At 66.4% G+C, this 54,368-nt stretch carries 57 protein-coding genes (2 of these 57 cut by a window edge); 26 read left to right on the forward strand and 31 right to left on the reverse strand.

Annotated elements, in window-relative coordinates; all coding sequences use genetic code 11:
* From ACFOHJ_RS11955 to ACFOHJ_RS11980, 6 genes are all read right to left on the reverse strand, one after another.
* Positions 1-404, reverse strand: the 5' end (the start) of a protein-coding gene (locus tag ACFOHJ_RS11955; RefSeq protein WP_378220727.1) for a 2-oxoglutarate dehydrogenase E1 component. It extends 2,584 nt beyond the left edge of the window; 404 of the gene's 2,988 nt are visible here — the first part of the coding sequence; the start codon lies at positions 402-404; its stop codon lies beyond the left edge, outside the window.
* Positions 405-523: 119 nt separating this feature from the next.
* Entirely contained in the window at positions 524-1,426 is a 903-nt protein-coding gene (sucD, locus tag ACFOHJ_RS11960; RefSeq protein ID WP_378220728.1) for a succinate--CoA ligase subunit alpha, read from the reverse strand.
* Positions 1,427-1,432: 6 nt separating this feature from the next.
* Positions 1,433-2,629, reverse strand: coding sequence for an ADP-forming succinate--CoA ligase subunit beta (gene sucC / locus ACFOHJ_RS11965; protein WP_378220729.1), 1,197 nt, complete (start codon positions 2,627-2,629; stop codon positions 1,433-1,435).
* Positions 2,630-2,644: 15 nt separating this feature from the next.
* Positions 2,645-3,613, reverse strand: coding sequence for a malate dehydrogenase (gene mdh / locus ACFOHJ_RS11970; RefSeq protein WP_378220730.1), 969 nt, complete (start codon positions 3,611-3,613; stop codon positions 2,645-2,647).
* 328 nt (positions 3,614-3,941) lie between these two features.
* The gene (zapE, locus tag ACFOHJ_RS11975; RefSeq protein ID WP_378220731.1) at positions 3,942-5,153 is read right to left on the reverse strand and encodes a cell division protein ZapE; all 1,212 of its coding nucleotides are present in this window, start codon (positions 5,151-5,153) and stop codon (positions 3,942-3,944) included.
* Positions 5,154-5,188: 35 nt separating this feature from the next.
* Positions 5,189-5,728 (reverse strand): protease inhibitor Inh/omp19 family protein, encoded by a 540-nt coding sequence (locus tag ACFOHJ_RS11980; protein ID WP_378220732.1) that lies wholly within the window; start codon positions 5,726-5,728, stop codon positions 5,189-5,191.
* 205 nt (positions 5,729-5,933) lie between these two features.
* On the opposite strand from ACFOHJ_RS11980, the gene ACFOHJ_RS11985 reads away from it, so the two are divergent.
* The 6 genes from ACFOHJ_RS11985 to ACFOHJ_RS12010 all read left to right on the forward strand — a co-directional run bounded on the left by ACFOHJ_RS11985 (position 5,934) and on the right by ACFOHJ_RS12010 (position 10,981).
* Positions 5,934-6,107, forward strand: coding sequence for a DUF1328 family protein (locus ACFOHJ_RS11985; RefSeq protein ID WP_378220733.1), 174 nt, complete (start codon positions 5,934-5,936; stop codon positions 6,105-6,107).
* Between the two features lie 69 nt (positions 6,108-6,176).
* Positions 6,177-7,058: a diaminopimelate epimerase gene (gene dapF / locus ACFOHJ_RS11990; protein ID WP_378220734.1), complete on the forward strand. Its 882-nt coding sequence runs from the start codon at positions 6,177-6,179 to the stop codon at positions 7,056-7,058.
* Positions 7,058-8,341, forward strand: coding sequence for a tRNA (N(6)-L-threonylcarbamoyladenosine(37)-C(2))-methylthiotransferase MtaB (mtaB, locus tag ACFOHJ_RS11995; protein WP_378220735.1), 1,284 nt, complete (start codon positions 7,058-7,060; stop codon positions 8,339-8,341). Before dapF ends, mtaB begins: the two co-directional genes overlap by 1 nt.
* Before the next feature lie 11 nt (positions 8,342-8,352).
* Positions 8,353-10,002 carry a signal recognition particle-docking protein FtsY gene (ftsY, locus tag ACFOHJ_RS12000; RefSeq protein WP_378220736.1) on the forward strand — a complete coding sequence of 550 codons (1,650 nt, stop codon included), beginning with the start codon at positions 8,353-8,355 and terminating at the stop codon, positions 10,000-10,002.
* A gap of 2 nt (positions 10,003-10,004) precedes the next feature.
* Complete coding sequence (locus ACFOHJ_RS12005) at positions 10,005-10,658, forward strand: septation protein A (RefSeq protein WP_378221550.1); 654 nt, start codon at positions 10,005-10,007, stop codon at positions 10,656-10,658.
* Between the two features lie 155 nt (positions 10,659-10,813).
* A complete protein-coding gene (locus ACFOHJ_RS12010; RefSeq protein ID WP_378220737.1) occupies positions 10,814-10,981 on the forward strand; it encodes a DUF1127 domain-containing protein in 168 nt (55 codons plus the stop codon).
* A gap of 30 nt (positions 10,982-11,011) precedes the next feature.
* On the opposite strand, the gene ACFOHJ_RS12015 is transcribed toward ACFOHJ_RS12010, so the two are convergent.
* The 4 genes from ACFOHJ_RS12015 to ccmA all read right to left on the reverse strand — a co-directional run bounded on the left by ACFOHJ_RS12015 (position 11,012) and on the right by ccmA (position 13,176).
* Entirely contained in the window at positions 11,012-11,593 is a 582-nt protein-coding gene (locus ACFOHJ_RS12015; protein WP_378220738.1) for a DsbE family thiol:disulfide interchange protein, read from the reverse strand.
* Entirely contained in the window at positions 11,590-11,787 is a 198-nt protein-coding gene (gene ccmD / locus ACFOHJ_RS12020; protein ID WP_378220739.1) for a heme exporter protein CcmD, read from the reverse strand. The genes ACFOHJ_RS12015 and ccmD overlap by 4 nt, the downstream gene beginning before the upstream one ends.
* A gap of 90 nt (positions 11,788-11,877) precedes the next feature.
* The gene (gene ccmB / locus ACFOHJ_RS12025; RefSeq protein ID WP_378220740.1) at positions 11,878-12,540 is read right to left on the reverse strand and encodes a heme exporter protein CcmB; all 663 of its coding nucleotides are present in this window, start codon (positions 12,538-12,540) and stop codon (positions 11,878-11,880) included.
* Positions 12,541-12,567: 27 nt separating this feature from the next.
* A complete protein-coding gene (gene ccmA / locus ACFOHJ_RS12030; protein ID WP_378220741.1) occupies positions 12,568-13,176 on the reverse strand; it encodes a heme ABC exporter ATP-binding protein CcmA in 609 nt (202 codons plus the stop codon).
* Between the two features lie 276 nt (positions 13,177-13,452).
* On the opposite strand from ccmA, the gene acnA reads away from it, so the two are divergent.
* Positions 13,453-16,143: an aconitate hydratase AcnA gene (gene acnA / locus ACFOHJ_RS12035; protein WP_378220742.1), complete on the forward strand. Its 2,691-nt coding sequence runs from the start codon at positions 13,453-13,455 to the stop codon at positions 16,141-16,143.
* Positions 16,144-16,315: 172 nt separating this feature from the next.
* Complete coding sequence (locus ACFOHJ_RS12040) at positions 16,316-17,104, forward strand: DUF1223 domain-containing protein (RefSeq protein WP_378220743.1); 789 nt, start codon at positions 16,316-16,318, stop codon at positions 17,102-17,104.
* A gap of 24 nt (positions 17,105-17,128) precedes the next feature.
* Here the strand turns inward: ACFOHJ_RS12040 and cydB are convergent, their stop codons facing one another.
* The 4 genes from cydB to ACFOHJ_RS12060 all read right to left on the reverse strand — a co-directional run bounded on the left by cydB (position 17,129) and on the right by ACFOHJ_RS12060 (position 22,168).
* Complete coding sequence (gene cydB / locus ACFOHJ_RS12045; RefSeq protein ID WP_378220744.1) at positions 17,129-18,142, reverse strand: cytochrome d ubiquinol oxidase subunit II; 1,014 nt, start codon at positions 18,140-18,142, stop codon at positions 17,129-17,131.
* Positions 18,139-19,542: a cytochrome ubiquinol oxidase subunit I gene (locus ACFOHJ_RS12050; RefSeq protein ID WP_378220745.1), complete on the reverse strand. Its 1,404-nt coding sequence runs from the start codon at positions 19,540-19,542 to the stop codon at positions 18,139-18,141. Before ACFOHJ_RS12050 ends, cydB begins: the two co-directional genes overlap by 4 nt.
* A gap of 126 nt (positions 19,543-19,668) precedes the next feature.
* Positions 19,669-21,165: a xylulokinase gene (locus ACFOHJ_RS12055; protein WP_378220746.1), complete on the reverse strand. Its 1,497-nt coding sequence runs from the start codon at positions 21,163-21,165 to the stop codon at positions 19,669-19,671.
* Between the two features lie 22 nt (positions 21,166-21,187).
* Complete coding sequence (locus ACFOHJ_RS12060) at positions 21,188-22,168, reverse strand: sugar-binding transcriptional regulator (protein ID WP_378220747.1); 981 nt, start codon at positions 22,166-22,168, stop codon at positions 21,188-21,190.
* 137 nt (positions 22,169-22,305) lie between these two features.
* On the opposite strand from ACFOHJ_RS12060, the gene ACFOHJ_RS12065 reads away from it, so the two are divergent.
* The 9 genes from ACFOHJ_RS12065 to ACFOHJ_RS12105 all read left to right on the forward strand — a co-directional run bounded on the left by ACFOHJ_RS12065 (position 22,306) and on the right by ACFOHJ_RS12105 (position 31,733).
* Positions 22,306-23,631, forward strand: a complete 1,326-nt coding sequence (locus tag ACFOHJ_RS12065; RefSeq protein WP_378220748.1) for a sn-glycerol-1-phosphate dehydrogenase — start codon at positions 22,306-22,308, stop codon at positions 23,629-23,631.
* A gap of 7 nt (positions 23,632-23,638) precedes the next feature.
* Positions 23,639-24,448 carry an HAD-IIB family hydrolase gene (locus ACFOHJ_RS12070; RefSeq protein WP_378221551.1) on the forward strand — a complete coding sequence of 270 codons (810 nt, stop codon included), beginning with the start codon at positions 23,639-23,641 and terminating at the stop codon, positions 24,446-24,448.
* Positions 24,449-24,682: 234 nt separating this feature from the next.
* Positions 24,683-25,543, forward strand: coding sequence for a carbohydrate ABC transporter permease (locus tag ACFOHJ_RS12075; RefSeq protein WP_378220749.1), 861 nt, complete (start codon positions 24,683-24,685; stop codon positions 25,541-25,543).
* Position 25,544: 1 nt separating this feature from the next.
* Positions 25,545-26,417 carry a carbohydrate ABC transporter permease gene (locus ACFOHJ_RS12080; RefSeq protein WP_378220750.1) on the forward strand — a complete coding sequence of 291 codons (873 nt, stop codon included), beginning with the start codon at positions 25,545-25,547 and terminating at the stop codon, positions 26,415-26,417.
* A gap of 59 nt (positions 26,418-26,476) precedes the next feature.
* Positions 26,477-27,982, forward strand: a complete 1,506-nt coding sequence (locus ACFOHJ_RS12085) for an ABC transporter substrate-binding protein (RefSeq protein ID WP_378220751.1) — start codon at positions 26,477-26,479, stop codon at positions 27,980-27,982.
* A gap of 63 nt (positions 27,983-28,045) precedes the next feature.
* Positions 28,046-28,771: an SDR family oxidoreductase gene (locus ACFOHJ_RS12090; protein WP_378220752.1), complete on the forward strand. Its 726-nt coding sequence runs from the start codon at positions 28,046-28,048 to the stop codon at positions 28,769-28,771.
* Between the two features lie 23 nt (positions 28,772-28,794).
* A complete protein-coding gene (locus ACFOHJ_RS12095) occupies positions 28,795-29,859 on the forward strand; it encodes an ABC transporter ATP-binding protein (RefSeq protein ID WP_378220753.1) in 1,065 nt (354 codons plus the stop codon).
* A gap of 61 nt (positions 29,860-29,920) precedes the next feature.
* A complete protein-coding gene (locus tag ACFOHJ_RS12100) occupies positions 29,921-30,106 on the forward strand; it encodes a hypothetical protein (protein ID WP_378220754.1) in 186 nt (61 codons plus the stop codon).
* A gap of 106 nt (positions 30,107-30,212) precedes the next feature.
* On the forward strand, positions 30,213-31,733 hold the full coding sequence (locus tag ACFOHJ_RS12105) for a protein adenylyltransferase SelO (protein ID WP_378220755.1): 1,521 nt from the start codon (positions 30,213-30,215) through the stop codon (positions 31,731-31,733).
* Positions 31,734-31,746: 13 nt separating this feature from the next.
* Here ACFOHJ_RS12105 and ACFOHJ_RS12110 read toward each other — a convergent pair whose 3' ends face one another.
* The 5 genes from ACFOHJ_RS12110 to ACFOHJ_RS12130 all read right to left on the reverse strand — a co-directional run bounded on the left by ACFOHJ_RS12110 (position 31,747) and on the right by ACFOHJ_RS12130 (position 37,320).
* Positions 31,747-32,259: an L-2-amino-thiazoline-4-carboxylic acid hydrolase gene (locus ACFOHJ_RS12110; protein ID WP_378220756.1), complete on the reverse strand. Its 513-nt coding sequence runs from the start codon at positions 32,257-32,259 to the stop codon at positions 31,747-31,749.
* 80 nt (positions 32,260-32,339) lie between these two features.
* Positions 32,340-33,320 carry a cell division protein FtsZ gene (gene ftsZ, locus ACFOHJ_RS12115; RefSeq protein ID WP_378220757.1) on the reverse strand — a complete coding sequence of 327 codons (981 nt, stop codon included), beginning with the start codon at positions 33,318-33,320 and terminating at the stop codon, positions 32,340-32,342.
* A 186-nt stretch (positions 33,321-33,506) separates the two neighbouring features.
* The gene (locus ACFOHJ_RS12120; RefSeq protein ID WP_378220758.1) at positions 33,507-34,589 is read right to left on the reverse strand and encodes an ABC transporter ATP-binding protein; all 1,083 of its coding nucleotides are present in this window, start codon (positions 34,587-34,589) and stop codon (positions 33,507-33,509) included.
* The gene (locus ACFOHJ_RS12125; RefSeq protein WP_378221553.1) at positions 34,586-36,172 is read right to left on the reverse strand and encodes an ABC transporter permease; all 1,587 of its coding nucleotides are present in this window, start codon (positions 36,170-36,172) and stop codon (positions 34,586-34,588) included. The genes ACFOHJ_RS12120 and ACFOHJ_RS12125 overlap by 4 nt, the downstream gene beginning before the upstream one ends.
* A gap of 143 nt (positions 36,173-36,315) precedes the next feature.
* Positions 36,316-37,320 carry an iron ABC transporter substrate-binding protein gene (locus ACFOHJ_RS12130; RefSeq protein WP_378220759.1) on the reverse strand — a complete coding sequence of 335 codons (1,005 nt, stop codon included), beginning with the start codon at positions 37,318-37,320 and terminating at the stop codon, positions 36,316-36,318.
* 336 nt (positions 37,321-37,656) lie between these two features.
* On the opposite strand from ACFOHJ_RS12130, the gene ACFOHJ_RS12135 reads away from it, so the two are divergent.
* The 3 genes from ACFOHJ_RS12135 (at position 37,657) to ACFOHJ_RS12145 (ending at position 42,191) form a co-directional block, all read left to right on the forward strand.
* Positions 37,657-38,796 carry an efflux RND transporter periplasmic adaptor subunit gene (locus ACFOHJ_RS12135; RefSeq protein WP_378220760.1) on the forward strand — a complete coding sequence of 380 codons (1,140 nt, stop codon included), beginning with the start codon at positions 37,657-37,659 and terminating at the stop codon, positions 38,794-38,796.
* A gap of 2 nt (positions 38,797-38,798) precedes the next feature.
* On the forward strand, positions 38,799-41,930 hold the full coding sequence (locus ACFOHJ_RS12140; protein ID WP_378220761.1) for an efflux RND transporter permease subunit: 3,132 nt from the start codon (positions 38,799-38,801) through the stop codon (positions 41,928-41,930).
* A gap of 102 nt (positions 41,931-42,032) precedes the next feature.
* Entirely contained in the window at positions 42,033-42,191 is a 159-nt protein-coding gene (locus tag ACFOHJ_RS12145) for a DUF3309 family protein (protein WP_378220762.1), read from the forward strand.
* Between the two features lie 14 nt (positions 42,192-42,205).
* Here the strand turns inward: ACFOHJ_RS12145 and ACFOHJ_RS12150 are convergent, their stop codons facing one another.
* The 3 genes from ACFOHJ_RS12150 to ACFOHJ_RS12160 all read right to left on the reverse strand — a co-directional run bounded on the left by ACFOHJ_RS12150 (position 42,206) and on the right by ACFOHJ_RS12160 (position 44,619).
* Entirely contained in the window at positions 42,206-43,357 is a 1,152-nt protein-coding gene (locus tag ACFOHJ_RS12150) for an MFS transporter (protein WP_378221555.1), read from the reverse strand.
* 132 nt (positions 43,358-43,489) lie between these two features.
* A complete protein-coding gene (locus tag ACFOHJ_RS12155; RefSeq protein ID WP_378220763.1) occupies positions 43,490-43,798 on the reverse strand; it encodes a DUF1244 domain-containing protein in 309 nt (102 codons plus the stop codon).
* Positions 43,799-43,821: 23 nt separating this feature from the next.
* On the reverse strand, positions 43,822-44,619 hold the full coding sequence (locus tag ACFOHJ_RS12160; protein WP_378220764.1) for an N-formylglutamate amidohydrolase: 798 nt from the start codon (positions 44,617-44,619) through the stop codon (positions 43,822-43,824).
* A 314-nt stretch (positions 44,620-44,933) separates the two neighbouring features.
* On the opposite strand from ACFOHJ_RS12160, the gene ACFOHJ_RS12165 reads away from it, so the two are divergent.
* Positions 44,934-45,371 (forward strand): DUF1036 domain-containing protein, encoded by a 438-nt coding sequence (locus tag ACFOHJ_RS12165; RefSeq protein ID WP_378221557.1) that lies wholly within the window; start codon positions 44,934-44,936, stop codon positions 45,369-45,371.
* Positions 45,368-46,801, forward strand: coding sequence for a pyruvate kinase (gene pyk, locus ACFOHJ_RS12170; RefSeq protein WP_378220765.1), 1,434 nt, complete (start codon positions 45,368-45,370; stop codon positions 46,799-46,801). The genes ACFOHJ_RS12165 and pyk overlap by 4 nt, the downstream gene beginning before the upstream one ends.
* Positions 46,802-46,820: 19 nt before the next feature.
* Here the strand turns inward: pyk and ACFOHJ_RS12175 are convergent, their stop codons facing one another.
* The 5 genes from ACFOHJ_RS12175 to ACFOHJ_RS12195 all read right to left on the reverse strand — a co-directional run bounded on the left by ACFOHJ_RS12175 (position 46,821) and on the right by ACFOHJ_RS12195 (position 49,592).
* A complete protein-coding gene (locus ACFOHJ_RS12175) occupies positions 46,821-47,426 on the reverse strand; it encodes a tetratricopeptide repeat protein (RefSeq protein ID WP_378220766.1) in 606 nt (201 codons plus the stop codon).
* A 73-nt stretch (positions 47,427-47,499) separates the two neighbouring features.
* On the reverse strand, positions 47,500-47,625 hold the full coding sequence (ykgO, locus tag ACFOHJ_RS12180) for a type B 50S ribosomal protein L36 (RefSeq protein ID WP_378220767.1): 126 nt from the start codon (positions 47,623-47,625) through the stop codon (positions 47,500-47,502).
* Positions 47,626-47,744: 119 nt separating this feature from the next.
* On the reverse strand, positions 47,745-48,821 hold the full coding sequence (locus tag ACFOHJ_RS12185; protein ID WP_378220768.1) for a 5-(carboxyamino)imidazole ribonucleotide synthase: 1,077 nt from the start codon (positions 48,819-48,821) through the stop codon (positions 47,745-47,747).
* Positions 48,818-49,315 carry a 5-(carboxyamino)imidazole ribonucleotide mutase gene (gene purE, locus ACFOHJ_RS12190; RefSeq protein ID WP_378220769.1) on the reverse strand — a complete coding sequence of 166 codons (498 nt, stop codon included), beginning with the start codon at positions 49,313-49,315 and terminating at the stop codon, positions 48,818-48,820. The genes ACFOHJ_RS12185 and purE overlap by 4 nt, the downstream gene beginning before the upstream one ends.
* Positions 49,316-49,388: 73 nt before the next feature.
* Positions 49,389-49,592: a YdcH family protein gene (locus ACFOHJ_RS12195; protein ID WP_378220770.1), complete on the reverse strand. Its 204-nt coding sequence runs from the start codon at positions 49,590-49,592 to the stop codon at positions 49,389-49,391.
* Positions 49,593-49,827: 235 nt separating this feature from the next.
* Here ACFOHJ_RS12195 and ACFOHJ_RS12200 point away from each other — a divergent pair, with 235 nt between their 5' ends.
* A complete protein-coding gene (locus ACFOHJ_RS12200) occupies positions 49,828-50,007 on the forward strand; it encodes a YdcH family protein (protein WP_378220771.1) in 180 nt (59 codons plus the stop codon).
* 217 nt (positions 50,008-50,224) lie between these two features.
* A complete protein-coding gene (locus ACFOHJ_RS12205; protein WP_378220772.1) occupies positions 50,225-50,713 on the forward strand; it encodes a CopD family copper resistance protein in 489 nt (162 codons plus the stop codon).
* Here the strand turns inward: ACFOHJ_RS12205 and ACFOHJ_RS12210 are convergent.
* The 4 genes from ACFOHJ_RS12210 to ACFOHJ_RS12225 all read right to left on the reverse strand — a co-directional run bounded on the left by ACFOHJ_RS12210 (position 50,621) and on the right by ACFOHJ_RS12225 (position 51,966).
* Positions 50,621-50,944 (reverse strand): hypothetical protein, encoded by a 324-nt coding sequence (locus ACFOHJ_RS12210; RefSeq protein WP_378220773.1) that lies wholly within the window; start codon positions 50,942-50,944, stop codon positions 50,621-50,623. The genes ACFOHJ_RS12205 and ACFOHJ_RS12210 overlap by 93 nt on opposite strands.
* Positions 50,938-51,180: a hypothetical protein gene (locus tag ACFOHJ_RS12215; protein ID WP_378220774.1), complete on the reverse strand. Its 243-nt coding sequence runs from the start codon at positions 51,178-51,180 to the stop codon at positions 50,938-50,940. The genes ACFOHJ_RS12210 and ACFOHJ_RS12215 overlap by 7 nt, the downstream gene beginning before the upstream one ends.
* The gene (locus tag ACFOHJ_RS12220) at positions 51,173-51,442 is read right to left on the reverse strand and encodes a DUF2249 domain-containing protein (protein WP_378220775.1); all 270 of its coding nucleotides are present in this window, start codon (positions 51,440-51,442) and stop codon (positions 51,173-51,175) included. Before ACFOHJ_RS12220 ends, ACFOHJ_RS12215 begins: the two co-directional genes overlap by 8 nt.
* A 95-nt stretch (positions 51,443-51,537) precedes the next feature.
* Positions 51,538-51,966: an RrF2 family transcriptional regulator gene (locus ACFOHJ_RS12225; RefSeq protein ID WP_378220776.1), complete on the reverse strand. Its 429-nt coding sequence runs from the start codon at positions 51,964-51,966 to the stop codon at positions 51,538-51,540.
* 379 nt (positions 51,967-52,345) lie between these two features.
* On the opposite strand from ACFOHJ_RS12225, the gene ACFOHJ_RS12230 reads away from it, so the two are divergent.
* Together ACFOHJ_RS12230 and ilvD are read left to right on the forward strand one after the other, a co-directional pair.
* Positions 52,346-52,690 (forward strand): DUF6522 family protein, encoded by a 345-nt coding sequence (locus ACFOHJ_RS12230; RefSeq protein WP_378220777.1) that lies wholly within the window; start codon positions 52,346-52,348, stop codon positions 52,688-52,690.
* A 50-nt stretch (positions 52,691-52,740) separates the two neighbouring features.
* Positions 52,741-54,368, forward strand: the 5' portion of a protein-coding gene (gene ilvD, locus ACFOHJ_RS12235) for a dihydroxy-acid dehydratase (protein ID WP_378220778.1). The gene runs 46 nt beyond the window's last position; only the first 1,628 of its 1,674 coding nucleotides appear in the window; it begins with the start codon at positions 52,741-52,743; its stop codon lies off the right edge, out of view.

Here is a 54,368-nt window from a genome sequence, read left to right on the forward strand (position 1 = left end):
CCGCGCATGCGGTAGGCGCGGATCATCATGATGGCGTGCACCGAATCGCGCGTCGCCTGGTGGACGTCGGCGTCGGAAACCGGCGTGCCGGCGGCGGCCGCCTTTTCCTTCACCTTCCGCTCGATGACCTTCTCGACCAGGCCCCAATTGCCGTCGAGCGCCGACACCAGTTCGCCGTTGGCGACGAGCGGCCAGCCGGGCTTCTTCCACGAAGCGCCGCGCGCGTTCTTGCGCACGTCGCCGGCGTCATCCTTCAGCGAGGCGAAAAAGGCCTGCCATTCGGGGTCGACCGAAGCGGGGTCGTCCTCGTAGGCCGCCTGGAGCGCCTCGATGTAGTCGGCGTTGCCGCCATAGAGGAACGAAGTGAGGGAGAGTTGGTCGTTGGTTTGATCTTGTCGCGCCATGATCGTCTCGGAGTTCTCGCTCCGGCTCCTTTTCTACCGACCCTCGGCCAGGGCCTCGGGCGTTCGTCGCTTGAAAAGCCCCAAGCGGGGCTTTTCGTCCGGCTGGGCCGGATCACTCCTCATCCCTTGATTGCTTCCACCAGCGTCGTGCCGAGCCGGGCCGGCGAAGGCGAGACCCTGATGCCGGCCGATTCCATGGCCGCGATCTTGTCTTCCGCGCCGCCCTTGCCGCCGGAGATGACCGCGCCGGCATGGCCCATGGTGCGGCCCGGAGGGGCCGTGCGCCCGGCGATGAAGCCGGCCATCGGCTTCCTGCGCCCGCGCCTGGCCTCGTCCTTGAGGAACTGGGCCGCGTCTTCTTCCGCCGAACCGCCGATCTCGCCGATCATGATGATCGACTTGGTCTCGTCGTCAGCCAGGAACATCTCGAGCATGTCGATGAACTCGGTACCCTTCACCGGATCGCCGCCGATGCCGACGGCCGTGGACTGGCCGAGGCCGGCATTGGTGGTCTGGAACACGGCTTCATAGGTAAGCGTTCCCGAGCGGGAAACAACGCCGACCGAGCCCTTGTGGAAGATGTTGGCGGGCATGATGCCGATCTTGCACTGGTCGGGCGTGACGATGCCGGGGCAGTTCGGGCCGATCAGCCGCGACTTCGACTTGTCGAGGCGCGCCTTGACCTTGACCATGTCGAGTACCGGGATGCCCTCTGTGATGCACACGATCAGCGGGATCTCGGCGTCGATCGCCTCGATGATCGCGGCAGCGGCTCCCGCCGGCGGCACATAGACGACCGAGGCGTTGGCGCCCGTCCTCTCCTTGCCTTCGGCGACGCTGGCGAAGATCGGAAGCTTCTCGCCCTTCGAGCCTTCCCACGTCTCGCCGCCCTTCTTGGGGTGGATTCCACCGACCATCTTGGTGCCGTGATAGGCCAGCGCCTGTTCGGTGTGAAAGGTGCCGGTCTTGCCGGTCAGGCCCTGAACCAGGATCTTGGTGTTCTTGTCGATGAGAATGGACATCGTGGTTCAGTTCCCCTTCACGGCCTTGACGATCTTCTGCGCGGCGTCGTCGAGGTCGTCGGCCGAAATGACGTTGAGCCCGCTTTCGTTGATGATCTTCTTGCCGAGTTCGACGTTGGTGCCTTCGAGGCGCACGACGAGCGGCACCTTGAGGCCGACTTCCTTCACCGCCGCCACCACGCCCTCGGCGATGACGTCGCATTTCATGATGCCGCCGAAGATGTTGACCAGGATGCCCTTCACCGCCGGGTCCTTGGTGATGATCTTGAAGGCCGCCGTCACCTTCTCCTTGTTGGCGCCGCCGCCGACGTCGAGGAAGTTGGCCGGCTCGGCGCCGTAGAGCTTGATGATGTCCATCGTCGCCATGGCGAGGCCGGCGCCGTTGACCATGCAGCCGATATCGCCGTCGAGCGCGACATAGGCGAGGTCGTATTTCGACGCCTCGATCTCCTTCTCGTCCTCTTCGGTGGTGTCGCGCAGCTCGAGCACGTCCGCGTGGCGGAACAGCGCGTTGTTGTCGAACGAGACCTTGGCGTCGAGCACGCGCAGGTGGCCGTTCTTCATGACGATGAGCGGGTTGACTTCGAGCAGGCTCATGTCCTTCTCGACAAAGGCCTTGTAGAGCACCGGGAACAGTTTTTCGCCGTCCTTGGCCGCGTCGCCGGAAAGCTTCAGCGCCGCATTCAGCGCGGCCGAATCCTCGGCGGTGACGCCCTTGTCGGGGTCGATGGCGCGGGTGACGATCTTTTCGGGCGTATCGTGCGCCACGGTCTCGATGTCCATGCCGCCTTCGGTCGACACCACGAAGGCGATGCGGCCGACGGTGCGGTCGACCAGGATCGACAGGTAAAGCTCGCGCTCGATGTCGGCGCCGTCCTCGATATAGAGGCGGTTGACCTGCTTGCCGGCCGGGCCGGTCTGCTTGGTCACCAGCGTGTGGCCGAGCATCTCGTTGGCGTTGGCGACCACTTCGGCCACCGATTTCGCCAGCCGCACGCCGCCCTTGGCATCGGCGGACAGTTCCTTGAACTTGCCCTTGCCGCGGCCGCCGGCATGGATCTGGCTCTTCACCACGTAGAGCGGGCCGGGCAGGCTGTTCGCCGCCGCTTCGGCCTCGCCCGCCTTCAGCACCGGAACGCCCTCGGCCACCGGAGCGCCGAAACCCTTCAGCAGGGCCTTGGCTTGATATTCATGAATGTTCATCGGCAAGCCTCCCGGTTACTTCTTGGCCAGTTGCGGCGCGATGTTGACGCAGGCCGCCGTCAGGCTCTGCACCGCTTCGACCGACTTCTCGAACATCTTCTGCTCGGCCTTGTTGAAGTCGATCTCGATGATGCGCTCGACGCCGCCGGCACCGATCACCACCGGCACGCCGACATAGGTGTCCTTGACGCCGTACTGGCCGGAAAGATGCGCCGCGCAGGGCAGCACGCGCTTCTTGTCCTTGAGGTAGCTCTCGGCCATCGCGACCGCCGAGGAGGCCGGCGCGTAATAGGCGGAGCCGGTCTTGAGCAGGGCCACGATCTCGCCGCCGCCCTTGCGCGTGCGCTCGACGATGGCGTCCAGCTTTTCCTGGCTGGTCCAGCCCATCTTGACCAGGTCGGGCAGCGGGATGCCGGCGACGGTGGAGTAACGCACCATCGGCACCATGTCGTCGCCGTGGCCGCCCAGCGTCATCGCCGAGACGTCTTCCACCGAGACCTTGAATTCCTCGGCGAGGAAGTAGCGGAAACGGGCCGAATCCAGCACGCCCGCCATGCCGACGACGTGGCTCTTGGGCAGGCCGGAGAATTTCTGCAGCGCCCACACCATGGCGTCGAGCGGGTTGGTGATGCAGACGACGAAGGCGTTCGGGGCGTATTTCCTGATGCCGGCGCCGACCTGCTCCATCACCTTCAGGTTGATGCCGAGAAGATCGTCGCGGCTCATGCCCGGCTTGCGTGGCACGCCGGCGGTGACGATGCACACGTCCGCGCCCTCGATGCCGGCATAGTCGTTGACGCCGGTCAGCCGGGCGTCGAAACCCTCCACCGGAGAGGATTCGGCGAGGTCGAGGCCCTTGCCCTGCGGGATGCCTTCGGCGATGTCGAACAGGACGACGTCGCCCAGTTCCTTGAGACCGATGAGGTGGGCGAGCGTACCGCCGATCATGCCCGAGCCGATGAGCGCTATCTTTTTGCGTGCCATGTGAGGATTGTTTCCCTTGATAACTGTGACGGCGCCACGCTGGCGTCAAAAGGAGACGATCGACGCGGGGACCGCGCGATTTCGCCGCACCCAATAGCCCCGCTGGGTAGAAGATTCAACGGTTATTTCCCATGCAATAATTTCAATCGGTTAGAACTGACGGGACTTACGTAAACGTCAAAAATATCGCTACCGCAGAGGCCTACACCCGTTTGCCCGGAACCGGAAGAGTATCGGATCACGATGACGCTCTTGTGATCGTCCGCCTAGCGGGCGCGCCTCGGCAGGCCCAAGCGGATGTACCGCGAAGAACCCGGCGAAAGGATGGTCAGGCCCGGCTGGCCGCCACAGCCGCGGTGGCCGGCCGGGGCGGCTGGCTCCGGCGCTCAGCCCAGCCTTCCAGCCAGTCGCGGCTCTGCATTTCGATCAGCCGCGAGGCCGTGCGCTCGAACTCGAAAGTCTCGGTGCCGGTGCGCGCGGTATAAAGTTCCACCGGTGGGGCGGCCGCGCTCACCACCAGCCGCACGTGATGGTCGTAGAGCGCGTCGATCAAAAGGATGAAGCGCTTCGCCTCGTTGCGCTTGCCCTCGCCGAGGACCGGGACGTGGTCGATGAAGACGGTGGCATAGCGGCCGGCGATGGCAAGGAAGTCGCGCGCGCCATGCGGCTTTTCGCACAGATCGGCGAAGGAGAAGCGCGCCGCCTCTCCGGCCGCACGCGGCACCGCCAGCTTTCGGCCCTTTACCGTCAGCGTTTCCTCGACCGTGGGCCGGCCCTCGGTCATGGCGTCCCAGGCCTCGTCCATGGCGCGGTCGGCAGCTTCGTCGGCCGGCGTCAGGTAGACCGGGATGCGCGCCAGCTTCTCCAGCCGGTAATCCTTGTCGGTATCGAGCGAGACCACGTCCGCGTGGCGCTCGAGAATAGCGATGAAGGGGAGAAACAGCTGGCGGTTCAGCCCGTCGCGGTAGAGGTCGCGCGGGGCGACGTTGGAGGTGGCGACCAGGACCACGCCGTTGGCGAACAGCGCCGAGAACAGCCGCGACAGGATCATCGCGTCGGCGATATCGGTGACGGAGAATTCGTCGAAACACAGCACCCAGGCCTCGTCGGCAAGCGTGCGGGCCACCGGCGGGATCGGGTCGTCCTCCTTGACGAGGCCGTCCTTGCGCGCCTGCCGGTGCTTCTGGATGCGGTCCTGCACGTCGGCCATGAAATCGTTGAAATGGACGCGACGCTTGCGGCGCACCGGCACCAGGTCGAAGAACATGTCCATCAACATGGTCTTGCCGCGCCCGACGCCGCCGTGGATGTAGAGGCCCTTGACCGGCTCGAGCGCCCTTTTCTTGGCGAACAGCCAGCCCAGCGCGCTGGACTTCTTGGCCAGCCGCTTGGTCGAAATCTCGTCGATCAGCCGGTCGAGCAGGGCGACGATATGCTCCTGCGCGTCGTCGCGCTCGATGCCGCCGCCCGATACGGCGTGGTTATAGCGCTGCCGGACGGTCGCGCGGGTTTCAAGGCCGTCACGCAGATGTTGGGTCACGCTGTCGCCTGCTTTGTTGCGCTATCCGGTCGTTTTCAGCGCGTCAGCGAAATCGGCTGCCCGGACGAGGTCTGGCCGTTGAAGTTTTCCCCGCCCGCGGAATACAGGCGCGCCAGCGTGCCGCCGTCGGCGTCATAGAGGGAAAGCTGCTTGCCCGACACGTTCCACGACTTCACGCCGTCGAGCGGCGCGGGGCAGCGCAGAGGCCCGGCGCGATAGCCCTGGCCGAATTTCGTCTGCGGGGTCGCGACCTTGCAGCTCTGGCCGGAGACGCTGGCGTTCCAGACGCCGGCGACGCTGGAGGGCGTGAGGTCCGTCGCCGTCGCCGGGGCGGAGCCGTCGGGCGGCAGGGCCGCCACCTGTGAGTTCTGCGGCGCGGTCGGGAACTGCGAGGCATCCGTCGGGGCCGGGCCCGAGGGCGGCGGCAACTGATTGGAGGTGACCGTGCCGGAGGGCGCTGCCTGCAACGGCTCGGGCCGTGTGGAATCCATCGACGAAAAACGCGTGCTCGAACAGCCGCTTGCCACAAGCGCGGTCACTGCCAGCGCCGCCAGACCGGTTTTCGAGAATGTCATGCCTACCTCCGCGTCCCCTGGTGGGCGCCTGTCCATCGATGCTTTGCCTACCAACAAGGGCAAGGTGGCCAAATTTCAACCGGATATGGTTAAAATAGCGTTTGCGTCGGCGGCTGTTGCGGATTTGCTACACTTTGGAGGGCGGCCGCCGGAACGCGACCGGCCTTTCCGCGTTGTGCCTCCATAGCAGCGGGGAACCTTCTCCATGATCAAATGGATTCTGATCCTTCTCGTCATTTCCGTGATCGCCGGGGCGCTCGGCTATCGCGGCGTTGCCGGAACGGCCTCGCGGCTGGCCTCCTTCCTCATCGCCGTGTTGCTGGTGGTCGTGGTCGTGGTGCTGCTGCTGTTCGCGCTGGCGGGCGGCGGGCTCTGGTAGGCACTTCCACTGGTAATTGCCGACCGTTTCCGCCATATAGGCCCGAAACAGGACAAAGTTTTCGGACCCATGGCAGGCGCGGCCCCCTTCGCCAAGATGAACGGCATCGGCAACGAGATCATCGTCGCCGACATGCGCGGCCGTGCCGATCGCGTCAGCGCGGCGGCGGCGGTGGCGCTCAATGCCGATGCGGCGACGCGCTTCGACCAGATCATGGCCATCCATGACGCGCGCACGCCGGGCACGAACTATTTCATCGACATCCTGAATTCCGACGGCAGCGGCGCGCAGGCCTGCGGCAACGGCACGCGCTGCGTGGTGCAGGCGCTGGCAGCCGAAACCGGCCAGAAGGTCTTCACCTTCGAAACCGTGGCCGGCATCCTCAATGCGCAGGAGCATGAAGGCGGCCTGATCTCGGTCGACATGGGCAGGCCGCGCTTCGGCTGGCAGGACATCCCGCTGGCCGAGGAGTTCCGCGACACCCGCATGATCGAGTTGCAGATCGGCCCGATCGACGCGCCGGTGCTGCATTCGCCGTCGGTGGTCTCGATGGGCAATCCGCACGCCATCTTCTGGGTCGACCGCGATGTCTGGTCCTACGAACTCGACCGCTTCGGGCCGCTTCTGGAAAACCATCCGATCTTTCCCGAGCGCGCCAACATCACCATCGCGCAGGTGACGTCGCCTGAGACGATGACGATCCGCACCTGGGAACGCGGTGCGGGATTGACCAGGGCCTGCGGCTCCGCCGCCTGCGCCAGCGTCGTCGCCGCCGCGCGCACGAAGCGCACCGGGCGCAACGTCACCTTACGGGCGCCGGGCGGAGAGCTGCGCGTCGAATGGCGCGGGGACGACCATGTGGTGCTCACCGGTGCGGCTGAGTGGGAGTTTTCCGGCACCTTCGATCCGGCCACCGGCGCGTGGACGCGCGACGCGGAAAGTGCCGCCTGATGGGCATCGACGTCGTCACCTTCGGCTGCCGGCTCAATACCTACGAGTCGGAAGTGATGCGCCGCGAGGCCGAGGCCGCCGGGCTTGGCGGGCTCGAAGGCGGCGCCATCATCATCAACACCTGCGCGGTCACCGGCGAAGCGGTGCGGCAGGCCAAGCAGTCGATCCGCAAGGCGCGGCGCGAGCACCCCGATGCGCGCATCATCGTCACCGGCTGCGCTGCGCAAACCGCGCCGCAGGACTTTTCCGCCATGGACGAGGTCGATCTCGTGCTCGGCAACGAAGAGAAGCTGCACAGCCACAATTATCGCGCGCTGCCGGATTTCGGCGTCAACGATTTCGAGAAGGCCCGCGTCAACGACATCTTCTCGGTGCGCGAGACCGCGAGCCACATGGTCGACGCCATCGAGGGAAGGGCGCGCGCCTTCGTGCAGGTTCAGAACGGCTGCGACCATCGCTGCACCTTCTGCATCATCCCCTATGGCCGCGGCAATTCGCGCTCGGTGCCGATCGGCGGCGTGGTCGAGCAGGTCAGGCGGCTGGTCGGCAACGGTTATGCCGAGGTGGTGCTGACGGGGGTCGACATGACCAGCTTCGGCGCCGACCTGCCGGGCAGCCCGAAGCTCGGCCGCCTGGTGAAGACGATCCTCAAGCAGGTGCCCGATATCCGTCGGCTGCGCCTTTCCTCCATCGATTCCATCGAGGTGGACGAGGAATTGCTGGACGTCATCGCCAATGAGCCCCGGCTGATGCCGCATCTGCATCTGTCGCTGCAGGCCGGCGACGACATGATCCTGAAGCGCATGAAGCGCCGGCACCTGCGCGCCGATTCCATCCGCTTCTGCGCCGAGGTGCGCCGGCTACGCCCCGATATCGTTTTCGGTGCCGACATGATCGCCGGTTTTCCGACCGAAACGGAAGAAATGTTCGAGAACTCGCTGGAGATCGTCGAGGAGTGCGGGCTGACGCATCTGCACGTGTTCCCGTTCTCGCCGCGCCAGGGCACGCCGGCCGCGCGCATGCCGCAGGTGCGGCGCGAGGTGGTCAAGGAACGCGCTGGCCGCCTGCGCGCCGCCGGCGACGCCGCCTATGCAAGACACCTCGCTTCGCTCGTCGGCACGCACCAGTCCATTTTGATCGAGCGCGACGGTATTGGCCGCACCGCCGGCTTCACCCTCGCCGCCATCGATGCCGGCGCGCCGGGCGACATCGTCGAGGCGGTCGTCACCGGCCATGACAGCGCACGGCTGACAGCAAGCCCGCTTGCCGCGCAGGCGGCCTGAGAAGAGTTCGCATGGCCTTCGGTTTCATCAAGAAAGTCTTTTCCTTCGGCAGGAAGGAAGTGGTCGAGGACAAGCCGGCCGACGAAGCCGCGCCGCTGCCGCCGCTCAATCTCGACGCGCTGGAAGGCCTGAAGCCGGTCGAGGAAACACCCTCTTCCCCTGCGGGTGAGGGGGCTTCAGCACCTTCCTCGCCGGTTGCCCCCTCATCCGACCCTTCGGGCCACCTTCTCCCCGGTGGGGAGAACGGCGAATCGCCGGCGTCCGAGCCGGCCGCGTCCTCACTGGAAACGTCTGTGCCGTCGGAGCCGGTTGCGCCGGAGCCTGTCGAACAGCCCACGACCGAGCCTGAACCGGCGCCGGTCGAGGTACCGCAGGAGCCGGAGCCCGTCGAACCGACGTCGGACGAAAAGCCAGCATCCGAGCCCGAGCCGACGGCAGAGCCCGTGCCGGAAGAAGAGCCCGCGCCTGTCGAGGTGCCGGAGAAGCCGGCTCCGGCGCCCGCCGAGCAGCAGCCCGTGCCGCCGCCGGAAGTTCCGGCAACGCCGCCGCCGGAAGCGCCGCCAGCGCGGCCGCGGGAGGTTCCCGCGCCGGAAACCCCGGCCGAGGTGCCAAGCCCGCCGGCCGAAGTGCCGCCGCCGGCCGAGACGCCGGCAAAGCCGGCTTCGCCGAAAGCCGGCAAGGTCACCGTCGCCAAAAAGGTCGAGCAGAAGGCGGAGCCCGTTGCGGCGCCGGCGCCGCAGCCCAGAAAGTCGTGGTTCCAGCGCATGCGCGACGGGCTGGCGCGCTCGTCGAAGGAGCTTTCCGGCAACATCGCCGGCGTCTTCACCCGGCGCAAGCTGGACGAGGATACGCTGCAGGACCTCGAGGACGTGCTGATCCGCGCCGATCTCGGCGTCGAGACGGCGCTCAGAGTCACCGATGCGCTGGCCGCCAGCCGCTACGGCAAGGAGGTTTCCGACGCCGACGTGCGTGCGGTGATGGCCGCCGAGGTGGAAAAGGTGCTGGGGCCGGTGGCGATGCCGCTGGAACTCGACCTTTCGCACAAGCCGCATGTCGTGCTGGTCGTTGGCGTCAACGGCACCGGCAAAACCACCACCATCGGCAAGCTGGCGGCGAAGCTGACCGAGGGGGGGCTTTCGGTGATGCTGGCCGCCGGCGACACGTTTCGCGCCGCGGCCATCGAGCAGTTGAAGATCTGGGGTGAGCGCACCGGCTCGCCGGTGGTCGCCACCAAGCTGGGCGCCGATGCCGCCGGCCTCGCCTACGACGCCTTCGAGAAAGCGAAGGAAGCCGGCTCCGACGTGCTCATCATCGATACCGCCGGGCGCTTGCAGAACAAGACCGAACTGATGGCGGAGCTGGAAAAGATCGTGCGCGTGCTGGGCAAGCTCGACCCGGAGGCGCCGCACACGGTGTTGCAGACCGTCGATGCCACCACCGGCCAGAACGCCCTGAGCCAGGTCGAGATCTTCCGCAACGTCGCCGGCGTCAACGGGCTGGTCATGACCAAGCTGGACGGCACCGCGCGCGGCGGCATCCTCGTCGCCATCGCCTCCAAGCACAAGCTGCCGGTCTATTTCATCGGCGTCGGCGAACAGGTGGACGACCTGGAACCGTTCTCCGCCAGCGAGTTCGCCAAGGCCATCGCAGGAGTCGCATGAGCATGACCCCCATCCTCGAACGCGATCCCGCCGATCCGCGGAACACGAAAAAGGAAAGCGTCAACCCGGCGCTCAAGCTGGTGCTGGAACTCGGGCCGCTGATGGTGTTCTTCTTCGCCAATGCGCGCGGCGAGTGGCTGGCCGAAAGATTCCCGATGCTGGCCGAACTCGGCGGACCGCTGTTCATCGCCACCGGCCTGTTCATGGCCGCGACCGCCGTTGCGCTGGCCGTGTCTTGGGGGCTCACCCGCACCCTGCCGCTGATGCCGCTGGTGTCGGGCATCGTGGTGCTGGTTTTCGGCGCGCTGACGCTCTACCTGCACGACGAGGTCTTCATCAAGATGAAGCCGACCATCGTCAACACGCTGTTCGGTGTCATCCTGCTCGGCGGGCTGGCCTTCGGCAAGTCGCTGCTCGGCTACGTGTTCCATTCGGCCTTCCGGCTCGACGCCGAGGGCTGGCGCAAGCTGACCCTGCGCTGGGGCCTGTTCTTCTTCTTCCTGGCGATCCTCAACGAAGTGGTGTGGCGCAATTTCTCCACCGACTTCTGGGTCGCCTTCAAGGTCTGGGCGACGATGCCGATCACCATCCTGTTCACGATCAGCCAGATGCCGCTGATCATGCGCCATTCGCTGGACGACGAAGCCAAGAAGTAGCCGCGCCTTCGCACAAGGCTTTGTTAAGCCGCCATGCGCGGTGCGCAATGCTGCATTGCGGCATATTCTTTTTGCAGCGCACATTTCCTATGTCATGATTTGCAAGCCATTCGGGAGGAACAATCGCACCACGGTGGTGCAGAAAGGAACCTGCCATGATCTTCGACACCCTGTTCAAGGATGCCCGCGCGCATCTCGCCAAGCGCAAGCGCTACAACCAGCTTGTCAGCGAAATCAACAGCCTGAGCGACCGCGACCTCGCCGACATGAACGGCAGCCGCGCGGAAATGCTCTACAATGTGCGCCGGGAAATCTTCGGCTGACCTGTAACAGCGGGCGCGGCGGGCCGGAAATCAATCCGGCCGGGCCAGCGCCTTCTCTATTTCCGGAAGCAGGGCCGTGCGGACAGAGTCCGGCGTCAGCGGCCCGACATGCTTGTAGGCGATGGCGCCGTCCTTGCCGATGACGAAGGTTTCCGGCACGCCGTAGACGCCCCAGTCGATGGCGGTGCGGCCGGCGTCGTCGACGCCGATCGAGCGATAGGGATTGCCGAGATCGCCGAGGAATCGGCGCGCGTTTTCCGGCTTGTCCTTGTAGTTCAGGGCCGCCATCGCATAGCGGTCGTCCTGCGCCAGTCCCATCAGCACCGGATGCTCCTGCCGGCACGGCGCGCACCAGGACGCAAACACGTTGAGCACGGTCACCTTGCCGGCGAATTGCGCACTGTCGAGGCCGGGAAGGCCTGAGCCTTCCAGCGGCGGCAGTTGCGTGGCGGGCGCCGGCTGGCCGATCAGCGCCGACGGGATTTCCGTGCCGTCCTGGCCCGAAAGCAGTTGCGCCAGGAACACGCCGGCCAGGCCGAGGAAGACCAGCAGCGGCAGGAGAACTAGGAGCCGGCGCCTGGGCTTTGCCTCCGTCGCGGGTTCCACGCTCATGATGCCCTTGTCCCTTTCGCTCTAACCCCGGCCGCGCCGGTCTTGTCGGAGCGGCGGCGGATGCCGGCCGCTTCCAGCGCCGCCAGTTCGCGCTTGCGCGCACGCTGGTCGATCAGCACCCAGCCGATCAGCCCGATCATCGCCACCGCGGTGACGGCGTAGGCCGCCGTGACGTAGAGTGCGTGCGTGCTCATGCCGATCGCCTCGCTGCGGCGGTTCTGCCGCCGGTTGAACTTTTCCGAACGTCCATGCTTTCCCTTAGCGTTGCGTGATTACTGGCGCAATCAGTCGCCGTGCCGCAGCGCCAGTGCCGCCGCCAGCGGGCCGATCACCGCAAAGAACAGGGTGAGCGCGGCGAGAATGAGGAAAGGCGGCAGGAACGGGTCGGGATCGTTGACCGCGCCGTAGCTCGCCGAGACGCCGAAGATCAGCACCGGGATGGTCAGCGGCAGCACCAGCACCGAGATCAGCAGGCCGCCGCGCGGCAGCGCCACCGCGACGGCGGCGCCGACGGCGCCGACGAAGGCGATGGCGGGCGTGCCGACCAGCAGCGTCAGCGCGGTCGCGCCGATGCCGATCGGCTCCATGTTCATGAACAGGCCGAGCAGCGGCGCCGCGATCACCAGCGGCAGCACGCTCGCCGTCCAGTGGGCGAGGCATTTGACCAGAACGGTGAGCGCCAGCATGTGGCGGTCGCCGGCAAGGACGAGAATATCGAGCGAACCGTCGTCGCGTTCGGCCTGGAACAGGCGGTCGAGGCCGAGCAGCGAGGCCAGCAGCGCCCCGATCCACAGGATGGCGGGGCCGATGCCGGCAAGCAGGTTGAGGTCAGGGCCGACGCCGAAGGGTATGGTGACGATGACGGCGAGGAAGAAGATGACGCCGGTCAGAGCCCCGCCGCCGGCGCGCACGGAAAGTTTCAGGTCGCGCAGGAACAGGGCTAGCATCGCGCGGCATGTCCGGTGGAAAGGAGTTCAGGCATTTCCACCCATCCTCAGTTCTTCCGCCTGCTCCAGCCCCAGCGGCAGGTGGGTGGCGGCGACGATGATGCCGCCTGCCTGGCAATGCGCCTTCATCAGCCCGGCCAGCCGCCCCTCCGACGCTTTGTCCAGGCCGGAAGTCGGCTCGTCGAGCAGCCATAGCGGGCGGTAGGAGACCAGAAGCCGTGCGATGGCGGTACGCCGGCGCTGGCCGGTCGAGAGGTAGCCGAAAGGCAGGTGACCGATGCCGCCGAGGCCGACCGCCTCCAGCGCCTCCTCGGTGTCGAGGCGGGCGTCGCCGCAGAAATCGCGCCAGAAGGCGAGGTTTTCGGTCACACTCAGCGTCGGCTTCATCGCGTTGTGGTGGCCGAGATAGTGGCAGTTGCCCGCGACGGACGCGGAATCGTCGCCTTCGCCTTGCAGATGCACGCGCCCCGCAGCCGCCGGCAGCAGGCCGGCGACGATGCGCAGCAGGGTCGACTTGCCGGAGCCGTTCGGGCCTGTGACGAGAAGGGCCTGCCCCTCGCCCAGCGCAAAGCCGATACCGGAAAAAACCGTTTCGCCGCCGCGTTCGCCGCTCAGATTCTCGGCGATCAGCCGCATGAATTCCCCTTGGCCTGAAATCGGGCACCGCGCGCCGGCACCCAAGCAAAAATGGCAACTATGTGTCTAGAACTATTCCAGAAACTTCTCTATATCCGGCATACCAACCCCAGCGGTCGGGGAAGGCAACCTTTATTGCGCCGAATCGGCGCCATGCCGCAAGGCATGAGCGCACGGGGCGGACAGCGGAAATGGCCGTACCCGCACCCTTGCGCGTGATTGCATGCCATCGGAGTCCGTTCCTAGGCCGAACTGACCAGAATGGGATCGCACGTCGTGTCCAAATCTCTCGATAGTTTCAATTGCCGCCGCACCCTGACCGCAGGGGGCGCCGAGTATGTCTATTACAGCCTCGTGGAAGCCGAGAAGAACGGCCTGGCCGGCATTTCCCGCCTGCCCTATTCGATGAAGGTGCTGCTGGAGAACCTTTTGCGCAACGAGGACGGCCGCACCGTCACCAAGGCGTCGATCGAGGCGGTGGCCGCCTGGCTCGCCGACAAGGGGACCGCCGGCGTCGAGATCGCCTACCGGCCGGCGCGCGTGCTGATGCAGGACTTCACCGGCGTTCCGGCCGTCGTCGACCTCGCGGCGATGCGCGACGCCATGGTGTCGCTCGGCGGCGACCCGCAGAAGATCAATCCGCTGGTGCCGGTGGACCTGGTCATCGACCATTCGGTCATCGTCGACGAGTTCGGCACACCGATGGCCTTCGCGCGCAACGTCGAACTGGAGTACAAGCGCAACGAGGAACGCTACAAATTCCTGAAGTGGGGCCAGCAGGCTTTCCATAATTTCCGCGTCGTGCCGCCGGGCACCGGCATCTGCCACCAGGTCAACCTCGAATATCTCGGTCAGGTGGTGTGGACCAACAGCGATGGCGGCGAGGCCGTGGCCTATCCCGACACCTGCGTCGGCACCGATTCGCACACCACGATGATCAACGGCCTCGGCGTTCTGGGCTGGGGCGTCGGCGGCATCGAGGCGGAGGCGGCCATGCTCGGCCAGCCGGTCTCCATGCTTCTGCCGGAAGTCATCGGCTTCCGCCTCACCGGCAAGGTCAAGGAAGGCGTCACCGCCACCGACCTGGTGCTGACCGTGACCCAGATGCTGCGCAAGAAGGGCGTCGTCGGCAAGTTCGTCGAGTTCTTCGGCCCGGGCCTTTCCAACATGACGCTGGCCGACCGCGCCACCATCGGCAACATGGGCCCGGAATATGGCGCCACCTGCGGCTTCTTCCCGGTCGATTCCGAGACGCTGCGCTACATGACCATGTCCGGCCGCGCCGAGGACCGCATCGCGCTGGTCGAGGAATACACCAAGGCTCAGGGCCTGTGGCGCGAGGACAGCTCTGCCGACCCGGTGTTCACCGATACGCTCGAACTCGACCTCGGCACCGTGGTGCCCTCCATGGCCGGGCCGAAGCGTCCCGAGGGCCGTCAGGCGCTGGAAGACATTCCCGCCGGCTTCGTCAAGGCGATGGAAACCGAGTACAAGAAGGCGGCCGAGCTGCACAAGCGCTACCCGGTCGAAGGCGCCGACTACGATCTCGGCCACGGCGACGTGGTGATCGCGGCGATCACGTCGTGCACCAACACCTCCAACCCCAGCGTGCTGATCGGCGCCGGCCTTCTGGCGCGTAACGCCAACCGGCTCGGCCTCAAGCAGAAGCCTTGGGTGAAGACCTCGCTGGCGCCGGGATCGCAGGTCGTGGCCGAATATCTGGAGAAATCGGGCCTGCAGAAGGAACTCGACCAGATCGGCTTCAACCTCGTCGGCTTCGGCTGCACCACCTGCATCGGCAATTCCGGCCCGCTGCCGGCGCCGATCTCCAAGACCATCAACGACAAAGGCCTGATCGGGGCGGCGGTGCTGTCGGGCAACCGCAACTTCGAGGGCCGCGTGTCGCCCGACGTGCAGGCCAACTACCTCGCCTCGCCGCCGCTGGTGGTGGCGCATGCGCTGGCCGGCACGGTGACGAAGGACCTGACCAAAGAGCCGATCGGCGAAGGCAAGGACGGCAAGCCGGTCTATCTCAAGGACATCTGGCCGACTTCCGCCGAGATCCAGGAGTTCATCGAGAAGAACGTCACGCGCGAACTGTTCGCGCGCAAATATGCCGACGTCTTCAAGGGCGACGAGAACTGGCAGAACGTCAAGGCGCCGAGCGGCCAGACCTATGCCTGGGACAACACGTCGACCTATGTGCAGAACCCGCCGTACTTCGTCGGCATGGGCAAGTCGACGGGCGCGATTTCCGACATCAAGGGCGCGCGCGTGCTCGGCCTGTTCGGCGACAAGATCACCACCGACCACATCTCGCCGGCCGGTTCGATCAAGGCGGCCTCGCCCGCCGGCAAGTACCTGACCGACAACGGCGTCGGCGTGGCCGACTTCAACCAGTACGGCACGCGGCGCGGCAACCATGAGGTGATGATGCGCGGCACCTTCGCCAATATCCGCATCCGCAACCACATGCTGGGCGAAAACGGCAAGGAAGGCGGCTACACGATCCACTATCCGTCGAAGGAAGAGGAATCGATCTACGACGCGGCCATGCAATACCAGCGCGAAGGCGTGCCGCTGGTGATCTTCGCCGGCGTCGAATACGGCAACGGCTCGTCGCGCGACTGGGCGGCCAAGGGCACCAGCCTGCTCGGCGTGCGCGCCGTCATCGCCCAGTCCTTCGAGCGCATCCATCGCTCGAACCTGGTCGGCATGGGCGTGGTGCCGTTCACCTTCGAGGAAGGCACGTCGTGGGCCTCGCTCAACCTCAAGGGCGACGAACTGGTCGAGATCGACGGGCTCGCCACGATCAAGCCGCGCCAGCAGGCGGTCGCCAGGATCACCTATGGCGACGGCACGGTGAAGAACGTGCCGATTCTCTGCCGCATCGATACGCTGGACGAGCTCGACTACTACAAGAACGGCGGCATCCTGCAGTACGTACTGCGCGATCTCGCCGCATAAGCCGCATCGTATCGGGCAAGCTGAACAACCGCCGGGGCGAAAGCCCCGGCGGTTTTGTCTGGGCGGGTGAAAAATTTCACCGCAACGTGACTTCCGATTGACTGCCGCTTCTGCCACATATTTTAGCAATGAGAAGAAGAGCCGGTACCGCCGGCGGGAAATTGGAACGGCCATGGTATCTCGACAAATGGTGCAGTTGGCGGCTGCCACGCTGGCCCTTTGCGCGTTTTCAGGGGCAGGCCTGGCCGGCCAGGCCGATGTCGCGCGGCCGGGCGCGGCAAAGACCGAGACACCGCTGGGCGTGGTCGAGCTCTTCACCAGCCAGGGCTGCAGTTCCTGCCCGCCGGCCGATGAGCTTTTCGCCGATTTCGTGGCGAGGAAGGACATCGTCGCGCTCGCCTATCACGTCGACTACTGGGACTATCTCGGCTGGAAGGACACGCTGAGCAGCAAGAAGAACACCGAGCGCCAATATGCCTATATGCGCGCTTTCGGCACCCGTTCGGTCTATACGCCGCAGGCGGTCATCAATGGGCGCACCCATGTCAACGGCGCCAGCCGCTCCGCGGTCGCCGATACGCTCGCCCGGATGGACAAGAGCGCGCAGGGCATGCGCGTCCCCATCAAGGTCACGCAGGAAGGGGACGGCGTGGTGATCGAGGCGGGCGACGCCGGCACCGATCTGGCGACGCCGGTGGATGCCCATGTCGTCGTCGTCTATTTCGAGGCGCCGCAGACGATCAGCATCGGCAAGGGCGAGAACAGCGGCCGGCGCGAGACCTACTGGAACGCCGTCTCCGATATCCAGACCGCCGGCATGTGGCACGGCAAGGCGCAGCGCTACGAACTGCCGATGAGCGAGATATCCAAGAGAGGCGGCTGCGCCGTGCTCTTGCAGGCGATGGGCAAGGACGGGTTGCCGGGCCCGATCCTCGGCGCCGCCATGATCCGCAATCCATAACGCCGCCCTGGTACCGCCACCGCGTCAGTGATAGCCGATGTCGTGGCGTACCTTGCCCCGGAAGACCCAGTACGACCAGCCCGAATAGACGAGAATGACGGGGAGTAGGAACAGGGTTCCGACCAGCAGGAAGGCCTGCGTCGAGTTGGACGAGGCCGCTTCCCACAGCGTGAAGCTGTGCGGCACGATATAAGGCCACAGGCTGACGGCGATGCCGAGATAGGATAGCGCGAACAGCACCACGGCGCCGATGAAAGGGCCGGCATGCGTGTCGCGCCCGAGCGCGCGCCAGACCAGGAAGGCCGTCAGCAGCGTCAGCAGCGGGATCGGCGCCAGCACGAGGATGTTCGGCCAGGAGAACCAGCGCTGGGCGATCGGCGCGCTGACCAGCGGCGTCCACAGGCTGACGATGCCGATGCCGACGAGGACGCCGATCAGGCTGATGCGGCCATGCCGCCGCGCGCGTTCCTGGATATCGCCCTCCGTCTTCAGGACCAGCCAGCCGGCGCCGAGCAGGCTGTAGCCGAAGACCAGCGCCAGCCCGGTGAGCAGCGAAAACGGCGTCAGGAAATCGAAGGACGAGCCGACGAACTCACGGCCCTGGATGTTGAAGCCCTGGATGTAGGAGCCGAGCATCACACCTTGCGCGAAGGCGGCGACGGCCGAGCCGTAGCAGAAGCCGTGGTCCCAGAAGGTCTTGTGCTCGACGTCGCGGAAACGGAATTCGAAGGCGACGCCACGGAAGACCAGCGCCAAGAGCATGACCAGCACAGGAAAATACAGCGCCGGCACGACGATGGCGAAGGCAAGCGGGAACGCCGCCAGCAGCGCCAGCCCGCCGAGCACCAGCCAGGTCTCGTTGCCGTCCCAGATCGGGGCGATCGAATTCATGACGAGGTTGCGCGACTGGACGTCGGGTTCGAAGCCGTAGAGGATTCCGACGCCGAGGTCGAAACCGTCGAGCAGCACGTAGAAGAAGATGCCGGCGGCGAGGATGGCCGCCCAGATCGGCACGAAGCTGAACACGGTGTCCATCATGCGCCTCCGTGCGGGGTAAATTCGACCGTGACCGGCTGGCTCGGCCGCCCGCCTTCGATCAGCGGGTCTTCCTCTGGCTCCTCATCGGCGGACCGGGGACCCTTGCGGATGATGCGCAGCATAACCCATGCCCCGGCCGGGAAGATGATGAGATAGGTGACCATGTAGAGCAGCAGCGAGATCAGCACGTCCTGTCCGGTCAGTGACGGCGAGACGGCGTCGGCGGTGCGCAACAGGCCGTAGACGACCCACGGCTGGCGGCCGACCTCCGTCGTGGTCCAGCCGGCGAGCACGGCGAGAAAGCCCATCGGTCCCATGAACAGGCAGGCCCGCAGGAAAGTGGGGCTGTCGAACAGCCGTCCGCGCCAGCGCAGCCACCAGCTCGAAACCACCAGCGCCAGCATCAGCAGCCCGATGCCGACCATGACGCGGAAGGCGTAGAAGGGCAGCGCCACCGGCGGCCGCTGGTCGGCGGGGAAATCCTTCAGGCCCTTCACGGTGCCGTCGAGGCTGTGGGTGAGGATCAGGCTGCCGAGCTTCGGCACCTCGACGGTGAAGCGGTTGCTGGCCGTGGCGTCGTCGGGAACGGTGAACAGGATCAACGGCATGCCGCTCGTCGTCTCCCAGTTCGCTTCCATGGCCGCGACCTTGGCCGGCTGGTGCTCGAGCGTGTTGAGGCCGTGCAGGTCGCCAAGCAGGATTTGCAGGGGCACCAGGATGGTCAGCAGCCACAGCGTGATCGACATCATGGTGCGGGCTTCGGCCGAACTGGCCCGCTTGCGCATCAGGTAGGCATCCACCGCGACGACGACGAAGCCGGTGGTGATGTAGAAGGCGACGACGGTATGGGCGAAGCGGTAGGGGAAGGAGGGGTTGAAGACGATCTCGAACCAGTTGGTCGGGAAGAAGCGGCCGTCGATCACCTGGTAGCCGGCCGGCGTCTGCATCCAGCTGTTGGCGGCAAGGATCCAGAACGAGGACAGGAGCGTGCCGAAGGCCACCATGAGCGCGGCGAAGAAGTGCGCCCAGCCTGGTACCAGCTTGCGCCCGAACAGGAGCACGCCGAGGAACGCGGCCTCCAGGAAGAAGGCCGTCAGCCCCTCATAGGCGAACAGCGGCGCCAGCACGTTCGCGGTCACGTCCGAGTAGCGGCTCCAGTTGGTGCCGAACTGGAACGGCATGATGATGCCGGACACGACGCCGATGCCGAAGGCGACCGAGAAGATCTTGATCCAGAAGGTCGAGATGCGGAAATAGATTTCCTTGCCGGTGAAGAAATAGAGCCCCTCCAGCAGCGCGATGAAGGACGCGAGCCCGACCGTCAGCGCCGGCATCAGGATGTGCCAGGCGATCAGCCAGGCGAATTGAAGGCGGGACAGGAAGAGCGGATCGAGTTCCATGGCGGGCGGCTCTGTTCACGACATGCCGATCCCGGGCCGCATTTCTGCCTGCCGGCGACAGGGAAGGCAAAGCCGACTTAGGGCGCGCGCGGATTACATCAAGGTGCCCGGCGTTTTTGATGGGGGTCAGCCGCCCCAGGCGAAGCGGGTCGCGGGGAACACCTCGGCCTGCCGCCGGGAAAGGGCTGCCCAGGCATCGCGGGTCGAAGGGTCCGGCGTGATGGTCTCGGCGACGCTGGTCATGGCGTCGGCGGCCTTTTCGAAACTGTCGAACCAGCCGATGCCGACGGCGGCGCTGATGGCGGCGCCGAGCGAGGAGGCCTCGGCGCTCTGGCCCTTCTGGATCGGGATGCCGGTGGAATCGGCGACCATGCGCGTCCACAGCGGGCTGTTGGCGCCGCCGCCGATGGCGACGATGCGGCTCGGCGCCAGCCCCTGCCGGCGCATTTCCTCCAGCGCGCGGGCGCTCTGCAGGGTCATCGCCTCCAGCCCGGCACGGTAGAAATGGCCGAGCGTATGCGACGGGTGCATGCCGATGAAGCTGGCGCGCGCGTTCATGTCCCAGTGCGGGTCCATGCAGCCGACCAGCGTGGTGCCGGCCAGCAGCCCGTCCGAGCCGATGGGGACGCCTGCCGCCTCGCGCTCCAGCCGCGAGTAGATCGAAGGATCGGCACGGCCGCCGGCGAACATGTCGACGAACCAGTTGACGAAATAGGCGCCGGCCCGCTGCACGGCTTCGAGGAAGTAGCCGTCGCCGGTGGGCGAGGTCATGGTACGCCAGTACGGCCCGAGGACGGGAGTGGGCGACCACAGGCCGGCGATGATGGCCGTGCCGAGATTGAGGTAGACGACGCCGTCGCGCACGGCGTTGGAGCCGAGGCCGGCGCATTGGCCGTCGCCGCCGCCGGCGATGACCGGCGTGCCCTGGGCCAGGCCCGTTGCCGCCGCGGCCGCGGCATGGACGGTACCTATCCGGGTGCCGGTGCGGACCGCCGCCGGCAGTTGCGCGGGCGCGATGCCGAGCGCGTCGAGGATCGGCCCGGACCACTCCTTGCGGGAGATGTCGAAGATGCCGAACGGGTCGGCGCTGGTCCAGCTCGCGCTCGGCGTGCCGGTCAGCTTCATCGTCAGGTAGCCCTGCACGTCGAGGATCTTTGCCGCGCGGTCGAGCCGTTCCGGCTCGTTCTCGCGCAACCATTTCAGCCGGTAGACGACGGGCGTGACGTCGATCGGCTTGCCGGTGATCTCGTGCAGGCGTTGGCGGCCGAATTCCCCGGCGAAGCGGTCGACCAGCCCGGCGGCGCGCTCGTCCAGCCACACGCTCGCCGGTCCGATGGCGTTGCCTTCGGCGTCGACCAGCGCCACCGTCTCGCGCTGGTTGGAAATGGCGAGGCCGGCGATGCGCTTCGGATCGACGGCCGCCGTCACCTGCCGCAGCGCGATCGTGGCGGCCTGCCACCAGTCGCCGGCCTCCTGCTCGGCGAAGTCCGGCCTCGGCCTCGCCAGCTCCAGCGGCGCGCGGCCCTCGGCCACCGCGTTGCCGTTCCTATCCCAGGCAATGGCCTTGCAGGACTGGGTGGAGCTGTCGAGGCCGATAACCAGGGGGTCGCCGATGCTGCTCATGGTCTGTTCCGGGTTCGAGAGGCTATTCCAGCAAGGCGCGCGCGGTGGCCATGTCGGTGACGAGGTGGGTGGCGTATCCGCCCCGCAGGCCGGCACGGATGGCCTCGATCTTCTGCGGGCCGCCGGCGGCGCAGATGCGGACCGGCATGGCTTTCAGTTCGTCGAGCGTGATGCCGATGGTGCGGCCTTCGAGCGGGCTCGGCAGCGAGCGCCCCTCGGCGTCGATCAGCCGGCCGATGATGACGCCGACCGCGCCCTGGCCGATCATGCCGGCAAGCCCCGCTTCGTCGGAAATTCCCGAGCGGGCGTAGGTGCTTTCGGGGCCGACGTCGCCGACGCCGAAAATGACCTTACCGGCGGCGTGGATCATGCGGAACTGGTTGACCAGCATCGGCTCGCGCATCAGCTCGTCATGCAGCCGCTCGCTTGAGACGATCGCCGGCGCCAGCAGGTTGATGCAGCGCGCGCCGAGGCGGTTCGCCATCAGCGAGGTGCAGAATTCCGGCGAGAAGTCGCTGGTGCCGATCGAACTGCCGCACAACTGGACGACGCTGAGGTTCCTGGCGCGCCGGGGGCCGGAGATGGAGCGGGCGGCGGCCAGCACCGTCTTGCCCCAGGCGACGCCGATGGTGTCGTCGGTTTCGATCATCGAGGCGAGCAGCCTGCCCGCCGCCTCGCCGATGCGCTGGTCGGTGTCGCCCCGGTTGAGGTCGGGGATGACGGCGGCGCTGGCGAGCCCGTAGCGCTCGATCAGGGCACGCGATTCCAGTGTGCGGGCAAAGGCTTCCTGGTCGATCTGCACGGAGACGAGGCCGGTCTCGCGCGCTTCCTGGAGGTAGTTGACCACGCTCGCCCGCGAGACGTTCATCGCCTTCGCCACCTCGCTCTGGTTGAGCTGGTCGACGTAGTAGAGCCAGGCCGCCCACGCCACCGCGCCGTCGAATTCCGGCGGCGTCGGCGAGGCGGCGTTGCGCGTCGAGCTGGTTGCGTCAGAAGCGTCCATGACGCTGTTGTCGACCGGCTGAAGGAAACATGTCAAGGGTCGGCGACAAATCCATTGACAAAAGGCATCCGTGAGTGACAATTGTCTCAACGCCGATGGACGCCGTCGGCAAATGGGCTCTGGCAGGAGTGCGTTCGATGACGAAACCGGCATCCGGTTCTTGGACCGGCCTGATCGACGAGATCCTGGACGGCCGCTGGACCAGCCCGGAAACCGGCAAGAAGGCAGTCGTCCCCTATGAGCGCATCGTCATCGAGGACAGCCTCGACGGACGGGCGGCCGAACTGGTCGGGGCGCTCGATCTCGGCAAGCGTTTCACCGTCGTCGCCGACGGCGCCACCTACGATGCGCTGGGCGAGCGCGTTGCGCGCGAACTGAAGGCGCTCGGCCCGGTCGAGACCGTGGTCCTCGACCATCCGCATGCCGACATGGCCAATGTCGAGAGCCTGACCGGCAAGCTGGCTGGCGCCGAGGCCGTGGTGGCGGTCGGCTCCGGCACCGTCAACGACCTGTGCAAGTTCGTGACCGGGCGCACCGGCCGGCGCTATTGCGTGTTCGGCACCGCCGGCTCGATGAACGGCTATACCTCGACCACGGCCTCGATCACGCTCGAAAGCGGGCTGAAGGTGTCGCTGCCCTCGCATGGGCCGTCGGGCTTCTTCGTCGACCTCGGCGTCTCGGCCGCCGCCCCGACCTACCTGTCGGCGGCGGGCTTCGGCGACTGCCTTTGCCGCTCGGTCGCGCAGATCGACTGGTGGATGTCGCATCGCCTGCTCGGCACCGACTATCACAGCGTTCCCTTCCTCATCCAAGAGGAGGACGAAGCCGAACTCAACAAGCGCGCGGCCAAGCTCGCCGAGCACGATGTCGAGGCCAACGGCTATCTCTACCGCGTGCTGACGCTGTGCGGGCTCGGCGTTTCCTTCACGGGCGTCTCCAACCACGGCTCGATGGGCGAGCACCAGATCTCGCACTACATCGACTGCTTTGCCGGCGACCGGCATCCGGGAACGCTGCACGGAACGCAGGTCGGCGTCGCCTCGCTGACGATGGCGCGCCTGCAGCAGAAGATGCTTTCCGAGGAAAAGCCGCCGGTGGTGAAGCCGACGAAGATCGACGCCGCCGACATGGAGCGCCGCATGGGCGCCTCCGCCGCGCAGTGCCTCGAGGAGTTGCAGAAGAAGGCCTTCGACGAACGCGGCGCCGCCGCCTTCAACGAGCGCCTGCAGGAATTGTGGCCGCAGCTGCGCGAGGAACTCAAGGCGTTCATGCTGCCCGTAGAGGAAATGGTCGGCCTGCTCAAGTCGACCGGCGGCCCGACCACGGCGGCCGAACTCGGCGCTTCCCCCGACCTCTATCGCGAGGCGGTGGTGCACTGCCGCGAAATGCGCAACCGCTTCTCGTTCCTGGACATCGCAGCCGATGCCGGGATGCTGGAGGATTTCGCGCGCGGGGAAGCCTAGGATGGCGATGCGCGCGCTGAGCGAGTTCCCGGCGGATGCGGCTGCGTCCATTCGCGGCGTCTTTTGCGATATCGACGATACCATCACCACCGAGGGGCGGCTGACGGCCGCCGCCTATGGCGCGCTGGAACGGCTGAGCGAGGCCGGGCTCGCGGTCGTGCCGATCACCGGCCGCCCGGCGGGCTGGTGCGACATGGTCGCACGCTTCTGGCCGGTGGCCGGCGTGGTCGGCGAAAACGGCGCCTTCTATTTTGCCTATGACGGGGCGACGCGCAAAATGATCCGCGTCTTCACCGCCGGGGCGGCCGAGCGCGCCGACAACAAGCGCCGGCTCGACCATATCGAGAAGCGCGTGCTGGCCGAGGTGCCGGGTGCCGCGGTTTCGGCCGACCAGGCCTATCGCGAGGCCGACCTCGCCATCGACTTCTGCGAGGACGTGCCGGCGCTGCCGCCGGGCAAGGTCCAGCACATCAAGCAGATTTTCGAGGAGGAGGGCGCGGTCGCCAAGATTTCCTCCATCCACGTCAACGGCTGGTTCGGCCGATACGACAAGCTGTCGATGACGCGGCGGTTCGCGGCCGAGCGGCTGGGCGTCGATCTCGACGCGGACAAGGCCGCCTATGTGTTCGTCGGCGACAGCCCGAACGATGCGCCGATGTTCGGCTTTTTCCCGAATGCCTGCGGCGTCGCCAATGTCCGGGATTTCGCCGGCCGCATCGAGGCCGAGCCGGCCTTCGTCGCCAGCGGGCGCGGCGGCGCGGGATTCGTCGAGATCGCCGACATGCTGTTGGCGCGGCGCCGGCCGGGCGCAGGCTGAGCCGGGACACAGGGACGTGGGAGGCGTCGTGCAGGGCAGGAAAGCGCAGAGCGATTGCGGAAAGAGCGCAGGCGGAAGGCGCGGCTTTGTCGTGGCCGCCCGCAGCGCCGCGTCTTGTCACCGGCGCGCCGACAATCTAGCGTTCCAGCAAGCGCACAGGAAACCAACAACCGCGCGCGGCATGGCCGAGCGTCTTGGGAGGGATACGTGCAGGCTGCCCAGGTAAGACGTTTCGTGATCTCGGATCATCCGCTGCCCTGGCTGTTGCCGCTGGTGGCGATCCTGCTCGTGTTCACGGTCTATCCGCTGTTCTACAACATCTGGCTCAGCTTCCACGAATATGCGCCGCGCCGGCGCGCGCTCGAATATGTCGGCACCAGCAACTGGGCGCAGTTGTGGGAGGACGCCCGCTTCTGGCAATCGCTCACCATCACCTTCGCCTATTTCGCGGTGGCGCTTGCCATCGAACTGGTGCTCGGCATGGCGATCGCGCTTCTGCTCGACAGCGACGGCTTCGGCTTCGGCTTTCTGCGCGGCCTGCTGACGATGACGCTGGTCATCCCGCCGGCCATCGCCGGCATGATGTATCTGCTGATGGAAGACCCGCAATTCGGCGTCATCAGCTACTTCCTGCAATGGGCGGGCCTGCTCGACCCCGCGCATCCGATCCTGGCGACCGCCTCCACCGCGCTTGCGGGCGTGCTGTTGCCGGAAATCTGGCAATGGACGCCGTTCATGGTGCTGATCTTCCTCGCAGGCCTTCGGGCGCTGCCGCGCGAGCCCTACGAGGCGGCGATGATCGACGGCGCCTCGCAGTGGCAGATATTTCGCCGCATCACGCTGCCGATGATGTCGAAGGTGATCGCCATCGCGGTGCTGATCCGCGGCATCGACCTGTTCCGCGTCTTCGACTACGTCTTCGTCATGACCTCGGGCGGACCGGGAACTTCGACCTACACGCTGTCGCTCTACGCCTGGCAGCAGACGTTCAGCTTCGTCAAATGGGGCTATGGCGCGACGCTCAGCCTGGTCACGCTGGTCATCATCCTCGTCGTCGCCAGCCTGTTCATCAAGGTCGCCAAGGTGAGGTGGTGAGATGAATGCTTCGATCGCCTCGCGCACACTGCGCACCCTTGCCGCCTGGGTCGTCGTCGGGCTGTTCTTCTTCCCGATCTACTACTGGACCTCGGTGGCGTTCAAATACGGCAACGACATCTTCAGCCGGCCGCCGAACCTGTTCCACTTCACGCCGACCTTCGACAATTTCCAGAAGGTGTTCGGCATCTCGCTGGGCGCCGGCGGCGTCACGGTGACGCCCGGCGGCGGCAACTTCTTCATGGCGCCGAGGTTGTGGGATTCGATCGTGGTGGCGACGCTGTCCACGCTGGTCGCCATCGTCATCGCCACGCTCGCCTCCTACGCCCTGTCGCGCATGCAGTTTCGCGGCCGCCACCACTTCGTCAACTGGGTGCTGTCGACGCGCATGATGCCGCCGGTCGCGGTCGCGGTGCCGATGTTCTTCATCTACAAGGGCTTCGGCCTGCTCGACACCTTCACCGGCATGGTGCTGATCCACGCGCTGATGAACCTGCCGCTGGCGGTGCTTTTGATGAAGAGCTTCTTCGACGACATTCCGGCCGAGATCGACGAGAGCGCCATCGTCGACGGCGCCAGCCGCTTCCTCATCTTCCGGCGCATCGTGCTGCCGATGGCCAAGGGCGGCATCGCCGCCACGGCGGTGCTGTGCTTCATCTTCTCGTGGACGGAATTCCTGTTCGCGCTGACGCTGACCACCACCGGACTGAAGACGGTGCCGGTCGTTTCCTCGACCTTCGTCACCTCGATCGGCACGGCCTGGGGCAACATGGCGGCACTCGGCGCGGCCTCGATCGTCCCGGCATTCATCTTCATTCTGTTGGTTCAGAAGCACCTGGTGCGCGGGCTCACCATGGGCTCGCTGAAGCAATAGAGGGGAAAGGCTCAAATTCGCAGCCTTCGCAAACGCGAATTGAAACGGAGGAGTAGACAATGAAAGACAGCATCAGAAAGGCCTATCTCGCCTCTGTCACCGACAGCTTCGTCAAGGGACAGATGGACCGTCGCACCTTCCTGCGTGCGGCCGGCAAGCTCGGCCTCGGCGCCGGCGCGCTCGGCATGGGCCTCGGCGCGCGTCCCTTCTACATGATGAGCCAGGCGCAGGCCCAGGAACAGAACCTGAAGCCCAGTGACGAGGTGATGAAATGGCTGGCCGACGTCGGCAAGCCGTTCGCCGGCACGACGCTGAAGCTGGCGACGGAATCGACGCCGCCCTCCAACGCCATCGCCACCCAGCTCAAGCAGTATTTCGAGGAAGCCTCGGGCATCAAGATCGAGATCGAGGTGCTGCCGCTGGAGCAGGTGCTGCAGAAGCTGACGCTCGACGTCGCCTCCAGCCTCGGCACCTATGACCTCTACTACATCGACCAGAGCTGGGCGGCCAATTTCAGCCAGGACGTGTTCGACCCGCGCGAGCAGTTGAAGAACGCGGACCTCGCCATGCCCAACTACAATATCGACGATTTCCTCAAGCCGCTGGTCGACGGCATCGCCATGTACAAGGACACGATGGTCGGCGTGCCCTACGACATTCCGATCTTCATCATGCAGTACCGCAAGGACATCTGGGACGAGCTGAAGCTGCCGGCCCCGACCACGATGGAAGACCTGCTCAACGCCTCGAAGGCGATCACCGACGCCAAGGGACCGAACGTCTACGGCACCAGCGGCCAGATGAAGTCGGGCCATTACAGCCTCGAATGCGACTGGACGGCGTGGCTGTGGGGCCATGGCGGCTCGATCTTCGACAAGGACGGCAAGTTCTGCGGCAACGACGAGCGCGGCCTCGAGGCGATCGCCTACTGGGACAAGCTCAAGGCCACCATGCCGCCCGGCGTCGATGGCTGGACCTGGGACGGCGAAGGCCAGTCGGTGGCGCAGGGCGTCGCCGCCTCGATGCTGTCGTGGGGCGAGTTCTTCCCGTTCTTCGACGATCCCAAGGCTTCCAAGGTCTCCGGCCTGATGGAGGCGATCGTGCCGCCGAAGCCGACGACGGCGCTGCGCACGGTCAACGACACGGCCTTCGGCGAAATCCCCGGCGTCGGCCACCAGGGCGGCTCCTCGCTGGCGGTGTCGAAATACTCCAAGTCGCCTGACGCCGCATGGGTGTTCATGCAGTGGGCGACCTGCGCCGACACGCAGGCGCTGATCACCGCCCTCGGCGGCGGCACCGGCCCGACGCGCACCAGCGTCTATGACGATCCGCGCGTCAAGGCCAATGCCCGCGTCGGCGCCGGCACCACGCGCCACCTGCCGGTGGTGCGCGACACCATCGCCAACTACATGGGCTCCGAGCCGGACCTGCCGGCCTGGGCGGAAATCTCCAGCGACACGATCCCGGTTGCGCTCGGCAAATACTTCGCCGGCCAGTCGGGCTCGGCCAAGGAGACCATGGACGCGCTGAAGGCCCAGGTGGACGACATCGTCGCCAAGGGCTGATCTTTCTTCACCGGGGCGGCGCTCGCCGCCGCCCCGGCCTGTTCAATCACGCAAGGGGATTCCATGGCCGACAAACCATTGGTGGCAGTGACGGGAGCGAGTTCGGGCATCGGCGAGGCCGTCGCCAAGGCATTCTCGGCGGCCGGCCATCCGGTGCTGATGATGGCGCGCCGGCTGGATCGCATGGAAGCGCTCGACCTTCCCGACAGCATGGCGCGCAAGGTCGACGTCCGCGACCGGGCGGCCATCGCCGCCGCCGTGAAGGAGGCGGAGGCAAAATACGGTCCGGTGGACATGATGTTCGCCAATGCCGGCATCGCCCGTCTCGCCGACATCGGCCGCCAGCCGCCCGAGGAATGGGACGAGATGATCGACATCAACACCAAGGGCATGCTGAACACGGTGCATGCGGTGATGTCGGGCATGATGGAACGCCGGCGCGGCACGCTGTTCATGATGAGCTCGATCGCCGGCCGCAAGGTCTATCCCGATCACACCGTCTATTGCGGCACCAAGTTCTTCGTCCACGCGATCTCGGAATCGCTGCGCGACTACCTGTCCGACTACGACGTGCGCGTCATCGTGCTTTCGCCCGGCGTCATCGAGACGGAAGTGCTGAGCGGCGTGCTCGATCCGACGACGCTTGCCAACTACAAGGCCAACAAGGCCAGGATGGGCGGCGGCATCGGGCCGGAGCATGTCGCGAACCTCATGCTGCACGCCTACCAGATGCCGCAGAACGCGCTGGTGCAGGAGATCGTCATCACGCCTACCCGCCAGAAATACTGACGCGCCGGTTCCGGAGAGAGCGAATGGCAACCGTAGAATACAAGAACATCGCCAAGGTCTTCGGCAATGTGGAGGTGATGCGCGACATCTCGCTCAGCATCGCCGACCGCGAATTCGTGGTGCTGCTCGGCCCCTCGGGCTGCGGCAAGACCACGCTGCTGCGCATGACGGCGGGGTTGGAAACGGTGACCAAGGGCGACCTGTTCATCGCCGACAAGCGCGTCAACGACGTGCATCCGCGCGACCGCAACATCGCCATGGTGTTCCAGAACTACGCGCTCTATCCGACGATGAAGGTGTTCGACAACATCGGCTTCAGCCTTGAAGTGGCCAAGGTGCCGAAGGCCGAAATCAGGAAGAAGGTCGAGTGGGCGGCCGAGATTCTCAACCTCACCCCCTATCTCGACCGCTACCCGAAGGAGCTTTCGGGCGGGCAGCGCCAGCGCGTGGCCATGGGGCGCGCCATGGTGCGCGAGGCGGAAGTCTTCCTGTTCGACGAGCCGCTGTCCAACCTCGACGCCAAGCTGCGCGCGCATATGCGGCTGGAAATCCGCCAGCTGCACAACCGGCTCGGCACGACAACGATCTACGTCACCCACGACCAGATCGAGGCCATGACCATGGCCGACAAGATCGTGCTCATGCACGCCGGCAAGATCATGCAGATCGGCACGCCGGACGAGGTCTACGAGCGGCCGAATTCGAAATATGTCGCCGACTTCATCGGCTCGCCGTCGATGAATTTCTTCGAGGGCACGGTCGAGGCCGCCGGCGTTCCGCGTTTCGTCGCCGAGGGCGTTTCCATCGATCTTTCGCCGGGTGTCGGGGCAAAGGCGGGCCAGAAGGTCATCCTCGGCGTGCGTCCCAACGACCTCGGCATTTCCGATGCCGGCGGCATCAAGGGCGAGGTCGTGCTATGCGAGACCACGGGCGCCGACATGCAGGTGCATGCGCGCGTCGGCGCGTTCGAAACGGTTGCCGTGGTGCCGCGCGGCGAGCGCCGGGCGCCCGGTTCGCCGGTCAGCCTTTCGGTGCAGCCCGACAAGGTGCACCTGTTCGATGCGGCGACGGAGCAGCGCATCGGGTGATCGGGGCGCCCTGTACGGCAGGTATCTTGAGCCGGCCGGCCTGCCGGGATATAGGCAAGCCATGAAGCCCCACGAGCGCGACAGACTGGACGACCTCTCCAAACGCCTGCGCGAGGAGCAGAAGGGTCTGCTGCTTGTCGCCGCCCAGTCGGACGGGTTGCCCAGCCAAAGCACGCTGCAACGCGTCGCGCAGCTCGAACTGAACATTTCGGCGATCGAAAACACGCTGGCCGACGAGCAGGCCTGAGCCGCGGGCGACAGCCCGGCGGATGCCTGCCGGCCTTGTGACGGTTCCCGTCCGCGCTTATGTCTGGGGCAGTTGCCGGCCTTTTTCCGGCAAGAGCGAGGTTTCCATGCCGGAAGCAAATGCTGCCAGGGCCATCGAGCGGGAGCGGGCCGACCAACCGGCGCCGCCCGCATTCGACAACAGCTATGCGCGGCTTCCCGACCGCTTCTTCGCCAGGCAGGAGCCGAGCCCGGTGCCGGCTCCGCGCCTGATCCGCGTCAACCGGCCGCTTGCCGCCGAGCTCGGCCTCGATCCCGCCTGGCTGGAAAGCGCCGACGGCGTCGCGATGCTTGCCGGCAATCGCTTTCCCGACACCGCCGAGCCGATCGCGCTGGCCTATGCCGGTCACCAGTTCGGCAATTTCGTGCCGCAGCTCGGCGACGGGCGGGCGCTGCTGGTCGGCGAGGTGATCGATGCTGCGGGCCATCATCGCGACATCCAGCTCAAGGGGTCGGGGCCGACGCGGTTCTCACGCAATGGCGACGGGCGTGCCGCGCTTGGCCCGGTGCTGCGCGAATATATCGTCAGCGAGGCGATGGCCGCCCTCGGTATTCCGACGGCGCGCACGCTGGCGGCGGTACTGACCGGCGATCCGGTCTATCGCGAGACGCGGCTGCCGGGCGCGATCGTTACCCGCGTGGCGGCCAGCCACGTGCGTATCGGCACCTTCCAGTTCTTCGCCGTGCGCCGCGATGTCGAGGCGCTGAAGACGCTGGCGGACTATGTGATCGAGCGCCACTATCCGGCGCTCGCCGGCCGTGACGACCGCTATCTCGGCCTGCTGGAGGCGGTGATCGCCGCGCAGGCCGACCTGGTGGCGCGCTGGATGCTGGTCGGCTTCATCCACGGCGTGATGAACACCGACAACATGACCATTTCCGGCGAAACCATCGATTATGGTCCGTGTGCATTCATGGACGCCTACGATCCGGCGACGGTGTTCAGTTCCATCGACGTGCAGGGACGCTATGCCTATGCCAACCAGCCGCGCATCGCCGCCTGGAACCTGACGCGGTTTGCCGAAACGCTGCTGCCGCTGCTCGCTGACGACGAGGACGCGGCCATCGCCAAGGCGGAAGGCGTGCTGAAGGGATTCCAGCCGGTTTACCAGGCGGCGTTCCATGGCGGGCTGAGGCGCAAGCTCGGCCTGCTTAACGAGCAGGAGGGCGACATCCAGCTGATCGGCGACCTGCTCTCGCTGATGGCGGCGAGCCGCGCCGACTTCACCCTGACGTTCCGGGGCCTCTCCGCTGAGATCGGCGGGCAGGCGGGCAAGGGGACGACGCGCGAGTCGTTCGTCGACCTCGCGGCGTTCGACGACTGGGCGGGCCGCTGGCGCACGCGGCTGCAAAGCGAGGATCTCGACGCAAGCCGCGAGGCGATGCTGTCGGCGAACCCGAAATACATCCCGCGCAACCACCATGTCGAGGCGGCGATCAAGGCGGCGGTCGAGAACGAGGATTTCGGCTCGTTCGAACGGATGCTGGCGGTGACCGGCAAGCCGTTTGAGGAACAGCCGCAGATGGCGGCCTATGCCCTGCCGCCGACGGAAGACGAGCGGGTGTTCCAGACGTTCTGCGGGACCTGAGGCGCGACGTTGCTCAGGGCTTGTCGCCGCCCGGCTCGTAGGTGTAGCGGAAGTCGCAGTGGTCGGCGCCCTGCATCAGCGTCTGCGTGCGCTTCAGCTTGATGTCGGGATTGTAGCCCTGGCAGAAAACGCCGTCGCGGTTGCACGACAGGAGATGCCCGATCTTGCCGAGGCCCATTTCGCGATAGGTTTCGGCGTAGCGGCAGCGCTTGACGTTGTAGTCGAAATGCGTGGCGTCGGCGCGCACGATTTCGACCCGGAGGGCGTCGTCCTTGGTCCACAGCGATTGCAAAGCCTGGAAGGTGAGCAGGTTGGCCCCGCCCTCCGTCTTCGCCGCGAACGACGTGCCGGCGTCGATGGCCGCCTTGCTGATGGCTTCGTCGAGGATCGCCTGTGCGCGCGCCTCGCCGATTTCGCGCACCATGCCCTCATAGATGGGGGCGATGATGGCGGCTTCGATCTTGCGGCGCTGCAAAATCCCGATTTCGCCTTCGGTCGCCGGGTTTGCGCTGCTCGTGGATTCCATTTTCTCTGCCTCTGCGTCTGCTTGTCCGGCAGACGATAGGCCGATCGGCCGCGAAGGTCACCGGTTTTCGGCAGGCGCGGCTACGAGGCGATGGAAAGTTCCGGCCGAAGGCCCGTGGCGACGACGGAAACCCGGAATTTCCCCTGCAGCGAGGTGTCGAAGATGGCGCCGACGATGATGTCGGCGTCCTGGTCGACCTCCTCGCGGATGCGGGTTGCCGCCTCGTCGACCTCGAACAGCGTCATGTCGGCGCCGCCCGATATGGAGACGAGCACGCCCTTGGCACCGGCCATGGAGGTTTCGTCGATCAGCGGATTGGCGATGGCCGCCTCGGCCGCCGCCTTGGCGCGTCCGTCGCCGGTCGCCTCGCCCGTTCCCATCATGGCGCGGCCCATGTCGCGCATCACCGATTTAACATCGGCGAAGTCGAGATTGATCAGGCCTTCCTTGACGATCAGGTCGGTGATGCAGCCGACGCCGGAATAAAGCACCTGGTCGGCCATGGCGAAGGCATCGGCAAACGTCGTCTTGGCATCAGCGACCCGGAACAGGTTCTGGTTGGGAATGACGATCACGGTGTCGACGCTTTCGCGCAGCCGCTCGATGCCCTGCTCCGCCGCCTGCATGCGCCGCTTGCCCTCGAAGGCGAAGGGCTTGGTCACCACGGCCACGGTCAGGATGCCGGCCTCGCGCGCCGCCTTGGCGATCACCGGCGCCGCTCCGGTGCCGGTGCCGCCGCCCATGCCGGCGGTGACGAAGCACATATGGGTGCCGGAAAGATGGTCCATGATCTCGTCGATCGATTCCACTGCCGCCGCTTGGCCGACTTCCGGCAGCGATCCCGCGCCGAGCCCTTCGGTCACGTGCACGCCGAGCTGGATCAGGCGGGTCGCCTTGGACATGGTCAGCGCCTGCGCGTCGGTATTGGCGACGACGAACTCCGCCCCTTCCAGCTTCTTGGCGATCATGTTGTTGACGGCATTGCCGCCGCCGCCGCCGACCCCGATCACGGTGATCTTGGGCCTCATTTCCGCAATCTCCGGCCTGGGCTTGGTGTTCATGACTGGAAATCCTCTAGAAAGGGCCAGCGATCGGCTTCCTTACCGGGCTGAAAACAGGCGAATCGGGTTGATGCAATGCGCTGCCAAGGAATCAGAGGGCGCAGCTCCGCGCAAGCGTGAACTGCTTTCGCGGCCAACCCCGTTCTTACGGGAGCGCCTGTGCGGTGCCGGCGTCAGGCCCGTACTTCAGGCAAAGACATGCGCCTTGCCGCTGACGCTGATGCGCACGATCTCGCCCACCGTGGGCGCATCCATGCCGGGCTTGCGCAGGATGAGCGGCGTGTTGGCGATCGCCGCGGCGTCGGGCGGATCGGGGCTGTTGAGAAGGCGCACCGCGACCATGCAGGTCGGGCCGCCGAACTCCAGTTCCACCACCTCGCCGAACAGCATGTCGGGCGTGCCTGACATGCCCTCGCGGGCGGTGCGCTTCAGCAGCAACTGCTCGGGCCGGAGCATGATGCGCGCATTGTCGCGCGCTTCCCTCGTCTCGACGGCGATCTGGCCGAGCGTGCATTGCGCGAAGCCGTCGCGCAGGCTGGCCGGCAGGATGATGGCGTCGCCGAGGAATTCGGCCACCATGCGGTTCTTCGGCCGCAGGTAGAGCTCGCGCGGCGTACCCACCTGCGAGAACTTGCCGTCGCGCATCACCGCCACCTGGTCGGCGAAGGAGAGCGCCTCCGCCTGATCGTGGGTGACGAGGATCGTGGCGATCCCCGCCGCCTCGAGAAGCTCAGCGACGGCCTTGCGCATGGAAACGCGAAGGCCGGTGTCGAGCGCCGAGAACGGCTCGTCGAGCAGCATCAGCCGCGGCTTCACCGCCATGGCGCGGGCGAGCGCGACGCGCTGCTGCTGGCCGCCGGAGAGCTCGTGCGGCCGGCGTTTCAGGATCGCCTTGTCCAACCCGACGATATAGGCGAGTTCGGTGATGCGGGCGTCGCGGCCGGCTTCGTGCCGGTTGATGCCGAAGCCGATATTGTCGGCGATGGTGAGATGCGGGAACAGGGCGCCGTCCTGCGCTACCAGGCCGATGCTGCGCTGGTGCGCGGGCACGCTGCCGCCTTCCTGTGCCAGCACTTCGCCGTCGAGTTCGATGCGGCCGCTGTCGGGCGCCTCGAAACCGGCGATCAGCCGCAGCAGGGTGGTCTTGCCGCAGCCCGACGGACCGACGATCGCCGTGCGGCTGCCGGCCTCCACCGCGAGGTCGACGCCGGACAGGGCGGCGACGGGGCCGTAGCGCTTTTCGAGGGAATGGAATTCGAGGAAGCTCATCGCCCGGCCATCCGCTTCGACTGGACGTAGAGCAGCCAGGTCAGCGGCATCGACGCCAACACCATGATCAGGGCGTACGGGGCCGCCGCGGCGTAATCGATCTCGCCGCTATAGGCCCAGAAGGCCAGCGCCAGCGTGCGGGTGCCGTTGGGGGCCAGCATCTGGGTCGCGGTGAGCTCGTTCATGATGCCGAGCGCCACCAGCGCCATGCCGGCCGCCGCCCCCGGCGCGGAAAGCCGGATCGTGGTCACCCACAGTGCGTTGAGCGGGCGTCGCCCGAGGTTGCTCGCCGCCCGCTCCAGCTCGACCGGCGCCTGGGCGATCGAGGCGCGCAGCGAAATCAGCGCGCGCGGCAGGAACATCAGCGCATAGGCGGTGACGATGGTGAAGACGGTCTGGTAGAGCGGCATCGCCACGCGCACGGTGATCGTCACCAGCGCCAGCGCGATGACGACGCCGGGCAGCGAGCCGACGATATAGTTGCAGCCCTCGAGCACGCGTTGCAGCGGCCCCGGCGCGCGGATCGACAGCCAGGCCATGGGGATGGCCGCGACCGTCGCCAGCACGCCGCCGGCAACCGCCAGGAAAATCGTCTGGCCGAGCGCCAGGCCGATCTCGTCCAGCCGCCACACCTGCGCGCCGCCGGCGACCAGCCAGCGGCCGATGGTGAGGAACGGCACGCCGAGCGCCAGCACCGAAACCAGCGCCATCAGCGCCAGGCAGGGCAGGGTGGCGCGGCCGAGCCGCACCGGCGGTAGCTGCCGGGCAGCGCCCGAGCCGACGCGGGCATAGCGCTCCTCGCCGCGCACCAGCACCTCGATGGCCAGGAGCACGAGGCAGCAGGTGACGAGCACGCCGGCCAGCATGTTGGCCGCCGGGCCGTTGAAGGTGGACTGGAACTGGTCGACGATCGCCGTGGTGAAGGTGTCGAAGCGGATGAACACGAACAGCCCGTATTCGGCCAGGAGGTGCAGGCCGACCAGCAGCGAGCCGCCGCAGATGGCGAGCCGCAGTTGCGGCAGCACGACGCGCAGGAAGACGCGCCATGGCGCATGGCCGAGCGAGGCAGCGGCGTCTTCGAGCGCCGGGTCGAGCCGGCGCAGCGAGGCTGCGATCGGCAGGTAGAGGAAGGGGAAATAGGCGATCACCGACACCAGCACGCCGGCGCCGAGCCCGTGCAGGCCGGGGACCAGCGTGATCCAGGCATAGGAGTGGACGAAGGCCGGGACAGCCAGCGGCGCCACCGACAGCCACGCCCACCAGCGCGCGCCCGGCAGGTCGCTGCGCTCGGTCAGCCAGGCCAACGCGACCGAAAGCGCGATGCTGAGCGGCACGGTAAGCACCATCAGCGAAAGGGTGTTGGTGAGCAGTTCGCCGACGCGCGGCCGGAACACAAGGGTAAGAACGGTTTCCCATCCGCTCTGCACGGCGACCGTGATGACGAAGCCGAGCGGCAGCAGCGCAAACAGCGAGACGAAGAGGGCCGCAAGGGTCATCCACGACAGCGGCAGCCGCCGGCGCGTGCCGCTGTCCACCAAAGTGAGCGGCGTAACGGTTTCCGCGTAGGGAAGCGCGGAGGGCATCAGGCGGCAGGCACCGCGAAGGCGAGAGCCGGGGAGACGGGAAAGCGGCGTGTTGTCATCGGCGTGCGCCATGTTGAAACGTAAGTGCTCCCGCGGTGGTCCCGCGGGAGCGCATTGGGTTGCCCTTTTAGGCCGTGCGACGGCTAAAGCAAGCCGGCTGCCGTCATCAGGTCGGTGACCTTCTTCGAATTCAGCTTCGAGGGATCGATCTTCGGAGCCTGGAGATCGGCGAGCGGGACCAGCTTGGGATTGGATTCCGCGCCGTTGGCGACCGCATATTCATAGGAAGTGCCGTTCTTCAGGATATCCTGGCCGCCCTTGCCGGCGATCCACTTGACGAAGGCCTGCGCTTCCTTGGGATGCTTGCTGGAGGCGAGCACGCCGCCGCCCGAGATCGAGACGAAGGCGCCCGGATCCTCGTTCTTGAAATAGTGCAGCTCGACGTTCTTGCTGTTTTCGCCGGTCTTGGCCTGATCGCCGAACCAGTAATAGTGGTAGATGACGCCGCCCTCGATCTCGCCGGCGTTGACGGCCTTCATCACCGTGCTGTTGCCCTTGTAGGCCGTGAAGTTTGCCTTCATCGCCTTGAGCCAATCGGCGGTCGCTTCCTCTCCCTTGAGTTCCAGAAGCGCGCTGACGATGGCCTGGAAGTCGGCGCCCGAAGGCGAGGCGGCCCAGCGGCCCTTCCAGCTCGGATCGGCCAGGTCGAGCAGCGACTTGGGCAACTGGTCGGCGGAAAGCTTTTCCTTGTTGTAGACAAACACCGTGCTGCGCGCGGCAATGCCGGTCCAGGCGCCGCTCGACGGGCGGAACTGCTCGGGAACCAGCGCCAGCGTGTCGGCGTCGATCGGCGCGAACAGGCCGGCGTTCTCGACCAGCGCCATGGCCGGCGAATTCTCGGTCAGGAACACGTCGGCCGGAGAGGCCGCGCCTTCGGCGACGATCTGGTTGGAGAATTCGCTGTCGCCACCGTTGCGCAGCGTGACCTTGATGCCGGTCTCCTTGGTGAAGCCCTCGGCCCATTCCTTGGCGAGGCTCTCATGCTGCGCGTTGTAGACGATGATGCCGTCTTCCTGGGCGAGTGCCGGCGACAGGGCGATGCCGGTGAGGGCAACGGCGCCGGTAAGGACGGATAGGATGGACTTCATGGTTTTCTCCAGCGGATTTTTCCGCCACCTATCAATATATGATTATTGTAGTCAAGTTTTGTTCGCGCCGAGGGCGGTAAATTTTCGGGGTGCCCTGCGCGCGGCCTCGAGAAGCGGCTGCGCGCGCGTGCTGACACCTGCTGACATGACGGCGACAAGCGTGCCGATAACGCCGGCGCGGTGATGGACCGATCAACTTTTCTGACTGTTTCGGGCCCTGACTTTGCTGTAGAAGGCGCCCTCCGCCGATCACGTTCATTTGAAGGAAACGGACGCGGGCCCATATGAGGGCATCGCCGAACCATCGGCCAAGGTCCGTACACCGGAAGGACGCCAATGCCGAAAGTCAGGTTTCACAAGCTTGCCGCTCTCGTCGTGCTCGTCGGCTTCGCCGCCTGGGTGGCAACCGGGGAGCTCTCCTCGGTCGGAAGCGCTGCCGACCCGCAGAAGCAGGATGCGGCCAAGCAGCAAAAGGCCGAGGTCAAGGCGCCGGCGCGCACGGTCGCGGTGGTGAAGCCGCCGCGCGCCATGCATGCGCGCGCCATCCGCATTTCCGGGGTTACGGAAGCCGACAAGCGCGCGGTGCTGGCGACACGCGTCGGCGGCGTCATCGCCAGGCTGCCGGTGCGGCAGGGCCAGCGCGTCAAGGCGGGCGACCTGATCCTGATGCTCGACGCGGAGGAAAAGGTCGCCGCCGTGGACAGCGCCAAGCAGTTGCTGGCGCAGCGGCAGGCGGAACTTTCGGCCGCCGAGCGCCTGGCCAAGTCGGGCAATCTGCCGGCGCTGCAGCTCGACACCGCCCGCTCGGGCCTGATCTCGGCGCAGTCGGGGTTGCGGGCCGCCGAGGCCGAACTTGACCGCAACGAGGTGAAGGCGCCGTTCGACGGTGTCGTCGACCGCATCCCGGTCGAACTCGGCAGCGCCATCATGCAGGGCGGCGAGGTGGCCACGGTGCTTGCGCTCGACCCGGTGATCGCGCGCGGCGAAATCAGCGAGCGCGACCTGCGCTTCGTCAAGGTCGGCGACGAGGCCGATGTCAGGCTGGTCAACGGCGACACCGTCACCGGCAAGCTGCGCTACATCAGCCGTGATGCTTCGGCGGCGACGCGGACCTTCCGCGTCGAGGTGGCGATCGCCAACCCGGACGGGGCGATCCCGGCCGGCATGACGGCGGAAATCACGCTGCGGACGGCGCCGACCGATGCCGTGATGCTGCCGCGCTCGGTGGTGACGCTGAGCGGCGACGGCGACCTCGGCATCCGCGCCGTCGACCGCAACGACAAGGTCGTGTTCTTCCCGATCGACCTCATCGACGATACGCCCAAGGGGCTGGTGCTGGCCGGTATCCCCGATGATGCGCGGGTGATCGTTTCGGGACAGGAACTGGTGGCCGAAGGCGATGTCGTCGAGCCGGTCGAGGCGGATGCGCAGGCCGTCCGCAAGCTGGCGGGTGAAGCCGGGGCTGGGACCCAGTAGCCATGGACATCGTCAGGCTCGCGATCCGCAACGCGCGGCTCACCATATCGGTGCTGGTGTTCCTGCTGCTGGCGGGGGCGATCGCCTACCAGTCGGTGCCGAAGGAAGCCGAGCCCGACGTGCCGATCCCGATGATGTATGTCGGGCTGATCTACCAGGGCATCTCGCCGGAGGATTCCGAGCGGCTGCTTTTGCGGCCGATGGAAACCAAGCTGAAGAACCTCAAGGGCCTGAAGGAAATGCGCTCGGCCGCCTTCCAGGGCGGCGGCTATGTGCTGGTCGAGTTCGAGCCGTCGGTCGACCTGGCCACCGCCCTGCAGGACACGCGCTCCAAGGTGCAGGACGCCAAGGCCGACCTGCCGCAGGCGGCGGAGGAGCCGACCGTCAACGAGGTCAACATCTCCGAATTCCCGGTGATGGTGGTCACCCTTTCCGGCCACATGCCGGAGCGCGCCCTGACGGCGGCCGCGCGCAACCTGCGCGACCGCATCGAGGAAGTGCCGGGCGTGCTCGAAGGCTCGCTGCAGGGTGCGCGCGACGACCTGGTCGAGGTGGTCATCGATCCGGTGAAGCTGTCGTCCTACGGGCTGCAGCTCGACCAGCTGATCCAGGGGGTAGCGGCCTCCAACAACCTCGTCGCCGCCGGCAATCTCGAAGGCTCGCAGGGCAAGTATGCGGTCAAGGTGCCGTCGCTGATCGAGACGCCGGAGGATGTCGCCAATCTGCCGGTGGTCACGGGGCCGAACGCGGTGGTGCAGGCCAAGGACATCGCCACCGTGCGTTCCACCTTCAAGGACGCCGAGACGGTGACGCGGCTCGATGGCAAGCCGGCCATCGCCATCGAGGTCAAGAAGCGCATCGGCGCCAACCTGATCGATACGATCGGCGAGGTGAAGGCGGTCGCCGACAATTTCGTCAAGAGCCTGCCGGAAGGCGCCGAGGTGACCTACACGCAGGACAAGTCGGTGTTCGTCAACCAGCTGCTCGGCGACCTGCAGAACCATGTGATGATCGCCGTCATCCTGGTGTTCATCGTCATCCTCTACGCGCTGTCGGGGCGCGCCTCGCTCTTGATCGGGCTGGCCATTCCCTCCTCGTTCCTGATTGGCATCCTGCTGCTCGCGCTGATGGGCTACACGATCAACATGATCGTGCTGTTCTCGTTGATCCTGGCGGTGGGCATGCTGGTCGACGATGCCATCATCGTCACCGAGTTCGCGGAACGGCGCATGAGCGAGGGCATGCCGAAGGAGGAGGCCTTCGCGCTTGCCGCCCGGCGCATGGCCGGGCCGGTCATCGCCGCCACCATGACGCGCATCGCGGCCTTCTCGCCGCTGCTGTTCTGGCCCGGCATCATCGGCGATTTCATGAAATACCTGCCGATCACGCTGATCGTGACGCTGGCGGCCTCGATGCTTTATGCGCTGGTGTTCGCCCCGACGCTGGGGGCGATGTTCGCCAGGGCGCCCGTGCACCACGAGGATGACCATCGCGACGGCTGGTACATGGCGCTGGTCAGGCAGGCGGTGCGGTTCCCCAAGACCGTGCTGGTACTCACGGTCGTGCTTCTGGTCGGCGTACAGTTCTCCTATTCGAAGTTCGGCGCGGGCGTCGAGTTCTTCCCGAGCGTCGAGCCGGACTACGGCCTGCTCTACGTGCATGCGCGCGGCAATCTCTCGCTGGCCGAAATGGATGCCGCCACCACGGAAGCCGAGAAGCGGCTGCTGGGCTGGCCGGGGGTGAAGTCGGTCTATACGCGCGTCGGCAAGACACAGGGCGGCGGCGCCGATATTCCCGAGGACGTGGTCGGGGTCATCCAATACGAGTTCGTCGACTGGCGCGAGCGCAAGCCCGCCAACCAGATTCTCGACGATTTGCGCAAGGTGATGGCGGGCCTGCCCGGCATCGATGTCGAGGTGCGTGTGCCGGAGGCCGGCCCGCCGACCGGCAAGGCGATCCAGCTCCGGCTGTCGGCCACCGATCCGGCCGGCCTCAATGACAAGGCGCGCGAAGTGGCGGCGCATATCGCCAAGATCCCCGGCGTCATCGACGTTTCCGACGGCCTGCCGCCGCCCGGCGTCGACTGGGCGCTCAATGTCGATCGCGCCAAGGCGGCGCAGTACGGCATCAGCCCGAGTTCCGTCGGCACCGTCGTGCAACTGGTGACCAACGGCCTGAAGCTTTCGGAATACCGGCCGGCCGGCGCCGACGATGCGGTCGATATCCGCCTGCGCCTGCCGGAAGACCAGCGCACGCTGTCGACGCTGGACGAATTGCGGGTGCAGACCAGCCAGGGCGCGGTGCCGATCTCGAACTTTGTCCAGCGCCGGGCCGAGCCGCGCGTCGGCACGCTGAACCGCATAGACGGCGCCCGCACCGTGGTGGTGCAGGCCAATGTCGCCGCCGACCGCCAGGTGGCGGCGGTGCAGCAGGAAGTCACCAAGGCGGTGGCCGAGATGGACCTGGGCGGCGTGCGCTGGAAGCTGGCCGGCTCCAACGAGGACAGCGAGGAGGCCTCCGCCTTCCTGTCCAAGGCCTTCGGCGCGGCGATCTTCCTGATCTTCATCGTGTTGCTCGCGCAGTTCAACAAGTTCACCAGCGTCTGGCTGGTGCTGTCCTGCGTGGTCATGGCGACCATCGGCGTGTTCCTCGGCCTTTTGATCACCGACGAAACCTTCGGCATCGTCATGTCGGGCATCGGCGTCATCGCGCTGGCCGGCGTGGTGGTGAACAACAACATCGTGCTGATCGACACCTATGACCGGCTGCGCGAGGAGGGCTGGGAGAAGATGGACGCGGTGCTGCAGACCTGCCGCGAACGAGCCCGCCCGGTGGTGCTGACCGCCGTGTCGGCCATCCTCGGCGTGCTGCCGATCGCCTTCGGGCTCGGGTTGGAAATCTTCCACCACGAGACGACGATCAACGCGCCCTCGACGCAGTGGTGGATCTCGCTGTCCTCGGCCATCGTCTTCGGCCTGTCCTTCGCCACGGTGCTGACCCTGATCGTGACGCCGTCCATGCTGATGGTGTTCACCCGCGACAAGATCCGGCCGGGCGAGCGGCGGAGCTGGTGGAGCCGGCTGTTCCGGCGCCGCCGCCAGGAAGCCGAGCCGGCTGCCCAACCGGCCGAATAGCGCGCCTTTCAAGGGGAGCTTTCACGGAGAAAGGCCGCGCGGGAACAACCGGGCGGCCTCGCGCATTGTCGTGCACTTCAACCGCGCGGGGCAACGGCGTCCATGACCCTCACCAGCATCGTGATCGTTCTCCTGATCCTGCTTCTCGTCGGCACGATGCCGAACTGGCCCTATTCGCGCGAGTGGGGTTTTCGGCCGTCCGGGATCATCGGCGCGGTGCTGCTCGTGGTGCTGGTCCTGGTCCTGATGGGCAGGCTGTAGAGCTGCGGCCTGCCTTATCGGGTGGAGACGAAGTCGGCGCGGTGGGCGAGCCCGGCCATCAGGAACACCACGACCAGAAGGCCGGACAGGATGACGAAGACGGGGCCGAAACCCGTATGCTCGGCGAGGAAGCCGATCCCCGAGGGCGCTACCAGGATGCCGCAATAGCCCATGGTCGAGACCACGCTGAGGCCGGCGCCCGACGACAGGCCGCTCTGGTTGCCGGCGGCGGAAAAGGCGATCGGCACCATGTTGGCGGTGCCGAGCCCGCAAAAGGCGAACGCGCCGATGGCCAGCCACGGATCGGGCGAAAGTCCGGCCACCAGCATGCCGCTCGCTGCGAGCAGGGCGGAGATGCGCAGCGTCTTTACCGCGCCGAAGCGGTTGCGCACCCTGTCGCCGAAGAAGCGCATCAGCGCCATGACGCCGGAGAAGGCGGCGAAGGCGAAGCCGGCGGTGGCGAGGTCGGTGCCGAGTTCCTGGCGCAGGTAGAGCGCCGACCAGTCGAGCACCGCCCCTTCGGGGATCATCGAAAACAACGCCATGATGCCGATCAGGTAGATGGCGGCGGTCCGGGGGAGGGTGAAGCGGGCATGGCTCTGCGTCACCGGCTTGTCCTCGCCAACCAGATGGCGCATTGCCGGCAGGACCACGACGAGGGCCAGCACGCCCGCCACGGCCGCGTGGGCAAGGTGGCCGTAATGCTGGATGGCGAAGCCGCCGAGGCTGCCGCCGACGAAACCGCCGAGGCTCCAGAAACCGTGCGAGGACGACATGATGGCGCGCCCGAGCTTGCGCTCGACGGCAACGGCATTGGCGTTCATGGCGACATCCATGCCGCCGATCACGCCGCCGAACAGGATCATGGCCGGAGCCGCCATCGCGACGCTCGGCGCCAGGGCCACCAGCAGCAGGCCGAAGCCGGCGCACAGGCTGAACCAGCGCACGACCGCGCGCGAGCCGTGCCGCGCAATCAGGTGTCCGCACCAGACCATGGCGGCGATGGCGCCCAGGCCGAACAGCAGGATCAGCAAGCCGAGCGTGAAGCGGCCGATTTCCAGCCGCGTCAGCAGGACCGGAATCTGCGGCGCCCAGCTTCCGGTCAGGAAGCCGTTGGCGAAGAACATGGCCGCGACCGCCCAGCGGCCCCGGCGGGCGTCAGGCATCGCGGCGGCTTGCAGGGGAGTCGGCACGTTGGGGCGGCTTCCGGGAGGTTTGCGGTGGGGCGGAACCTAAATCGGTTCAGGTCGAAGTCAAGCCATCGGGCCGGCAAGTGCTTGATCCAGCCGCCGGCGACTTCAGTGGTCTTTCGGCCGGTTGGTCTCGAAGGTGGCGAGCTTGTCGGGCGATGCCGCGGTCTGGTTCTGCGCCTGCCACTCGGCATAGGGCATGCCGTAGATGATCTCGCGCGACTCTTCCTTGGAAAGCGCGACGCCTTCCGTCTCGGCGGCTTCGCGGTACCAGTTGGACAGGCAGTTGCGGCAGAAGCCGGCGAGGTTCATGAGGTCGATGTTCTGCACGTCGCCGCGTTCGCGCAGGTGCCCGACCAGCCGGCGAAAGGCGGCGGCCTCGAAATCGCGCTTCTGTTCTTCGCTGAGTTCGGTCATCGCCATCTCCATACCCGTCTGCGTCATACAGGTCCGGTCCGAGAACCGAACCGCCTTACTTCGTGTATATCGGGCAGGCGGTTGATTTCTTCAACGATGGGCGCCAGCCGCCCGGCCCAGGCGAGCGCGCCCTGCCGGTCGGCGATCAGGTCCTGCCGGATCTCGATCAGCGCATGCGCGAAGCCGTTGACGATGGCGTGCCGGAACATGGTGTCGCCGCGCAGCGCGCCGTCGTAGGGCTCGTTGTCGCCGACGACGAGGCCCTTGTCCGCCGCGAGCATGTCCATCAGCGGCAGCGCCACGCGCCCGTCCATGTCCCACAGGATGCCGACATGCCAGGGCCGCACCCGGCCGTGCAGGACAGGTGTGAAGGAGTGCACCGAGAGGATGAAGGGCGGCGCGCCGGACGCCTGCGCCACCGACGCGATCATGGCGCCGACGGCATCGTGATAGGGGCGATAGTAGCCGTCGAGCCGCTTTTCCCGTTCCTCGGCCGCCATCGGATAGTTGGCCGGAATGACGGTGCCGTCATAGAGCTGGCGGATCAGCGTCGGGTCGTCCTCGCCGCGATTGGGGTCGATCAGGAGGCGCGAGAAATTCGCCATCACCGCCGGCGCGCGCAGCCGCGCGGCAAGCTCGCGCGTCACCGTCTCGACGCCGATGTCGTAGGCGATGTGGCGGTCGAACTCCGAGCGCGGCAGGCCGAGATCGCCATAGTCTTCCGGCAGGCCGCGGCCTGCATGGTCGGCGACCAGGACGATGCCGCGCCCGCGGTCGCCTTCAATGACCTCGAAGGGTGCGAAAACTGTGGATCGGGTCATGGGCGGGAAAATGGCTGCATCTGTCGTCCGGCGGCGGTGGTAGCGTCATTCCACGAACGGAAGATGGGCGCAATGCCGTTGTTTGGACAAGGTTTTTGCAAAGATCGGGTCGAACGCGAGGCGAAGACCGGCCCGCGTTCATCTAAATCGATTGGATTTCGCTGTTCCGGCGCGTTGACATGCGACGGGACTTTTCCGAAAAGAGGCGTGAGGGCCATATGATTGCGTCGTTATCGAGGGTTTTGGGGGCGATGGTCGCCGGCAGGCTGCGCGTGGGCGCGGCGGCGGGCGTGCCCTGCGCCGCGCTGGTGGCCATGCTGGCGGTGATGGCCTCGGCGGCGCCGGCCCGCGCGGATTTCCGCGTCTGCAACGCGACGCAGAACCTGGTCGGCGTCGGCATCGGCTACCGCGCCAAGGCCGGGTGGATCACCGAGGGCTGGTGGCACATCGAGGGCTCGAGCTGCAAGACCCTCATCGAAGGGCCGCTGTCATCCAGGTTTTACTATCTCTATGCAGAAGACGCCGAGCGTGGCGGCCGCTGGGACGGGCCGATCAACATGTGCGTGGCTGAGAAAGAGTTCAAGATTGCCGGCGTCAACGACTGCGTCGCGCGCGGTTTCCAGCGCGCCGGCTTCCAGGAATACGACACCGGCGAACAGGCGAGCTGGATGGTCCAGTTGACCGACCAGTCCGCCCCCGGCGCCGAGGGCGCTGCCGACAACAAGAGTCCCCCGGAAAGCAAGAGTCAATGAGACGCAACCGCAAGGTCAAGATACTCGCCACCATCGGCCCCGCTTCCTCGTCTGAGGAGATGCTGAGGAAGCTTTTCGAGGCCGGCGCCGACGTTTTCCGCATCAATATGAGCCATACCGACCATGAGTTGATGCGCACGCTGGTCGAGCGCATCCGCGGGGTCGAGGCGGCGGTCGGCCGGCCGATCGGCATCCTGGCCGACCTGCAGGGGCCGAAGCTCAGGGTCGGCAAGTTCGCCAACGGCAAGGAGACGCTGAGCGTCGGGCAGAGCTTCACGCTCGACGACAATCCCGAACCGGGCACTGCCGAGCGCGTCTATCTTCCCCATCCGGAAATCCTGCACTCGGTCCAGCCCGGCCATCGGCTGCTGATCGACGACGGCAAGCTGGCGTTGCGGGCCGTGGCCTGCGACGGAAGGTCGATCACCTGCACCGTGCTTGCCGGGACGAGCATTTCCGACCGGAAGGGCGTCAGCCTGCCCGACACCGAACTGCCGGTCGGGGCGCTGACGGAAAAGGACCGCAAGGACCTCGACGCGGTGCTGGACGCCGGCGTCGACTGGGTGGCGCTGTCGTTCATCCAGCGGCCGGAAGACCTTGCCGAGGCGCGCAAGATCGCGCGCGGGCGGGCGCTGCTGATGTCGAAGATCGAGAAGCCGCAGGCGGTGGCGCGGCTGGGCGAGATCATGGACCTGTCCGACGCCATCATGGTCGCGCGCGGCGACCTCGGGGTCGAGATGCCGCTGGAGGCCGTGCCCGGCATCCAGAAGCAGATCACCCGAAAGGCGCGCAAGGCGGGCAAGCCCGTGGTCGTGGCGACCCAGATGCTGGAATCGATGATTTCGGCGCCGGTGCCGACCCGCGCCGAAGTCTCGGACGTGGCCACCGCCGTGTTCGAGGGCGCCGATGCCGTGATGCTGTCGGCCGAATCCGCTGCCGGCGCCTACCCGGTCGAGGCGGTCGCGACCATGAACAGCATCGCCGTCAAGGTCGAGCAGGACCCGACCTACGCGGCGGTCATCGACGCGCAGCGCGCCGCGCCCGAGGCGACCGGCGCCGATGCCATCTCGCTCGCCGCGCGCGAAATCGCCCAGACGCTGAACCTGCGCGCCATCATCACCTACACCGCGTCCGGCACGACCGGCCTCAGGGCCGCGCGCGAGCGGCCGCAGACGCCGATCATCGCGCTTTCGCCGATCGTCAACACGGCGCGGCGGCTGTCGCTGCTGTGGGGAACGCATTGCGTGGTCTCGCCCGACGCCACCGATCTCGACGACATGGTCAACCGCGCCTGCCGCATCGCGCTGGACGAGGGGTTCGGCGAACCAGGTGACCGCGTCATCATCACCGCGGGCGTGCCGCTGAGGACGCCCGGCTCCACCAACATGCTGCGCATCGCCTATGTCGGCTCGACGGAGGGCGGGCGCTAACCATCGCCCTTCGCGGTTCTCAGATGCCCTCGCCGGCCAGCTCCTCGGAAAGCGTCGAGACTTCCGATTGTGCGCTGCGCATCATCGGGTAGATCGCCAATACGCGTTGCCAGGCGTCCAGCGCCGCCTGCTTGTGGCCGGTATCGGCCATGATGCGGGCCATGCCGGAAAGGGCGCCGAAATGGCGCGGCTCCAGTTGCAGCGTCCGCTCGATGTCGGCCAGCGACTTGGCGTAGTTTTTCATCATGTAGTGAACGGTGGCGCGGCGGTTCCAGCCTTCGGCATAGGTCGGGTCGAGCGTCGTCACCTGGTCGAGGAAGTCGAGCGCGACGTCGAACTTCTGCGCCTCCATCGCCTTTTGCGCCCATAGCATCATCAGGTTGATGTTGGCGCTGCCGGAATCCAGCCATGCCTGCCAGATGGTGCCGGCGATGCGCTCGGCCGCCTTTTCGTTGCGCTCGCGCCCGAGGTCGGAAAACAGCTTGTCGAGCCGCGCCTGCCGGGTCTTGGCGGTGGAGGTCGCCGGCGCATCGGCCGGCGCATCGGCCGGCGTGTCGGCTTGCGCCGCCAGGGTAGGACCGATGGCGAGGGCAAGGACGGTCAGGAATGCAAAAACGCTCCGCATGACCGGGAATCTATTCCCGGCCGGCGGAACGTCAAACCGAAATTCGCGTGAGTGCCGTCGAGACGGCGGCAACTCAGCCCTGACGGGCCTTGAAGCGCGGAGCGGACTTGTTGATGAGGTAGACGCGGCCCTTGCGGCGAACCAGCTGGTTGTCGCGGTGACGGGCGCGCAGCGCCTTGAGCGAATTCTTGATCTTCATGGTCTTGCCTATGGGTCTCGATGCTTAGGCACGCCCGAAGACACGCCGATTTTGTGCCCGGCACATAGACGAGGAATCTTGTCCGTGTCAACCACCGACCCCTCGCCAGGCCGAAGGAATCAGGTGCGCGCCGCGATGCGCGTGAAATGCCCCATCTTGCGGCCGGGCCTCGCCTCGGCCTTGCCGTAGAGATGCACCAGCACGTCCGGCTCGGCCAGGAGGCCGGCCATGCGGAAAATGTCGTCGCCGATCAGGTTTTCCATCACGCAGTCCGAATGCCGGCGGGGGTCGCCGAGCGGCAGGCCGGCGACGGCGCGCATATGCTGCTCGAACTGCGAGACGATGCAGGCGGCCTCGGTCCAGTGGCCGGAATTGTGGACGCGCGGGGCAATCTCGTTGGCCAGCAGCGAGCCGTCGGCCAGCACGAAGAACTCGACGCCGATGACGCCGACATAGTCCAGCTCGGCCAGGATGGTCTTGGCCGCCGCCTGCGCCGCCGCCGCCGTATCGGCGGAGATGGCGGCGGGTATCGTGGAGGTGTGGAGGATGCCGTGGCGATGCACGTTCTCGGCCGGGTCGTAGGCGGCGATCGTGCCGTCGACGCCGCGCGCGGCGATCACCGATATCTCGCGCTCGAAATCGACGAGCGCCTCCAGGATGAGCGGCACCGAGCCCATCGCCTCGAAGGTTCCGGCATAGCCGCCGGCCTCCATGTTGCGAAAGACGCGCTGGCCCTTGCCGTCATAGCCCATGCGGCGCGTCTTCAGCACGCCGCTGCCGTCGAAGCCGCGCAGCGCTTCGGTCAGTTCGGCGTCGCTGGAAACGGAGGAGAAGGCGGCGGTGGGGACGCCGATGCCGTTGAGGAACGTCTTTTCGGTCACCCGGTCCTGCGCCACTTCCAGCGCGCGGGGCGGGGGGTAGACGGGAACCCGGGCGGCGAGCGTCTTTGCCGCCTCCACCGGGACGTTTTCGAATTCGTAGGTGACCAGCGCCGTTGCCGCCGCCAGTTCGGCAAGGGCGACGGGATCGTCATAGGCGGCGACGATCTGCCGGTTGGCAACCTGCGCGGCTGGGCAGTCGGCTTGCGGCTCCAGCACGACGATGCGATAGCCGAGGCGGGCGGCGGCCATCGCCAGCATGCGGCCGAGCTGGCCGCCGCCGATGATGCCGATGGTCGATCCGGCGGGCAGGCTCATGGCGCGTCCACCGGCTCGGTCGCGACCTGGTCGGTCTGGGCCTTGCGCCAGGCGTCGAGCCGCCCGGCCAGCGGCGGGTCGGCGAGCGCCAGCACGGCGACGGCGAGCAGGGCGGCGTTGACCGCGCCGGCCTTGCCGATGGCGAGCGTGCCGACGGGGATGCCGGCCGGCATCTGGACGATGGACAGAAGCGAATCCTGCCCCGACAGCGCCTTCGATTCGACCGGCACGCCGAATACGGGCAGCGGCGTCATCGCCGCCGTCATGCCGGGCAGGTGCGCGGCACCCCCGGCGCCGGCGATCACCACCTTGTAGCCGGCCGCCTTGGCGTTCGTGGCGAAGTCGTAAAGCCGACCCGGGGTGCGATGCGCCGACACGATCAGCGCCTTGTGCGGCACGTCCAGCGCGGCGAGCGTTTCGGCGGCATGGCGCATCGTCGCCCAGTCGGACTGGCTGCCCATGATGATGGCGACATCGGCGCGTCGATCGCTCACAACAATACTCCGGTGGTTTGGACTTCGGCGTAGCGGAATTGGCCCGCGCCGGCAAGAACGCCGCTGCCGGGCGTCAGGCGATGATGTCGGGGATGATCCGGTCTTCCAGCGCCTTCAGCCGGTCCTTGAGGGACAGTTTCTTCTTCTTCATCCGCTGGATCTGCAGCGGATCGCAGCCAACGGCGATCATGGCGTTGATGGCCGCGTCGAAATCGGCGTGGTCCTGCTTCAACCGCGAAAATTCGAGGCGAATATCGGCCTGTTCCTGCTCGGACATTTTTCCTTCAAACTATCTGCGTCGCCTGCTGCGAGCGGTGTCTGCGGGGTAGCCGAACCAGGAAGGTCAGCCGGGTAAAACTACCATATTTCACATTGTCGGGAAATGCGCGAGTGGGCATTCGACATTGCCCCGGGATGATGGCAGACTGTCATCGTGCCGTCACAGAAGCGAACCTGCGGTGGACGCGTCTTGACGGCTGATGTCGAGGAAATCATGAAAGGGAGCCCCAATCATGTCTCTTGCCAACCATCTTGACGAGTTGCAGAGGAAGCATGGCGATATCGAGCGCGAGCTCGATGCCGCGATGAACCATCCCTCCGTCGACGACCTCGAAATCGTCGATCTGAAGCGACGCAAGCTGGCCCTCAAGGACGCGATTGAAAAGCTGAGAGCGCAACCGGCGGCCCATTGACGCCAGGCTGACAAAACTCCGCAGCGGCGGCCCGTTGCCGTCCGGATAAGTGATATCCGGATCGGTCAAGGGTTGCCGCCAGGCGCCGCGCCCGGCCGGGCGTGGGCGAATGGGTTTTTGTTCCGCGATGTCCGCGACCACGCATTTGCCGATGGCGGATGGCGTAAACGTTTTATGCGGGCGGAGATCCGGTTTCGCGCATGTCGCGGATCGGACAATGATCGAGCCCGAAAAGGCGCAGGCTCATGGGCGCTGGAGCGCAGCCATGAGCCATTTCATCCTTGTCACCCTGCATCTTTATGCCGCCATCCTGTTCGTCGGCGCGGTGTTCTTCGAGATGCTGGTCCTCGAAGGCATCCGCAAGCCGGTCGGGCACGAGACGATGCGGACGGTGGAAACCGCGATCGGCAAGCGCGCCCGGCGGCTGATGCCGTTCGTCATCCTGGCGCTCTATGGCGCGGGGATCGGCATGGCATGGGGCTATCGCGAGGAACTGGCCCATCCCTTCGCCAGCAGCTTCGCCACGCTGCTGGCGATCAAGATCGCGCTGGCGCTGAGCGTGCTGGGTCATTTCATAACGGCGCTGACGCTCGGAGCCCGCGGCAAGCTCAGGTCACGGCAGGTCAGATTCATCCACGTCAGCGTCTTCTGCCATGTCGTGCTGATCGTGTTCCTGGCCAAGGCGATGTTTTTCCTGACCTGGTAGGGCGTGCGGCCGCGACGCGGTGGCCGTGAGGGCTTCGGCTCGTACCGCCGCAAGCGCCATCCATTCCCTGTAGAGGCCCTGGTCCTCGCGCGAGAACGGCATGCGCCGCTTCATGTCGTCGAACGTCTCGTCGACCTGGTGCCGTGCAAAATCTTCCCGGACCAGCGATTCCAGCCAGGCGCGCTCCTCGTCGCCGGAAGGCCGCACGAAGTCATGCGAATTGGTCAGCATGGCGGCATCCTTTTCTGCCGCCCCGACCTGTGGGCGTTTTCGCGGCGGGCCTGCTCGATGGCGATCAGCACCCAAGGCGGGCATTCGCCGAGAGTCTGGCCGGCCGCCTTGAAGATCAACTCGCGAAGTGCCGTGCCCGACGGCTCCGCAACGTCATCCTCGATTCTTTCGAAGGGGCGGGGCGCGGACAGCGCGCGCCGCATGGCCGCGACGATGGAGGCGGGGGCGCTAAACATCGGACGTCTCCCGCGCCGGAATGTTGCGCAGCCGCACGCGCCAGCTACCCGGCCCTTCCTCGAGATAGGCCCAGGCGCATTGCGGGCCGTACCGGCTTTCCAACTGGAAGCGCAGCGGCTTGGGATCGTGGTCCGCCACCAGTTGCAGCGTCTCGCCGACAGGCAGGTTCTCGAACAACTGCATGATGACGAGATGCCGATGCCGCGGGTCGATGTGCCTGACGTCGATCACGCGTTCGCCTGCCGAAACCTGCTCGCCCATGGCCTTTTCCTTCCCCCGATGTACGATTAAAAGATACATTGGTAATGTATCTTTTATGGGAAGCTTGTGCAAGGTGAAGAGGCGAGCCCGTGCGATCACGCCGCAGGCAGCAGGCCGAAATCTCGCGGATTGAGCATCAGGTCGGCCAGCGTGTAGCGGTCGACGGTGGCGATGAACGCCGCCAGCGCCTCGTGCAGGACGCCGCGCAGGCGGCAGCGGGGGGTGATGAGGCAGTTGTTGTCCTTGCGGAAGCATTCGACCAGGGCGAAGTCCGGCTCGGTGGCGCGCAGCACCGCGCCGAGGCCGATCTTCTGCGGCGCCATGGCGAGCGTGAGCCCGCCGGAACGGCCGCGCACCGCCTTCAGGAAGCCGGCGCGGGTCAACTGGTTGGCCACCTTCATCAAATGGGCGCGCGAAATGCCGTACAGTTTTGCCGTCTCCTCGATGGTGATGAGCCTGTCGCCCTGCGCCCCCGCATACATCAGCAGGCGCAACGCATAGTCTGAAAAGTCGGTTACTCGCATCCTGACCCCACGGCCGCTCGGGTCGAGACCTGGTCCGCCGGCCGGCGGGCGCCTCGATAACATGCCCGGACGATATATGTTTCAGCGCAGGGATGTCGAGGCGGTTGCACCCATAGGGTGGACATTGCAATTGCTCAGCGGGGATAATACATACATCATATGTATCTTTTAAAAACTATGCCGGCTTCATCGGAAAGGGCGGTGCCGGCAGGGGAAGTTCGCGATGGGGAGCGCGCAGCAGGTTGAAGCCGCCGAATGGCAGCAGGCTGCTCCCCGGCGAGACGCCGCCGGGGTTGACCTTCCTGTGCGATCGCGGCGAGAAATACCTCTCGCCGATGGATGGGCGAAGGCCCGAGGCGGAGCGGAAGGAAGGGTGAGCATGGCACATGGCGGCACAGCGCCGGCTCCGATGGGGCCGGCTCCGGCCGAACCGGGTGTCGGGACAGAAACCGCCGGGCGGGACATCGTCGTGGATGCGGCTCTGGTCGCAAGCCTCCTGGGGGTTGCTGCGGCGGATGTTCCCGGACTGATGCGGAGCAAGGCCGTCACCTCGATCTGCGAGCGCGGCATAGACGATCACGAGGGCGAGTACCGCCTGAGCTTTTTCTTTCAAAATCGCCGCGCGCGCGTCACACTCGACGCCAAGGGCAAGGTCCTTCGCCGCTCCGTCATCGATTTCGGCGACGTGGCGTTGCCCCGGCAACTGCACGGCGTGGGCAGGTGACCGGCACAGCCGGGCCGGCTCGAGCCCAAGTATCATACGAGGATTCCGCCATGCCGTTCAACGAACGCTCCAGACACATCACGCAGGGCGTGGCGCGCTCTCCCAACCGGGCCATGTATTATGCGCTCGGCTATGAGAAAGCCGATTTCGACAAGCCGATGATCGGCGTCGCCAATGGCCATTCCACCATCACGCCGTGCAACGCCGGCCTGCAGCCGCTTGCCGATGCGGCGATCGCCGCCATCAGGCAAGCCGGCGCCAATCCGCAGATGTTCGGGACGCCCACCATCTCCGACGGCATGTCGATGGGCACCGAGGGCATGAAATATTCGCTGGTGTCGCGCGAGGTGATCGCCGACTGCGTGGAAACCTGCGTGCAGGGCCAGTGGATGGACGGCGTGTTGGTTCTGGGCGGCTGCGACAAGAACATGCCGGGCGGCATGATCGGCATTTTGCGCGCCAACGCGCCGGCGATCTACGTCTATGGCGGCACCATCAAGCCCGGCCGCTGGAAGGGCCAGGACCTCTCCATCGTCTCCGCCTTCGAGGCGGTCGGCGCGGTCATGGCCGGCACCATGAGCGAGGAGGACTTCGAGGGCATCGAGCGCCATGCCTGTCCTTCCACCGGGTCCTGCGGCGGCATGTACACGGCCAACACCATGAGTTCCTCGTTCGAGGCGCTCGGCCTGTCGCTGCTCTATTCCTCGACCATGGCCAGCCCCGACCGGGAGAAGCTCGAAAGCGCCGCCGAATCCGGCCGCGTGCTGGTCGAGGCGGTGAAGAAGAACATCAGGCCGCGCGATATCGTGACGCGCGAGAGCATCGAGAACGCGGTGGCGCTGATCATGGCGATCGGCGGCTCGACCAACGCGGTGCTGCATTATCTCGCCATCGCGCACGCCGCCGAGATCGAGTGGACGCTGGACGATTTCGAGCGTGTGCGCCGCAAGGTGCCGGTGTTGTGCGACCTGAAGCCGTCCGGCCACTACATGGCCGTCGACCTGCATCAGGCCGGCGGCATCCCGCAGGTGCTGAAGATCCTGCTCGATGCCGGGCAGATCCATGGCGACTGCCTGACCATCACCGGCCGCACGCTGGCCGAGGAACTGGCCGAGGTGCCGGACGCGCCGCGCGCCGACCAGCAGGTGATCATGCCGATCGACAAGGCGCTTTACCGCGAGGGGCATCTCGCCATCCTGAAAGGCAACCTTGCCGAGGACGGCGCGGTGGCCAAGATCACCGGCCTGAAAAGCCTGGCGATCACCGGCCCGGCGCGCGTCTTCGACGACGAGCAGTCGGCGATGGAGGCGATCCTGGCCGACAGGATCAGGCCGGGCGACGTGCTGGTGCTGCGCTATCTCGGGCCGAAGGGCGGGCCGGGCATGCCGGAAATGCTGGCGCCGACCTCGGCGCTGGTCGGGCGCGGACTTGGCGAAAGCGTCGGCCTCATCACCGACGGGCGCTTTTCCGGCGGCACCTGGGGCATGGTAGTCGGCCATGTCGCGCCGGAAGCCTATGAAGGCGGCACGATCGCGCTGGTCGAGGAGGGCGATTCGATCACCATCGACGCCCACCGGCTGTTGCTGCAACTCAATGTCGAGGAAGCCGAGATCGCGCGCCGCCGCGCCGCCTGGCAACGGCCGCAGCCACGTTATACGCGCGGCGTGCTGGCCAAGTT

It is taken from the genome of Aquamicrobium soli (assembly GCF_042646345.1).
Taxonomy (GTDB): Bacteria; Pseudomonadota; Alphaproteobacteria; order Rhizobiales; family Rhizobiaceae; genus Mesorhizobium; species Mesorhizobium soli_A.

Excerpts from the sequence above, each read along its gene's own strand:
- sucD (WP_378220728.1), bottom strand. The coding sequence starts at position 1,426 with ATGTCCATTCTCATCGACAAGAACACCAAGATCCTGGTTCAGGGCCTG.
- sucC (WP_378220729.1), bottom strand. The coding sequence starts at position 2,629 with ATGAACATTCATGAATATCAAGCCAAGGCCCTGCTGAAGGGTTTCGGC.
- mdh (WP_378220730.1), bottom strand. The coding sequence starts at position 3,613 with ATGGCACGCAAAAAGATAGCGCTCATCGGCTCGGGCATGATCGGCGGT.
- ACFOHJ_RS11980 (WP_378220732.1), bottom strand. The coding sequence starts at position 5,728 with ATGACATTCTCGAAAACCGGTCTGGCGGCGCTGGCAGTGACCGCGCTT.
- ACFOHJ_RS11985 (WP_378220733.1), top strand. The coding sequence starts at position 5,934 with ATGATCAAATGGATTCTGATCCTTCTCGTCATTTCCGTGATCGCCGGG.
- dapF (WP_378220734.1), top strand. The coding sequence starts at position 6,177 with ATGGCAGGCGCGGCCCCCTTCGCCAAGATGAACGGCATCGGCAACGAG.
- mtaB (WP_378220735.1), top strand. The coding sequence starts at position 7,058 with ATGGGCATCGACGTCGTCACCTTCGGCTGCCGGCTCAATACCTACGAG.
- ftsY (WP_378220736.1), top strand. The coding sequence starts at position 8,353 with ATGGCCTTCGGTTTCATCAAGAAAGTCTTTTCCTTCGGCAGGAAGGAA.
- ACFOHJ_RS12005 (WP_378221550.1), top strand. The coding sequence starts at position 10,005 with ATGACCCCCATCCTCGAACGCGATCCCGCCGATCCGCGGAACACGAAA.
- ACFOHJ_RS12010 (WP_378220737.1), top strand. The coding sequence starts at position 10,814 with ATGATCTTCGACACCCTGTTCAAGGATGCCCGCGCGCATCTCGCCAAG.
- ACFOHJ_RS12015 (WP_378220738.1), bottom strand. The coding sequence starts at position 11,593 with ATGAGCGTGGAACCCGCGACGGAGGCAAAGCCCAGGCGCCGGCTCCTA.
- ccmD (WP_378220739.1), bottom strand. The coding sequence starts at position 11,787 with ATGAGCACGCACGCACTCTACGTCACGGCGGCCTACGCCGTCACCGCG.
- ccmB (WP_378220740.1), bottom strand. The coding sequence starts at position 12,540 with ATGCTAGCCCTGTTCCTGCGCGACCTGAAACTTTCCGTGCGCGCCGGC.
- ccmA (WP_378220741.1), bottom strand. The coding sequence starts at position 13,176 with ATGCGGCTGATCGCCGAGAATCTGAGCGGCGAACGCGGCGGCGAAACG.
- ACFOHJ_RS12040 (WP_378220743.1), top strand. The coding sequence starts at position 16,316 with ATGGTATCTCGACAAATGGTGCAGTTGGCGGCTGCCACGCTGGCCCTT.
- cydB (WP_378220744.1), bottom strand. The coding sequence starts at position 18,142 with ATGATGGACACCGTGTTCAGCTTCGTGCCGATCTGGGCGGCCATCCTC.
- ACFOHJ_RS12050 (WP_378220745.1), bottom strand. The coding sequence starts at position 19,542 with ATGGAACTCGATCCGCTCTTCCTGTCCCGCCTTCAATTCGCCTGGCTG.
- ACFOHJ_RS12055 (WP_378220746.1), bottom strand. The coding sequence starts at position 21,165 with ATGAGCAGCATCGGCGACCCCCTGGTTATCGGCCTCGACAGCTCCACC.
- ACFOHJ_RS12060 (WP_378220747.1), bottom strand. The coding sequence starts at position 22,168 with ATGGACGCTTCTGACGCAACCAGCTCGACGCGCAACGCCGCCTCGCCG.
- ACFOHJ_RS12065 (WP_378220748.1), top strand. The coding sequence starts at position 22,306 with ATGACGAAACCGGCATCCGGTTCTTGGACCGGCCTGATCGACGAGATC.
- ACFOHJ_RS12070 (WP_378221551.1), top strand. The coding sequence starts at position 23,639 with ATGCGCGCGCTGAGCGAGTTCCCGGCGGATGCGGCTGCGTCCATTCGC.
- ACFOHJ_RS12080 (WP_378220750.1), top strand. The coding sequence starts at position 25,545 with ATGAATGCTTCGATCGCCTCGCGCACACTGCGCACCCTTGCCGCCTGG.
- ACFOHJ_RS12085 (WP_378220751.1), top strand. The coding sequence starts at position 26,477 with ATGAAAGACAGCATCAGAAAGGCCTATCTCGCCTCTGTCACCGACAGC.
- ACFOHJ_RS12090 (WP_378220752.1), top strand. The coding sequence starts at position 28,046 with ATGGCCGACAAACCATTGGTGGCAGTGACGGGAGCGAGTTCGGGCATC.
- ACFOHJ_RS12095 (WP_378220753.1), top strand. The coding sequence starts at position 28,795 with ATGGCAACCGTAGAATACAAGAACATCGCCAAGGTCTTCGGCAATGTG.
- ACFOHJ_RS12100 (WP_378220754.1), top strand. The coding sequence starts at position 29,921 with ATGAAGCCCCACGAGCGCGACAGACTGGACGACCTCTCCAAACGCCTG.
- ACFOHJ_RS12105 (WP_378220755.1), top strand. The coding sequence starts at position 30,213 with ATGCCGGAAGCAAATGCTGCCAGGGCCATCGAGCGGGAGCGGGCCGAC.
- ACFOHJ_RS12110 (WP_378220756.1), bottom strand. The coding sequence starts at position 32,259 with ATGGAATCCACGAGCAGCGCAAACCCGGCGACCGAAGGCGAAATCGGG.
- ftsZ (WP_378220757.1), bottom strand. The coding sequence starts at position 33,320 with ATGAACACCAAGCCCAGGCCGGAGATTGCGGAAATGAGGCCCAAGATC.
- ACFOHJ_RS12120 (WP_378220758.1), bottom strand. The coding sequence starts at position 34,589 with ATGAGCTTCCTCGAATTCCATTCCCTCGAAAAGCGCTACGGCCCCGTC.
- ACFOHJ_RS12125 (WP_378221553.1), bottom strand. The coding sequence starts at position 36,172 with ATGCCCTCCGCGCTTCCCTACGCGGAAACCGTTACGCCGCTCACTTTG.
- ACFOHJ_RS12130 (WP_378220759.1), bottom strand. The coding sequence starts at position 37,320 with ATGAAGTCCATCCTATCCGTCCTTACCGGCGCCGTTGCCCTCACCGGC.
- ACFOHJ_RS12135 (WP_378220760.1), top strand. The coding sequence starts at position 37,657 with ATGCCGAAAGTCAGGTTTCACAAGCTTGCCGCTCTCGTCGTGCTCGTC.
- ACFOHJ_RS12140 (WP_378220761.1), top strand. The coding sequence starts at position 38,799 with ATGGACATCGTCAGGCTCGCGATCCGCAACGCGCGGCTCACCATATCG.
- ACFOHJ_RS12145 (WP_378220762.1), top strand. The coding sequence starts at position 42,033 with ATGACCCTCACCAGCATCGTGATCGTTCTCCTGATCCTGCTTCTCGTC.
- ACFOHJ_RS12150 (WP_378221555.1), bottom strand. The coding sequence starts at position 43,357 with ATGCCTGACGCCCGCCGGGGCCGCTGGGCGGTCGCGGCCATGTTCTTC.
- ACFOHJ_RS12155 (WP_378220763.1), bottom strand. The coding sequence starts at position 43,798 with ATGACCGAACTCAGCGAAGAACAGAAGCGCGATTTCGAGGCCGCCGCC.
- ACFOHJ_RS12160 (WP_378220764.1), bottom strand. The coding sequence starts at position 44,619 with ATGACCCGATCCACAGTTTTCGCACCCTTCGAGGTCATTGAAGGCGAC.
- ACFOHJ_RS12165 (WP_378221557.1), top strand. The coding sequence starts at position 44,934 with ATGCTGGCGGTGATGGCCTCGGCGGCGCCGGCCCGCGCGGATTTCCGC.
- pyk (WP_378220765.1), top strand. The coding sequence starts at position 45,368 with ATGAGACGCAACCGCAAGGTCAAGATACTCGCCACCATCGGCCCCGCT.
- ACFOHJ_RS12175 (WP_378220766.1), bottom strand. The coding sequence starts at position 47,426 with ATGCGGAGCGTTTTTGCATTCCTGACCGTCCTTGCCCTCGCCATCGGT.
- ykgO (WP_378220767.1), bottom strand. The coding sequence starts at position 47,625 with ATGAAGATCAAGAATTCGCTCAAGGCGCTGCGCGCCCGTCACCGCGAC.
- ACFOHJ_RS12185 (WP_378220768.1), bottom strand. The coding sequence starts at position 48,821 with ATGAGCCTGCCCGCCGGATCGACCATCGGCATCATCGGCGGCGGCCAG.
- ACFOHJ_RS12195 (WP_378220770.1), bottom strand. The coding sequence starts at position 49,592 with ATGTCCGAGCAGGAACAGGCCGATATTCGCCTCGAATTTTCGCGGTTG.
- ACFOHJ_RS12200 (WP_378220771.1), top strand. The coding sequence starts at position 49,828 with ATGTCTCTTGCCAACCATCTTGACGAGTTGCAGAGGAAGCATGGCGAT.
- ACFOHJ_RS12205 (WP_378220772.1), top strand. The coding sequence starts at position 50,225 with ATGATCGAGCCCGAAAAGGCGCAGGCTCATGGGCGCTGGAGCGCAGCC.
- ACFOHJ_RS12210 (WP_378220773.1), bottom strand. The coding sequence starts at position 50,944 with ATGCTGACCAATTCGCATGACTTCGTGCGGCCTTCCGGCGACGAGGAG.
- ACFOHJ_RS12215 (WP_378220774.1), bottom strand. The coding sequence starts at position 51,180 with ATGTTTAGCGCCCCCGCCTCCATCGTCGCGGCCATGCGGCGCGCGCTG.
- ACFOHJ_RS12220 (WP_378220775.1), bottom strand. The coding sequence starts at position 51,442 with ATGGGCGAGCAGGTTTCGGCAGGCGAACGCGTGATCGACGTCAGGCAC.
- ACFOHJ_RS12225 (WP_378220776.1), bottom strand. The coding sequence starts at position 51,966 with ATGCGAGTAACCGACTTTTCAGACTATGCGTTGCGCCTGCTGATGTAT.
- ACFOHJ_RS12230 (WP_378220777.1), top strand. The coding sequence starts at position 52,346 with ATGGCACATGGCGGCACAGCGCCGGCTCCGATGGGGCCGGCTCCGGCC.